Genomic DNA, 41,914 nt, shown 5'->3' with positions numbered 1-41,914 from the left:
TAACTCGCAGCCCTCGCCCCACCATAGTAACTCGAATAACTGGTTGCGCTGGCTCCAATTTCGTTAATGGAATAACTGGTTGCGCTGGCTCCAATTTCGTTAACGGAATGACTGGTTGTGCTGGTTCCAATTTCGTTAATGGAATAACTGGTCTATATGTAACCTCTTTTAATTGATTATTAGGTTGGGCGTCACCTGCTTGATTTTCAAAAGTTACAGATTTCTCATCAGTATAATAATCAGCAACTACTGGTGAATCAATAATCGTTTGGTCAATATTTGGCTTATATGTTGATAGGTTGGTAACCAAATCTTTATCGACCGTCCAAGTGACAATTGTTTCTTTCGGTTGCTGATTTGGAACACCTTTATAAACGACACGATTAACCGTCTCAATTTGGCTGATTTCATGCTTATGTTTTAACGAAACTGTAATAACTTGACTAATATTATCTGTATCATCTATTTTATCAAAATAATACGAGCCAGCAGTTTTATCAGGTTTAACTTCTAAAATATCGTATTTATCTTTGTCAATAGATGAAAAATCTACCTCAAAAGCATTAGATGTGTTACCAGTAATAATTTTTTCTTCGACAACATCATTATTATTATCAATATCAATAAATTTAACCTTAGCCTTGGCGGCTTTTGGTAGGTATACGACATTGAATACTGTATCCAATTCGCCAAATTTAGGAGTGTCCTTAATAGCTTCTTCGAGACTCGATTTTCCATTGATAGTATAAGTATAGCCTAGTCGTTCTAATTTAATTTGGGATTGATTAAATAGGATTGGCTCATCTTCGTACCCCTCAACATAGTACCCCTGAGATGGCTGTTGCTTTTTATCCTGTAAATTAGATTCTGGGTCATTATCTGAAACAATGATAGCCCTACTCTGTTTAGCGTAAATAACCTTAATGTCGTTATCTCCACCTATAGATAGTGCAGATAAATCAATTTTTTCGGTATTACCAACATTATGTGGTGTCACCTCAATCACTTTATAGCCTTCTACCTTTGGATGAGAAACTTCTTCAAGATGGTAACGAACGCTACTTAACCATTTTTCCTTATCCCTTGTATAACCTTCTGGTAATTGTTCACCTTCAAAACCTGAGACTAATCCAGCACCCTCAACTTTTTTCCAAATAACCTTACCATTACTAATTGGTTCTCCTTTATCATCTAATCGAGGTTGTTCTTTAACTTCGATTCCTTTACCTGTACTAGCATCAACCGCATAATAAGCATAGGTTACTTCTGCATTATCACGTAAACCAGTCAGAATATTTTGCTTATGACCAAGATCTTTTTCAGTTGTATTAATAGCAGATTTTTCAAAAGTAAACTTGAAGTTTGGATCTTGCCTAGTTACTGTCACAAAGGAAACTTTACGTTCTTTTTCAGGACTTACTACATCTCCCTTCTTATTCACGTAATGAATGGTCTGTTTAACCGTTTTCATTTCTAACAATTTTGGCTCAGCAGGTATATAGAAAACTGTAGCAGATAGATGGTCCAGAGTGACTGTTTTCTCTCCAACTGTCTTTCCAATCCTATCGTATAAATTTTTAGAATTGCTTAGGACAATAAAGGCGTTGGTGAAATCATTGTTATCATTGATTCTACCGCGGTTACCTTCATGATTCAAAGGCTGTTGGTCTAGTTTACCACCATAATACCAGGAATTTGCCCCTCCTAATGTGAGACTTCCTTGATTTTCCGTAGCGGTATTATTATTAAAGACAACAAGATACCTATCTCCTTTTTCTCCACGTAATTCATAAGTAATAATTCCGGAATTTTCTTGGGCATTTGTAATAACCATTTTAGGTTTTCCAATTTGACCATTAACATCTCGATAATCCGTTAAGTGCATGAGAGGTTCTTGTGTTCTAAAGGCTACCAAAGCTTTGTAGAAGTTAACCATATCAGGGTTCTGTTCAACGAGTTTCCAATCAATTTTATTAAGTTCGTCACCTCCATTATAGGTATTATGTTCATGATTTTTAGTACGGGCGAATTCTTGCCCCATTTGTGAAAAGTGGATTCCTTGAGACAAGGCACTCATAGCTGTTGCCAATTGAACACGATTTTTCAGCTGAACCTCGCTATCTGCTTCGTTATATTTTTTCAACAAATCATACAAGGTTTTTCCATCATGAACCTCAACATAGTTCAATTGTTGAGAAGGGGTGGCATAATTCTGATCGAGCCCCCCCAGTAAGCTCTTTGTCACTTGATCTAAAAGTCTAGACTTATAATCTGATTGTCTATTAACAAATCCCTGTGCTCCACCATGCTCATTGTATTGAGAACCAGCAATTGCATCACGACCAGTTGAATCAAAGAAACCGTAAGTTGGTAATCTTTTAGCGTTTCCAATACTTGCCTTAACTTCATCACCATCACCCTTGAGATAATTTCCCATACTATCCCAACCTTCGCCATAGGTAACGATTTTAGGGTCAATTTTATTTAGAGCTGTGCGTACATCCGATAATGTTTTTGTATCAAGGTCACTCATAGCATCAAATCGGAAACCATCAATACCATATTCAGTCGCCCAGTACACAACAGAATTTACAATATACTGACGCATCATACGAGAATTTGAACGAACCGCATTTCCAACACCAACATCGTTATTCATAGCGCCATCGCCGTTGACAGCATAGTAATACCCCGGAACCGTCCATTCAAATGGGTTACGTTGACCATCAAAGAGATGATTATAAACAACGTCTAGGACGACATTGATTCCCGCATTATGAAGCCCTTGAACCATTTTTTTCAACTCTTCAATACGCACCTCTGGTTTACTTGGATCACTCGAATAAGAACCATCTGGTGCATTATAATTTTTAGGATCATAGCCCCAGTTTTGTTGATTGTTATGAACACCATCCTTTTCTTTTTCAGCTAATTTAGTATTATCCTCTTCGCTCGGAAGTAATTCTGGGACCGATTGAAAGTCATTGACAGGCATGATTTGGACATATTTGACACCCGTATATTTAAGGTAATTTAAACCAGTTAATTTACCCTTATCTGTTTTCGTATCCTCAATAACTCCTAGGAAATTCCCTCTATTTTTTACGGACACACCTGATTTTTCATCGATTGAAAAATCACGCACATCCATTTCCATCACACTTAATTCTGATAAAGAAGAAACTCGCTTAGCATTACTTTGTGTGACTTTACCATATTTACTTGGATTTAAAATAACTGAACGAGATCCATTTTGTGTCAAAGCGACTGAATAAGGATCTTGAGTTTGAACTTTTTGATAAACTTGTTCTTGAGGAATAATTTCACTATTTAAATCACTTTGATCTTTATGCACTACAGCATCACTGGCATAAAAGGAAGCAACCTCTTCCCACTTAGCTTCACGCTCTCCAAGAATAGCGTCTTTTACTCCATTTAGGACTTTTCCTGTTTTTGAATTACGGTAGATATAATAATCGTGTACCCAAGTATTATCATTTACTTTTTTCTTCTTATCTTCAGCCTGAATAAAATACGCATTTGGAATTTCTAATTCATAATCATAGGATAGCTTTTCAGCTGTTGATAGACCATGTTTCTTTAAAATTTCTTGAGTTAAATCAGCTGTCCAAACACCTACTGTATTTTTTTGATAATTATCCTGATTACTTACTGTCCCACGCTTCATATCAATTTGGAAGATGCGTTCAGAATTATATCCAGCTTCCGTTTTATAAATGTTCACTTTAACTGATTTAGCTGTAGGTGCCCAAAGGTTGAGACGAGCTTCGCCAGTCTCTTCATTCAGTGTCGCTCCCAATCGTCCAAGAGAACCAACTGTTTTAAAATTATCTGGTTCGCTGGTATCAACAACCTTATCTTCATAGGCAAACATCTTATCAAAATTCTCTTCTTGCGCAGAGGTTTGTGTATACCAGCTCTTCTTACCAGAATTAGTAGATTTATCTTTTCCAATGTACACATGAGTCGGTGCAAACTCATTAACTGTGGCTACCATGTTACCTGTTTGTTTAACTGCACCATTATTCCATCCCTGACCTTTGGTAATAATATAATTGAGATAAGTTTTTTCAGGCTTAACATTCAGAGTTATTTCATGCTTGCCATTGTTATTAGTCAATTCATTAAACTTGTCATCTTGTTCAGCAATCCCAGTTCCCCAAACCCAAGCATAATACTTAGCATTATTATCATCCGTTTCAAAATGGATTGTCACTGGCTTCTTTTCGCTAAATTGCTCAATCTTAAATTCCTTTGTCTCTTCAACAGGTTCAGAAGTTGAAGCCGATCGAACACTTCTTGGAGCAGGTGTTGATTTATCCTCCGACGAAGGTGTTAGACTCGCTGCCACTGGGGTTCCTTCTGATGACATTGGTACAGCAGCTGTTTCTGAAGCTGGATCGTTTGAAACTGTAGCAATTGTTTCGGTTTTAGGCGTTACAGCCTCCACATCACTTTCAGGTCCAGTAGAGGGAGTTCCTCCTATGTTTCCATTCTCACCTGTGGATGAATTTGAATTAACGACTGCTGAAGAAACTGTATTTGTTTCACTACTGGCAGAAACCGTTTGCGTTTCAATTATAAAACTTGTAGCAGTAATAATAGTAGCACCAAATAACCATTTCTTGCCTGATTTCCACATCCTAAAACCATTTATTTTTTTATCTAAAAATTTATTATTCTTTGACATAAGTGTCTCCAATCTCAAAATTACACAACCATTATGCAAGCGTTTTCTCTATTTGTCAAGAGATTTTATAACAATAAAACATTTTCACTTGTTTCCGTTTATTTTTCAACAATTAACAATAGTTTACCGAAATTTCTCTGAAAAATGTTGATTTATAAAACCGACAAAAAGCCTCGATAACATCGAGACTTTTGTAATGGATATTATCTAGTAGGTGACAACCTGATACTAGATAGCATTTTTATCTTGTCCAAGAGCACGCTGAACAGCTTTTACCAATTCAACAATGACAAAGGCAAGGAAACTTCCGATAAGAACAACTAACCATTGACTCAAATCAAGGTGAGACACATGGAAGATTTTCTCTAGGAACGGTATTGTTAGGGTCGCTACGAGAAGTAAGAGAGAACCAACAATCGCCCAGTTAAACATCCTGTTTTTAAATGGCCCAACGGTAAAGACAGATTGGTAAACAGACTTAACGTTGAAGGCATGTACCAATTGGATGAGACCAAGTGTTGCATAGGCCATAGTAAGGGCATCTGCGTGGATGGCATGATAGTCACCAACGTGAACTGGGTTTGCGATGGCATATCCATACACGCCAAGTACCAAAGCACCTTGCATCAATCCTTGGTAAGCGACGGCACCAAGCACACCACCTGAGAAGAAGCTTGAGTTACGTCCACGAGGTTTGTGTTTCATCACACCTGGTTCAGCAGGCTCCATACCAAGAGCGATAGCTGGAAGGGTATCTGTTACCAAGTTAATCCAAAGAAGATGAACTGGCTCCAAAACATCCCAACCAAATAGGGTTGCAAGGAAGATGGTCAATACTTCAGCGATGTTAGCTGAAAGCAAATATTGAACTGTTTTTTGGATGTTTGAGAAGACTTTACGTCCTTCTTCAACCGCAACGATAATTGTTGCAAAGTTATCGTCAGCAAGGACCATGTCAGAAGCCCCTTTAGATACTTCTGTACCAGTGATCCCCATACCGATACCAATATCAGCAGTTTTAAGAGATGGCGCATCGTTCACACCGTCACCAGTCATGGCCACGACTTTACCTTCATTTTGCCATGCTTTTACGATACGAACCTTGTGCTCTGGAGACACACGCGCATACACTGAATACTGTTTGAAAACTTTTTGGAATTCTTCATCTGACAATTCATTCAACTCTGCACCAGTAAATACATGGTCTTCTGTATCATTTGGATCAATGATTCCAAGACGTTTAGCAATCGCTTCCGCAGTGTCTTGGTGGTCACCTGTGATCATGATTGGACGGATACCAGCTTCTTTGGCAACGGTAACGGCTTGCGCAGCTTCTGGACGTTCTGGGTCAATCATACCGACCAAACCAGCAAAGACAAGGCCATTTTCAACAACTTCTGTTTCAAGTGTTGGAATGGTTGACTCGTATTTATAAGCCATCATCAACACACGAAGTGCTTCTTTAGCAAGTGATTTATTTGTTGCAAGAATAGCTTCTTTATCAGCAGCGGTGATTGGACGAACTGTGCCATTGTCTTCAATTTGAGTCACACGTTTCAATAACTGGTCTGGAGCACCTTTAACAGCAACAAGGTATTTGTCATCAGCCAATTTATGAATCGTTGACATCAATTTACGATCTGAATCAAATGGTAATTCTGCCACACGTGGCTCAGCTTTCAGCATATCACGCACATCAAAAGCATGGTCAAAACCAAATTGAACAAGCGCAGTCTCTGTTGGGTCACCAATTAGCTTGCCATTTTGGTCAACTTTGGTATCGTTGGCAAAGTTCATAACGCGAAGCGTCATATTATCATCCGATATATCATCTGCCGCTTCAAAGACTTGACCGTTGTAGTACACTTTTTCAACTGTCATTTGGTTCATCGTCAACGTACCAGTCTTGTCAGATGCGATAATTTCTGTTGAACCAAGCGTTTCAACGGCTGGTAATTGACGAATGATGGAGTTTCGTTTCGCAAGAACTTGAGTTCCCATTGAAAGAACAATGGTAACTACGGCTGGGAGTCCTTCAGGAATCGCTGCTACTGCAAGAGCTACCGCAGTCATAAGGTTTTCAAGTGCCGCTTCTCCTAAAGTAAGACCTGGGTCACGACGGAACATACCCACCACGAAAGTAATCGCTGCAATTACAAGAACAGCATAGGTCAATACTTTAGACAAGTGGTGCAAGTTTTGTTTGAGCGGTGTATCCGTCTCTTCAGCATTAGCAAGCATGCTAGCAATATGACCAACCTCTGTGTACATACCGGTGTTTGTAACAACACCAATACCTCGTCCGTAAGTAACGTTTGAGTTTTGATAACCCATGTTGACACGATCACCGAGACCTGCATCTTCAGCAAGTGTCACATCTAAGTTTTTCTCAACTGGCACAGATTCACCTGTAAGAGCAGCTTCTTCAATTTTAAGCGAAGCAGCATCTAACAAACGCATATCAGCTGGTACCACATCACCCGCTTCAAGCATGACAATATCACCAGGCACTAAATCTTTTGAATTAACCTCTGTGACATGACCATCACGACGAACACGCGCTACCGGACTAGACATTGACTTAAGCGCATCAATCGCGGCTTCTGCTTGTCCTTCTTGGTAAACCCCAAAAGCAGCATTTAGGACTACTACGAGCAAGATGATAATGGCATCTGTTAAACCGTGCATTCCTTCTGTCACAACAGATAAAGCTGCCGCACCAAGAAGAATAAGAATCATCAAATCCTTGAATTGATCCAAGAATTTTTGCCAGATGGTGCGTTTTTCGCCCTCATCAAGTTCATTGTGGCCATAAGTAGCCAAACGTTTTGCTGCTTCGTCGCTTGTCAAACCTTTTTTAGTAGTTTGCAAAGCTTCCAGAACAGCTTCTTCTGTCTGCGTGTAATACGCCTGACGGTTTTGTTCCTTAGACATTGTGTCTCCTCCTTTGGTCTTTTCAAAATAAAAAGACCTGTTTTACTCCAAACAAGTCTCGCGGTTTAAGATTATGCCGGAAATTGCTTTCGTAATGACGACATAATCACGGGGAAACCCGTCTGCTACTCCCTTGATACTTTTCTATTATACCAAAAGACATAAAAAAAACAAGATTTTAATGTTTTTTCAACAGAGGATCACATCTTTACTGGTATCTCAACCTTCTCTTTTTGTATAGTAATTACAGATTGACGCAGTAGTTGATTAGCGGTCTGCAACTTTAAGGGTCCACCTAGGACTATTTTAGTACCACGCAACCGTTAGCGGCCATCCTATACGAATGTGATGAACGTCGTTCATCTTATTTCCAACCTCCAAAGGTCTTCCAGACCTTAACGATTGAGACGAACTTCGTTCGCCTTATTCCCCACCTCAAAAGGTTCCCCAAACCTTTTGAGCTATACGGAGGTGGTGAAAGTGTCCAGTGGACAGTTTCAGCCTGAGCTTAGAAATCAGAGAGCGAGGGGAAGTCAAGACTTCGAAATCATGACTTCTTATACGAAGACTTCAAAAAGCCCTCACTGAGAGTATAGCACTTAGCGAGGGCTCTGCCTATTGGTTGTCATTGTTTTGTGGGTGTGGGCTCCGCCATCGTGCTGGTTTATCCCACTCTCTTAATATTTTTGACAATTTATTTTATGTGCCGTTGTCTCCAAAGAGTGATCATTTTTTCAAGGACTGAACTTATCATTATTAGGAAAGTGCCTAGCAATAACCAATAGTGGGAAACAATTTCACCCGTTTTGGGTAATGTTTTTTCTGATTGGTTACTTTGAGATACTGCATTTCTTGATGACATGCCTGCTTCAATAGCACCTACTGACGAAAATTCTTGTTTTTTAGGAGTTGATAGTTGCTTCTTTGAATCATCTTTTCTTCCTGCATCATCTTGACTATTACTTCCTTGCCATTCTTTAGCAGCGTCTTTCACAGTTTCAAATATGGCTTGGCGGTGATAGACTGCTTTTGGTACTGTTCGGATTTGTACGATTTCAGTTAATGCTTTTGTCCGAATATCGTCAACCGTAAGACCTTCATAATCAGGTAAACTTTCTAGTGCCAAGACATGATACCCTTCATTATCTTCATCAACATTGACAACTGGATTACCATATGAATCTAACTGCCCTTGACCGATGCTAGTACTGCGGTCCAAGATATAGATAATAGTTCCCTTAGCATCTAAATAGACATTTAATCCAATATAGTATTCAGGCAATGGAAGCGGACTCTTAAATCGGTAGACACCTTGAACGAGACTTGCGTTGGCCAAAATCCCCTTACCATTTACTAATCCTGTTAAGAGGAACAGTTCTTTCTCTAATCGTGATACTTGTTCTAATGATAAGGCACTATTGTTATAAGAACGTAGGGCATAAGCATATTTTTCTTGCAATAATGACACATTAGGAGACATAACAAAACCATTTATGGCAGCTTCTGCTTCTTTCATTCGACGATCTAATGCTAAGCGTCCCATGAAAAAGCGACTGTTCTGGATGTATTGCCATTGTTCTCCTTGACGTAACTCTTTTTTCGTCAGCAAATCGTCACCTTGACGTATGATATCTTTAAATTGCTGTTGGGTAGAGGCGCGTAAGGTTAACAAATCAATACCTCTCAACTCTGCTACCAAGTCAGATAAAGTATCACGGTTGGTCGCCATTCTATCTGGATTGATGACATGACCTTCCCCATCTGGTAGGTGACTTTCGATATCGCCTACTATATGAATGTTCACTCGCTTCCCATCGACACCGTTTTGAGTAAAAGCATTGAAGGCAATTCGTTCAACTGTTTCAGGTAATTGCAATTTGCTCAGTTGGTTGGCATGAAAAGCTTCTTCTTTGATGTCTCGTAAATGAGTTGGTAATATCACTTCTTCTAAGCGATTATCCGCAAAAACTTGAACGGATAAGGTCTGTATTTTGTCTAAATGATTCATATCAATCTTTGTCAAAGCATTAGATAAGAATGACATCTCTCCTATTTCCTCTACACGATTACCTAAGAAGAGTAATGCCTGCGCCCCATTTTGACGAAAAGCAGAGCGACCAATCTGTTTAACAGCCGGTGGAATCACAATTGCTGATACATGATTGATATGGAAAGCCGCATCACCAATACTTTGTAGCGAATCTGGCATATCTAAAATCGAGATACGATTATTCATGAAAGCCCCTGCACCGATTGACACTACACTTTCTCCCAAGGCCAGTGACTCAATCCGGTTCGACTGAAAGGCAAACTCTCCGATTTTTTGAATACTATTTGGTAAAACAACTTCTTCCAAATCGTATTTTCGAAGACTTTGCTGGTCAAAATCAACGTTACGAAAAGCATTTGCAGCGATTTCAGTCACCATTTGATTACCATAGCGATTTGGAATTTCCAATTTTTTTAAATGTTTCACTTTTTGTTTTCCTTGCTCTGAAAAACCAAGGATGACTGAACCTTGAAACTGGAAATCTTCTACTTGCCAACGACTATAATCAAGTTGTCCAGCTGGAGTCTGAAGGTGCTTACCTGGATTGACATAAGCGGCTTCTGTTTTGAGCTTATTAGGGTTCTTACCATCACTTGTTAGTAACACCACGTGATTGCCGTAGCGATTATCTCCAGGATTTCCTGTAAATGCTTCTTGTCCAATGGTTTCCAGATTATTTGGAAGAACAACCTGTGTCAGATCATTATCCTGAAAAGCAGCTTCGCCAATCACTTTGAGCGATGTTCCTTTAAACGCCAGTTCTTGTAACCGATTCGATTTGAAAGAACGCTCCCCCAGATAAGTCAACTGATTAGGCAATACCAACTCACCAGATAAACGATTATCAAAGAATGCCATGTCTCCAATATGTATCACTCCTGATGGTAGTTCAATGCTGCGCAATGCCATGTGAGCAAAGGCATAATCTGAAATATGTTTTAAGCTTTTTGGCAACATAACTTCCCTAACATTCTTATGATCTGCAAAAGCATCCGCACCAATATGGGTATACCCTTCTGGAATAGTAATTTTCGTTAGGATATAGGCATTGATGGATTCCCCCTCCGTGAAAATGTCATTCCCATCAGCATCGAACTGATCTATTTTCCCATGTTCGCCAATACGGCTAGTATAATCTGCAATGACTGTTTTTTTATCTGGGGCAAAGGCAAAACTAGCTACACGCTTTAGGGCTGTACCATCTGTTCCATATTGAGGTAATACCAAGTGGTCAGTATGACTAAGTTTTTTAGCTCCCTCTGCCGAAAGACCAACAAGACAATCTCCATGCGTAATGAAATCACCGTTCTTCCAAATCGAAATCGAATCAACTGGTGTTTTCTTCTCTGATGAAGGAGTTGTGTCCCTTTCTACAGCGGTTTTCTTTCCCACTTTATGATCAGTTAAGAAATCTTTTGCCTCTTCTGATACCCCTTGATGCGATCTGCTAGGAACCTCTGGTTCCTTCTCCTCAAACCAGTCATCCTCAGTTGTCGAATTAGGTTCCACTGTTTGCGACAATTCTTTTTTAGACTCTGGCACCACATCTGCAACTAAATCAACTACCTCAGCAGAAATCTCTCTTTTATCAGTTCGATTTTGTTTCGGCGTCACACGAGTGTCTCCTTCCTCTGAAGGTCCTGGTAATGGCTCTGTATTTTGAGGTTTAGATGACTCATCACCAAATAAATCGTCGACTTCTTCAGCTACCTCACTATTTTCCAAGGTCGTTTTAGATGTCGTTCTTGAATCATCTCTATCATCGAACCAATCACTATCAGTATCAACCAGTTGATTTGAGGCTGTAGCCTCTTTTTCCAGGCCAGATACCTCTTCAGCTGCTATACCGGTAGCCATCATTGCAATTACTGCCAATGCCACGGATTGTTTTTTCATGTTATATCCTTTCATTTATTGTGATACTATTGATTAATCTTTAATTTAACTAGCAATTAATTGCCAAATGTTGAAGCTTCATTTTAAAACCTATAATACCACATCAGAAATTTATAATCAATAATAATTTAGGTTTAACTATTTTATATATTAGGCAAACCTATCTTTTTTAAATTTTAACAATCCAAATTTTCTAAAAAAGTCAATATCAGTTTCGCAAAAAAGAGTGTACCAAATCTTCTTCTGCCAACTGTGGATTGAAAAAATATTCCAGCCTATTAATTATAGCAGTAAGCCTTTGAACCAGTGATTGAACTCTTTTTTATTTTTAATTACTCACCTTAAACCATTCCTAGATTTACCTCGCTCTATTGTTTTTAAGTGCAAACCTAAAATCATTTTAATGCCATACAATCATTATCAAGCACTTTATTTCTGCCATCAGAAGGGGACTAATCAATTTTTAATCGTTAAATTGATAGTCCTAACACTATTCTATTAGAATGTGAGGTCAAATTCTCAGTTTTTCATTTACAAGTCCTAAAAATAGGGTTAGAATAATAATATGAATATGATGTTTTATAAAATTTTAGCTGCTGCCTTTCTTTTTTTAACACCACTCTTTGGACTGGCTTTGGTCAAACTCTTTGGTTTGGAACGGTTTAAAATTAATTTTGCTGATTTAGCTTTACCAGTTCTTATGTTTGAAATTGTCATGGTATCTCAAAAGTTTTTCGTCCATTCTTATCTTCCACACTATCTAATTGTTTTAGCCCTCGTTGCTATTGGAGTAGTTTATTGGCTGTTTCGAAAGGATGGGGAACATTTTTCTTACCGTCGCTTTTTTAAATTTTTCTGGAGATTGAGCTTTATTTTTAGTTTCTTCTTTTATTTAGCGGTAGTTATTGCTGTATTTGTTTTTTAAAAAAAGTCTGCCCAGAATTACTTCTGGACAGACGTTTTTTATTTTTAGCGAATACTATTCATGAATTTCCAATGGTAGTCCATCTGGATCAAAGAAGAAAGCCATTTTCTTCCCATCAAAATCATCGTAGCGCAAGGTTTCATGTGGGATACCAAGTCGATCAAATTCTGATAAACAAACCTCGACATCTTCAACTTTAAAAGCTAAATGTCGTAATCCAGTATGTTCTGGATTGGGCATAGCAGGGCGTTTGGGTGCATCTGGTTTGATAAAGATTTCTAAGGTCAACTGACCTTTTTTCACATTGAAAAGAATGTCATTTTTTTCAGGACGAATATGTTCATCCAATTGTTCAAATCCCAAATAGTCGACGTAAAATTGTCGTGTTTTTTCATAGTTACTTCCAATAATCGCAACATGGTGGACAATATCTAATGTCATTGTTCTAAGACCTTTCTTGGTTTCGTTCCTTCTGCTGGTCCGATAACGCCTGCTTCTTCTAATTCTTCCATGAGACGAGTGGCACGGTTAAAACCAACTTGCAAACGTCGTTGTAACATTGAAGCACTCGCTTTTTGTGTTTCAATGACCATAGCTTTTGCTTCTGCAAAGAGAGGGTCTCCTTCAGAAGCTCCGCTTTCTCCATCAAAACCACCGTCAGCTTCTGATACTTCTCCAGGATCAAATGATTCATCGTAGTCAGCCTCTGCTTGATTTTTGACAAAGTTGACAATACGCTCAACATCATCATCTGAAATAAAAGATCCCTGTAAACGAATCGGTGCAGACTCACCGATAGGATGAAAGAGCATGTCTCCTCTACCAAGGAGTTTTTCTGCCCCATTTTCACCCAAAATGGTACGTGAATCTGTTCCTGATGCTACGGCAAATGCAACACGCGATGGCACATTAGCCTTGATTAAACCGCTGATAACATCCACGGATGGACGCTGAGTTGCCAAAATCATATGAATACCTGCCGCACGCGCCTTTTGTCCTAGTCGGATAATAGCATCTTCGACTTCTTTGCTAGCAACCATCATCAAGTCCGCCAACTCATCGACGATCACCACAATTAGTGGTAGTGGCACCTGTTTTTCTTGAGAAGTCGCGCTATGTTCAGCTACTTTAGCATTATAGCCCGCAATATTACGAACACCGATATGACTAAATAACTCATAGCGGTTTTCCATTTCTTGAACAACTTTCTGCAAGGCCTTACTTGCCTTACGTGGGTTGGTTACAACGGGAATTAAGAGATGGGGAATGTCATTATAGACAGACAGTTCAACCATCTTAGGATCAATCATCATAAACTTGACTTCATCAGGTCTGGCTTTCATGAGAATTGATGAGATAATGCCATTAACGGCAACTGATTTACCAGAACCAGTCGAACCTGCCACCAAAAGGTGGGGCATTTTCGCAAGGTCAAAAGATTTAGCTGTGCCATTAACTGCTTTTCCAAGTGGAATTTCTAAGAGATTTTCAGGTTTGGTATCTGATTGTTCCCATAATTCACGGAAAGAAACAGTGGCAATTTCTGAGTTAGGCACTTCAATACCTACTAAGGACTTACCTGGAATCGGTGCCTCAATACGCACATCCTTAGCTGCAAGAGCTAGCGCCAAATCATCAGCTAGATTAGAAATACGATTAACACGGACACCGACTGCTGGTTTTAATTCATAGCGAGTAACAGACGGTCCAATTTCTGCTCGTTCAACCTTGACTTCAATCCCAAAACTTCTAAAGGTCTCTTCTAGAGTTTTGATATTCTGACGCACAATGTATTTTTCTTTTGATTGATTTTTTGGCTTATCAGGTGCAAAAAGGTCAATGGAAGGTAATTTATAAAGAAGGATAGCTTTTTTCGGTGAGAAATCAACCGTAACAGGATCGTCATCATCTTCTTTAGTAGGTGAAGGCAACGGCTCTTGAGGCTGAACCTCTAATAAGCTATCAACATCATAAACCTCATCATCAAGTTGGTAGCCGACAATTTCTGGTTCAAAATCATTTTCGACCTCCACTTGATTTACGGGAACGTTCTCTGTCTCAAAAATCTCTCCCGTCTCTTCATCATAGGCTAATTCTGCCAGACTAGCTTCTTCTTCCAGTCTAGCTTGTTCTTGAGCGGCTGCCTCTTGCTGCAATCGTTTTTCTTCTTGACGGATAAAACGCTCTTGACGTCTTAACTCAGCCTTGCTCTGCCATTTATCAAAAGCTTGCGCAGAAAATTGAGACAAATCATGGACATCCCAAGGACTCATTAAAAATAAACCTAATAGAATAAACAAGGTCCCAATCATAAAGGTACCTATATTTGTGACAAGAAAAGACACTGGAGCATATAGGATAGCGCCCAGCATACCACCACCAACAAAGTTTTTGACTTCAAAGGATGATAAATCTCTAACGAGTAGCGCGATTGTAGTTTTAAAAATATCCTTTCCCGCAAAAGCTTTCATGGTGAATAACCAAGCATGCCACTCCATCAGAAGACCAATCATTAAAATAACAAAGCCACTAACTAATCCTTCAACCTTGCGGAAAAATTTAAAGCCAGTCAAATAAATCATGGTACAAAAAAGAACGAGATAGGCTAAACTTCCTACTAAGAATCGAGCTATATTATAGAGTGTTACACCAAAAATACCAATTCGAAAGACAGCAAAAATCGAAAAAAGGACAACAATAACAGCTGTAATCAACCGTTGAGTCGCCTGACTTTTTTCATAATCTGCCTTAGTCTGACGCTTGGTAGAACGTTTTGTAGAATTTTTTCGAGTATTTGACATATCATTATTATATCACGTTTTTCTCGTTTTGAGGAATAAGACTCATTGATCATTATTTACCAAAAAAGAGACGAGCTCTCTAAAAGAAGTCGCTCATCTCTTATATCCATTATTCAGAATACTTATAGGTTAAAAAATATTCCCCATTTTTCTCTGTGAAAGTAAGGTTAACATCAGATAATTTTCCTGCATCAGCTGACCAATCAGTGTAATAAAGATTAAGCTCTCTGGTAAAACCATCACCATAATTTGACAATATGTATTCTGCAAATGTGGGTTTCCCATATTTTGAATTGATATCTTTCCATGAGCTCCCCAATTCTGGACGACTATAATCCCCTTCTATCAGTTTATCAAAATCTTCTTTTGTCCAAGTAGATTTATAGGCTTTCTCAGCTACTATTTCAATATCTTTCGCTTCAGTTGCCATATAGCCATGGTTTAGCACCCAATCTCCTAATTCATTTCGCACAAAAGATAGGTCAACATATTTGCTGTGAGTTTCATCACTATAAACGAGAGTTAAATAATCATCTGAATAGGTAGCCTCATTAGCTTTTCCATATTTGTCAACAACCTCCTCTACTGTGATAATTGAAGTGATTGTATCTGGTTCAAAATCTAAGGATTTAAATTTTTCCTCTGTCCAATGAAAGGGCGCTTCTGAATCAACATAAAGAGTACCATCAAATGTTCCTTCAAAAATATCCTCCTCGCTATAGTCCCAATCTGCATCAAAACTGCTCTGAGCAATACTTTCAAACCTCTCTAAAGTGGCATGATAAAGCCCAACACTAGTCGCGATAACTAGAGCTCCTATGGCTAATGGCAAAGCAATCACTGATAGGATTTTCTTTTTCTTCTTAAAATTAACCGCTAAGCTCACAATTCCTAATGTTAGTGAAGCAAGAGATAAGATTAAAAGTAACAAAGGTGACTTAACCACTAGACTCAAAAGAATCGTCAGGCCAGATATAACAAATGACACAATAGGTAAAGCAATGATTTCCTTGCTAGGTTCTAGAATAACTTTTTCAGCTGATTTATGACTAGAAGATGTATTACCAGATTTCTCAATATCCTCTAAAAAAGGAACAGAAATCGCTTCGTCATCATCAGGTGTTACCATTTTATCTGCGACAGCACTTTCTTCAAAAATCTTACCTTCAGAAATCGGTAAAATAGCTTTTGGGTTAAAAAGACTCTTCTCAGCTGCTAAAATCTCTATCTCTGTTGGCATACGGCCAACGACTACTTCAAACAACTGACACCATTCTTCTCTTGTTTTCATATCATTCTCCTTAATAACTTTTTTCTATTATAACATATCAAATACTCTCACTTATCATTTTAAGCTAATAAGATCACTTTTATGGTAAAATAAAGAGTAATTCAATAGTTAAGGAGAATATATGACTAAATCTAAATATTTTAAAGTATCTATGCTCGCGCTAGCATCTTTAACCATCCTTTCAGGCTGCCAACAACTCGACCGTGCTATCAAAGGAGACGACTATGTTGATGCCCAGCTTGATAAACAAAAATCTGAAGAGCGCATCAAAAAACTGAATCAAGCAGATGTTGTTTTTCCACAACTTTCCACAGAAGTTGCTAAGGATGAGGCTTCTGTTATCATGCATACTAGCAAGGGTGATCTTACAATCAAACTCTTTCCCAAAGAAGCGCCTTTAGCTGTTGAAAACTTTTTGACTCATGCTAAGGAAGGTTACTACGACAATGTTATTTTCCACCGTGTCATCAATGATTTCATGATTCAAGCAGGTGACCCTCAGGGCAATGGTACTGGTGGAGAATCAATCTGGAAAGATAAAGACAGTAAGATTGATAGTGGTTTCGGATTTAAAAATGAAATTTCGGATTATGTGTATAATCTTCGTGGTGCTCTTTCTATGGCAAATGCAGGTCCTGACACTAATGGCAGCCAATTCTTTATCGTTCAAAATAAACAAGACTGGTCTACACAGTTAGACCCAAGTTACTACCCAGAAAAAATCATTGAAGCCTATAAAAAAGGCGGTTTCCCAAATGTATCTGGTGGAGACGGTAACTATACTGTCTTTGGTCAAGTTATAAAAGGGATGGACGTTGTTGATAGTATCGCTGCTGTTGAAACCAAAGAAGCTGACAAGCCTGTCGAAGATGTGATTATCAAATCAATTGAAGTGACTAAAGATTATCAGTTTAAGTAGAAATAAGCTATTAACTGAGATAAGATAGTATTAATAACTATCCTATCTCTTTTTCTTTTAGAAAAAGATTAACTCACTCTGAAGTATCCTGTCTTGAAATAGGACACATTGATTATAACAATTGGTTAAAACATGCTAAAAAATTTCAAAATACCTATTGACATTATATATAATGCGCTTAGGAGGAATAATATATGAAATTTTTTGGTAAAATGGTAGCTAACAAATTAGCTACTGTAGTAGTGTTACTAGTCATTTTAGTAGGCTTGGGCTGTTTTTTTACTTGGAAAACAAATAAATTTAATGGAACTGTCAATGCTCAGTATAATTTTGTCCTCAAAAAATTCACAAAGGAAAATCAGTTACTCGTAGCTGGTGCAGAGTAGGAAACAACTCGTAATCAGAACTTTGAATCTGAGGCTACAAAGAAGTGGCCAAAATGGACAGCTTTTTTCAAAGATTTAATTATCAGCCGAGATATCGAAGTCAAAGTTCCAGTAAAGACAGAATTTAAACTTGATTTAACACAACTAAATCAAGATGATATCGAACTCAACGATAATGTTCTAACTTTCAAATCACCTTTGACAGTCAATGTTGATAGTCAACAAGATGGTACTCCCGATATTGTTAGCACCTCTTCTGGAATTGTTGATAAGGCTGTTGACCTTCTTACTGCTAGCAAAAAAGCAATGGATTTTATAGAAGAAAAAGCCCAAGAAACAGTATATGAAACTAGCCAAGAGGCTATAAGGGATCGTGAACGTCAGGAAAAAGTTGCTAAATATGCAGCTGAAAATCTTGAAAAACTACTCAATTTAGATAATCAAAATCAAGAAGACATCGATGTTCAAATCTCTGTTTCTGACCTAACGTTTAAAAATATAGATCCTAAAAAATAGCTAAATAAGCTAAAATAATTTTTCTCAAAGTTGACAAAGTTCCTAATCTCTGATATATTATTGTTTGGGCACCTCTTCAGAGGTCAGAAAAAAGCTCCCTAGTTTCTAGGGAGCTATTTTTGTTTTTTACAACGTTTTAGTCTTAAACATTATTAAAAGCTCCCATTTTAGTCGTCACCTTTTATCTCCTACCGAGATAAGTTACTTTCTATTTATATTATGGAGGATATTTCAAGATGATTCAACAAGCTTTTAGCTCTGAACACTATTTAAACCTACAACGTGACCATATTCTTGAGAGAATTGCGCAATTTGATGGCAAACTCTATATGGAATTTGGTGGTAAGATGCTTGAAGATTTTCATGCAGCCCGTGTGTTACCTGGCTATGAGCCTGATAATAAAATCAAACTCCTACACGAACTCCGTGAGCAAGTTGAAATTGTAATTGCTATCAATGCTAGTAACATTGAGCATTCTAAAGCCAGAGGAGACCTAGGTATTTCTTACGACCAAGAAGTCTTTCGTCTCATTGATAAGTTCAATGACCTAGATATCTTTGTAGGTTCTGTTGTCATTACACAATACACTGGACAACCCGCTGCTGATGCTTTCCGTAAGGAACTTGATAAACACGGCATCGCCTCTTACCTCCATTACCCAATCGCTGGATATCCAACAGCAATTGACCATATCATTTCACCTGAAGGAATGGGGAAAAATGACTATATCCAGACTAGCCGTAACCTCATTGTCGTAACTGCACCAGGTCCAGGTTCTGGTAAATTAGCAACATGTATTTCCCAACTCTATCACGATCAAATCAATGGTGTCACTTCTGGCTATGCTAAATTTGAAACCTTCCCTGTTTGGAACTTGCCACTACACCACCCTGTTAACCTTGCCTATGAAGCTGCAACAGCAGACCTTGATGATGTTAACATGATTGATCCTTTCCACTTGGAGACCTACGGTAAAACAACTGTCAACTACAACCGTGATATTGAAATTTTCCCTGTGGTTAAGCGCATGCTCGAACGTATCCTAGGAAGCTCACCATACGCTTCTCCTACCGATATGGGAGTTAATATGGTCGGCTTTGCCATTACTGATAACGAGGCTGCTAAAGAGGCTTCTAAGCAAGAAATTATCCGTCGCTACTATCAAACCCTTGTTGAATTCAAGGCAGAGCGTGTTGGTGAAACTGCTGTTAAGAAGATTGAACTTCTGATGAATGACCTTGGTATTTCTCCTTTGGATCGTTTGGTGACAAAAGCTGCGCGTGAAAAAGCTGAGTTGACTGGTGCACCTGCTTTGGCTATGGAATTACCAAATGGACAAATCGTCACCGGTAAAACCTCAGAACTCTTTGGACCATCTGCCGCAGTTATTGTCAATGGTATCAAAGCCCTTGCTGGCATTGCTAAAGACACTCATTTAATCGAACCTGAGTATGTCAAACCAATCCAAAACCTTAAACTGAACCATTTAGGAAATCGCAACCCACGTCTTCACTCTAGCGAGCTATTGATTGCCCTTGCCATTACAGCTATGAATAACGAAGAAGCTAATAAAGCTATGAAGGAGCTTGGCAACTTAAAAGGCAGTGAAGTTCACTCAACTGTAAACCTGCCAGAAGAAGATAAAAACGTCTTCCGTAAACTCGGTATCAATGTTACCTTTGACCCAATTTACCAAAAAGACAAGCTCTTCAGAAAATAAAGCATGCTAAAAAAACTCAGGACTAAAACGTTTACAACAGACGTAGTTCTGAGTTTTTTAGCAATCAACACTTCAATTACCTTAACAGAAAACACTTTAAAGATTTATCTAGCCATCTTAGTAGTTTATTCTCCTTGTATTATCGGTTGGTCGAACTTACTCCGGAAATTAAATTGATACTAATCAATTTCCCTTTTTTACATTTCAAGCGTTGACTACACTCTTGCTTTCTAATATATCAGTTTAGACTTTAATAGTTTTTACACAGGCTGTCACACGACTTAAGACAAGTCGCTTAATCATAGCTAACTTTTATTCCATTCACTATAACTTTGAAATAGCAAAAAGAACTCAGTATCTTGGCATACTGAGTTCTTAAGGTAAATCTATGGCATCTATGATTAGAGAAAATAATTACTGATGTTATGGCTAAAAACATCTTGAGTAATCTTCCTGTCGTTTTGCTTACACTCAAAACGACTAGAATAAGCATAAAAGGAGTGATGTGCTACCAACTTGCTTTTGTCACACCTGGAATTTGTCCCTTATGAGCTAACTGGCGGAAATTAATACGACTCATTCCAAATTTTCGCATATAGGCATGAGGACGTCCATCAATTAAATCACGGTTCTTCAAACGATTTGGATTTGAATCACGTGGCAAACGACGAAGTGCTTCATAATCACCGGCAGCTTTTAGCTCTCTACGCAAATCAGCATAGCGTTCAACAAGTTCCTGCTGTTTTTTAAATTTAGCAATTTTTGATTTTTTTGCCATCTTTTTCCCTTTCTAAATTTTTCTGCTATCAATAGATACTAGCATTTTAATTAACGAGTTAATTAAAATACTCTTTTATTATAACGTAAATTTTCCAAATTGCAAGCAAAAACTGTTAACTGGTTAATTATTTTTTGAGTTTTTATTTCCTCGCTCCAAAAAAAAAACTACCCTTTCGAGTAGCTTTTGTGTCTTATCGCACTTCTGCTCCAACGTTTTCAACAAGAGCTTTAGTGATTTTTTCCATGTAACCTGCGACTTCTTCGTCGGTGAGGCTATCGGTTGGATTTTGGAAAGTAAGGCTATAAGCCATTGATTTCTTATCGTCACCAAGATTTGCACCGGCATACACGTCAAAGAGCTTGATGGCTGTCAAGCGTTTCACGCCCGCCTTCTCGATGGCTTCTACGATAGCTTTATGCGTGATGTGTTTGTCCAATAGCAGAGCAATGTCACGAGATACGGCTGGGAATTTTGTGATGTCTTGGAAAACTTGTTCAGTCGTTATAGCAGCTTCAACCGCATCAAGGTTGATTTCTGCCACATACGTTTCTGGAATGCCATATACCTTAGCCGTTTGCGGGTGAACTTGACCAACAAATCCAAGGGTAACATCGCCAAATGTAATCGCTGCGGTACGACCAGGGTGCAGGCTAGCAACTGACTTGTCTGCTGTGTAAGCAACGGCTAAACCAAGTTTGTCAAAGAGAGTTTCAAGAATCCCTTTCGCATAGAAGAAATCAACAGGTACTGCTGGTGTTTGGAAATCTTTTTCCGCTACCAAACCAGAAATGGCAAAAGCAAACGTATTTACCTCTTGTGGTAGATCTGTCTTCACATCACCTGTTTGGTGGAAGATTTTACCAATTTCGTAAATAGCAACATTGCTATTTTTACGGTTCACGTTATAAGCTACCGTGTCAAGCATTCCTGAAATCACATTTTGACGAAGGGCAGAGCGGTCAACCGTCATTGGCCACATGAGTTCTGTAACCTGAGTTGGTTCTGCTGTAAATTCAATTGCTTTTTCTGGTGTTGTCAGAGCATACGAAATGATTTCAGTCAAACCAGCCCCTTCAGCAATCGTACGAACCTTGCGACGGAGTTTTTGAGTAGCTGTCAATTCACCAGCAGTTCCCCCAGCTTCTGGCAAAGTGGTTGGTAAGTTATCATAACCATAGATACGAGCGATTTCTTCCACCAAGTCTGCTTGAATACTGATGTCCCAACGGCGACGAGGTACAGCAACAGTGAAGCGCTCTGCATTGCCAGACAAACCAAAACCAAGTTTAGCAAAGATAGCTTCAATGTCAGCATAAGTCAACTCAGTTCCTAAACGCACATTGACATAGTCAAGGCTGGTTGAAACCTCCACTGGACTTGTCTCAACTGCTCCAGCTTGAACACGACCAGAAAGGACCTCACCACCTGCTAATTCTGTCAGCATCGCTGCTGCAAAATCAAGCGCTTCAGTAACGGTTTCAAGGTTAATCCCTTTTTCAAAGCGTGATGAGCTTTCTGAACGAAGGTTCAAACGACCAGATGTTTTACGGATGGATTTGCCATCAAAGACCGCTGCTTCAAGAACAACCGTCTTCGAGTTATTGTCGATTTCAGTTGCTTGACCGCCCATAACACCTGCAAGTGCCACTGGCTTATCCACAACTGTAATGACGATATCATCAGTTGTCAATTCACGCTCTTCACCGTCAAGAGTGACCAATTTCTCACCGTCACGCGCATCACGAGCGACAATAGCATTGCCTTCAAATTTATCAAAGTCAAAAGCGTGCATTGGCTGTCCAAAGTAAAGAAGGACGTAGTTTGTGATATCCACAACGTTATTAATTGGGCGAATACCGGCATTCATCAAGACATTTTGCAACCATTGTGGACTTGGTGCCACGGTCACATTTTCCACGACACGGCTCGCGTAAATCGCTACCTTATCGCTTTCAATAGCGACAGAAATCACATCATTAGCCGCTTTGCTATTTTCCACCAAAGCCTTCTTAGGGAAATGCACAGATTTGCCGTAAATAGCAGCCACTTCGTGAGCGACACCACGCATAGAAAGCGCATCCGCACGGTTTGGCGTGATCGACAATTCAATGATTTCGTCATCTAGGTCAAGGTATGAGAAAATGCTATCGCCTGGCACGGCATCATTAGGCAAGATTTGGATTCCATCTGAAAATGCTTTTGGAATAATGCTATCTGGCAAACCAAGCTCTTGGAGAGAACAAATCATCCCAAGTGACTCCATGCCACGAATTTTCCCTTTTTTGATTTTGTAGTTGTCTGCAATACGAGCTCCTGGAATCGCAACAATAACTTTTTGACCAGCTGCTACATTTGGTGCCCCACAGACGATTTGACGAGGTTGGTCGTCTCCAGTATCGACTTGGCACAAGTGCAAGTGCGTATCTGGCACATCGTCACAAGACAACACGTGACCAACTACTAATTTTGACAGACCAGCTGATGGGACTTCAACGCCCTCAACTTCAATACCTGTCGTTGACATTTTTTCTGCTAATTCCGCTGATGGGACATCAATGTCCACCAACTCTTTTAACCATTTATATGATACAAGCATGATTTTTTCTTTCTTTGTTTATTTTTTCTTTTTTAAGCAACCGCTTAGGCTGCATGGTCGCCATGAGTTGCTTTCCAGTTTCTAAGCAACAACCTGAGATAGTCCAGTGGACTATCTCACTCTTCTTTGTCCCAACTGTGGCGCAGCAGCGGTCTTGCTTGGAATGTGCGACCTTCGGTCGCTGTGCTGTCGCTTCTCAGCTTGGTATTATTTCAATTTTTTTCTGAGTAGCCAATCCACATCAACTTGATTTTCCGAAATGATAAATTGATGTTCTGAGAATTTTTCAAAGCCGTATTTGGCATAGAATCCTTGAGCTTGGGTATTGTGTTCCCAAACACCGAGCCATACCCAAGATTTATCCATATCTTGAGCAACCTCAAGCGCATAATCAAGAAGCATTTTCCCAAATCCCTGACCCTGATAAGCTTTCAAAATATAGATTCTTTGTATTTCAAAAGCATCATCTAGTTTTCTTTCAGTTTGGACATTTCCCCAGTTTACTTTAAGATATCCGACTGGTTCGTTATTGACCATAAGGAAATCAATTTCCGTTTCCGAATGGTCCAGTTCTGCTGATAATACTGCCTTATCATACTGATTCGCAAAAAAAGTTTGTAACTGCTCCTCAGTATAGTTCTCTTCAAAAGTCTCTCTGAATGTTTTCATAGCTAGTTCTTGCAAGATTGGCACTTCTTCTTTCGCTACAGGTTTAATCCCTACTGTCATCACCATTCGTTTTACCTCTAATCCTTAATACATTTCCTTTTCAACATCTCAGTTACTATTTAAATTGCTCACTAAAGCGGACGTCGCCTTGGTAGAAGCCACGAATGTCATTGATGCCGTACCGAAGCATGGCAATACGTTCTTGACCTAGACCAAAGGCAAAGCCTGAGTACTCTTCTGAGTCAACACCAGACATTTCAAGAACCTGTGGGTGAACCATACCAGCACCGAGAATTTCAATCCATCCTGTTTTCTTGCAGACGTTACAGCCGTCTCCACCACATTTGAAGCATGACACATCCACTTCAACAGATGGCTCTGTAAATGGGAAGTAAGAAGGACGAAGACGAATCTTACGCTCAGCTCCAAACATCTTTTGAACAATCATCTCAAGAGTACCTTTCAGGTCACCCATTGAGATATTTTTCCCGACCACAAGTCCTTCAATTTGGTGGAACTGGTGGCTGTGCGTCGCATCGTCCGTATCACGACGGAAAACACGACCTGGAGAAATCATCTTCAACGGTCCTTTTGAAAAATCGTGTTTATCAAGCGTGCGAGCCTGAACAGGACTGGTGTGCGTACGAAGCAAGATTTCTTCAGTGATATAGAAAGTATCCTGCATGTCACGCGCTGGGTGATCTTTTGGCAAATTCATACGTTCAAAGTTATAATAGTCCTTTTCAACCTCATAACCATCAACAACCTGAAATCCCATACCTAAAAAGATATCTTCAATTTCTTCAGAAGTCTGCGTCAACACATGACGATTTCCTACTTTAATCTGACGCCCTGGTAAAGTGACATCCAGACTCTCACTCTCCAACTGGCGTTGAATCTTAGCGGCTTCAACAATCTTTGCCGTTTCTTCAAATGCCGCATTCAAAACGTCACGGACTTCATTGACTTGCTTACCAACAACTGGTTTTAATTCATTCGACAGGTCTTTAAGCCCTTTCAAAAGGTCTGTCAAAGAGCCTTTTTTCCCAAGAACAGCGACACGTAGGTCTTGCAATTCCTTACTATGGTCACCTGTCATTTCCTTTAACTTAGCCTGAGTTGAAACCTTCAACTCCTCTAACTGTGCCTGTAAATCCATAATTAAGATACAAAGGGACGCTTCGGTTTGCCGAAAAATGCCGTCGAAGAATAGAAAATCTAACGAAGATGTCCTAACATCTAAGGAAGATTTGTTATTTATCCTAGGCATTTAGTCCCGTGTTCAGTTCAGCTATCTCGCTAAACCAAACCTTCCTTTCCATTATTTTTAAATAATCAGTTGAATAGCAAGTCTTAGACAACCAAATAACCGCATGCCAAAACCCCATTAGCGGAGCGTTGACACGCGGTACCATCCGTTTTCGTCTCAAAAAGACCTTAATTCACTAGCCCTCACTTGAGTGAATTCGCTAAGCTTTCCACGAGGGAACTTCCAGTCCACGATTCCCACTCCCTATCATTTGCCACCTAGTTACTAGTCTCAAAGGCTCTATTCAATTAGAGTTATTTTACCAAAAAATAGCTGAATTGGCAAATAGAATATCAGCATAACTAGCTAAAAACACATCTAAAAACATCGGAACTTGGTTTAAGAGGTAGCCAATCACACTTCCAAAAATTGGTCACGTTCATAAATTTAAAAACCAGCTTTTCTTAATTCCTCTAACATTGCCTTACGACGTGGGTAGTCTTTTTTCCACCCTGTTGCAACTTTTTGACTAATCACTTTACCATCTGGATAATCTTCTAACACTTTTAAATAACTAATCAAATAACGATAGGTGTCCCTACCTGAGACGCTTTCCATGCCGTGCTGAATTTCATCTAAGATCACATCTCTCACTCGGTAGGGATTATAGGACTTCAAGCCTTCCTCATAACAATCAATTAAATCCAAACGTTTGAAATGACTTGATAAAATTTCCTCTAATAATCGACCAAATAACTGTTCTTGATTCATCAATTCAAAGCGGTAGCGACGGCCACGATCATTTAAGTAATGCTCACGGAACTCAATCCACTCCTGATCAGTTGAGACCTCCTTAAGTAGCATGAGACTATCTAAATTGTCATTCCAGTAGTCCCAAATATAAGTTCTCAGCTCCTCTTTATAATCCTCAAGTCTCCCTTGTTTGTCATAAATCTCCATCAAACGTTCACTGTGACGAGACAATTTATCTTAAACGAGTTTACTATTTTAAAGCTAAAACACTATAGCATAGTAAAAATAGCTCATCTCACTCTATGCCAAATTTCAATTTTTCTAAAAAATCCTAAATAATGTGCCTACTAGGAGCTTTTGTTACCTGCTTAATATATCCCAATTCCTGAAGATACTTTATAGTGTCTTTTATTTTTTTCCTAGCAAATCGATCTGATAAAAACTCAATAAGTTGCCTGTCTTCAATACCATCTTTTTTATCATCGGTAAATGTTGTTGACTGAAATAAAATAAACATAATCTCTCTTTGTAAATCTGTAAAAGAACCTTCTTCTAACTCTTGCCAAAAATCATTTAACAAGGCAATCTTTTCTTCCAACATGCTAATCATATCATCTTGTCCAGAAGCTAATAAAGACATCATGTCCCAGACAAAGAAAGTCCCTTCCCCACGATTATCAAAATCGCCAGTTTTTTGAAAGGCCTTATAATAAATCGATCTAGATGCATTGATTTTTTGTGAAATCATCAATCCAGAAAAAATGTCTAGTTTTCGAGAAAGGTACCTCGATAAGATGTAACGACCTATTCTACCATTGCCATCATAAAAAGGATGAATATTTTCAAAAAAATAGTGAGCTAAAAAGGCTTTTGTTAAAAAAGGAATAGTCCGATCATTAATAAATTGAATCCAACTTGATAGCATAAGAATAATCGTTTCTTCCATAATAGGTGGGATGTGATCAATTTTACCATTTTTATCATCCAAAACACTGACCGGACCATTTCGAAACAATCTTCCATCAGGCTTATCATCTTGCCTTATTTCACCATCTGTTAATTTATCATAAATATCTCTGATAGATTCAATCGTGTCTATTCTAAACGGTTCCTGTTCCAAGATATCTTGATAAAGTCTGACTGTGGAAAATAATCTAATACCACTCCCTTTTCCATCAGAAATCGCTTGATAGGCATCTGAAACCTCTCGTCTCGTTGTTTTGACACCTTCAATCTCATTCGTATCAATGACAGCTCGATATAATTGCTCCCTATAAAGATGATTTTGAGCAATTGGAGGTAATTGCGCACTAAGAGACAATATCTGATTTGATTTTTCCTGAATTTGTTGTGATAATATTTGAATTTCTAATAAAGGCACTACAAATAATGGAAAACGACGCCCTTTTGTTTCACCACGCTTCATCAAAACAGGATACATCTCTGTCTTGACTGTGCCTATATTATTTAACCTCTCTTGATATATTCTTTCGATGTCATCTGAATGTTTAAATTTGATGATTTTTAATTCTTTATAAGTCATAATCTCTCCAACTTTTTAAAAAATAGCTATTTTTTAAAAAGTTTAACACATATTCAAAACCAAATCAAACAAAAATAGAGTTTTTTACATTTTTTGTTCATGATCACTTTCCGATTCAATCAAGAACTATGTTGAGAAAAAAGGCAAAGAGCCCAAAAAAGAAGCCTCAAGATTGAGACTCCTTATTTGACAATCCTCAGTTGAGGACTTTTTTGTACTAACTGTTTATTATCAATCGAAATATCCAATGATTTCTCTAACTCATCTTTAGGGAGGGACAAGTAAGAAATTAATTCATTTTTTTGTAAAATATCATTTTTAACAATTAAGTCAAATACTTTATGATAAAGATTAGGCTTTTCAGGAGTTAATTCATTATCTAAAGGTTCACGCCTTTTCCATTTATTAAAACCTATTTTCTTAAACAAATATAATTTTTGATCGTCATTGATTAACTCCAACTGATAAGTTCTCATAATCATCGATTGAATGGAGACCTTCCAATATTTCTTTAATTCAATATAGAACTCTAAGTTAGTAGATAACAACGATTTTAAAAAACCATTCTCAGGTAACAATAAGCAAGAAGCAAAATAGTTCGCCTGCTTTTCAATAATATTCTTTAATTCTTGAGAGGTATAGTCGTGAATACTTTCAATGTCTCCATGAAGTAAAATATGGCCTAATTCGTGGGCAACATTGAAACGTCGACGTACAGCAGATTCACCATTATCTGTCAACATGATAAAAGGTCTATCCTCAATCCATTCTGACACAGCATCTAATTTATCATCAGACATATTTGATTCAACAACAACAATACCATTAACTTCTGCAGCCTCAATCAGATTAGAAATTGGTAGGTCTTTGCCTAGTCCCCATAGGCTTCTTAACTCCTTAGCTTTTTCCTCGATATCTTCATTTGTAATTTCATAAATATTTTTCATCAAAATATCAGGTAGAGTTAGTTCAGGAAAGTTAACATATTGAGATAGCAAATCGTAAATTTCCTTTTGAAATTCTAATCTGACCGCCTGCATATCCCTTGCCCTTTTAGTAGCTGCGGATTGACTACGAAAAAAGGTGGCTCCTTCATAAAAATTTCTAGTTTCAGAAGTAAAGTAAGTGTATGGAAAATCTAACTCCGAAACAATTGTCAACAACTTACTTGCCCCTGGATACGTTTTTCCTAATTCGTAATTAGAAATCATTTGTCTGGATATTCCAGTACGTTCAGCTAATTCTTTTTTGGTCAATCCTCTAGCGATTCTGGCCTTTGTTAGCTTAGAGGGATTAAATATTCCTTGTTCCATTTACTTCTCTCCTAAGAAGCTCTTCTGATAGCTCCGTTAAAGTCAAATCTAATTTCTTTTTAGTAGCTTGTTCTTGCTCAATTGAAGAAACAATCCGTTGAGCATTCATAATGTCTACTTTCTCAATCCATTGCTCCGTATCAACATTGGGTAATCCTAACTGAACAAACTGAAGATGATGATTTTTACCTCCATATGTCAAAAGAATAAATGGTGGATTATTAACATCATACTCCTTATTAATATCCTCTTGGGTTGTAAAAAGGTCAAATTGTTTATTTTTAATACTAGCTACACTTCTGTGAAGAGCTTTTTTTGGCATTGTTTTTATACTTCTGGTTTTTACTGGAGAAATAATTGCTCCTTTTGTTTCAATCATTGTATAAGTATAGCCGTTCTTTTTATTATTCACAGCAGATAACATTTGCACATCTGTTCTCATTGAGGAATCTTCTAAAACTAAGCGCAACGCCACATCAACTAAGGCCTGTCTGATATGCCCATAAGTTTTCCTCATTTCTGGATGTTTCAATACAGGAGTAGCATCAATTAGCTCCCACAAAAAACGGTAGGCTTCTTTTATACTATAGGCTAATTCACCCGCTAATCGTGGATCACACTCTGCTTCCAAATGAGTTCTTAAAATGCCCATCTTATCTCCTAACTATCAACTTTATATACGATATGTTAATAGTTTACCTTTTTTTAAAAAAAACGTCAACACAAAAACGGCTTAAAATCAACGTTTCTTGAAAACGTCATTCTAAGCCATTTTGTATTTGGAGAATTTCTTCCTGCCTCTTCTTATCGAGGCATAGCCTTTCAAAAATCAAAATCCTCTATTTCGAGTTCAGATAAGATTGCTTTTGCTCTAGCGATACCGTCTTCAGTCAAGGTAATGTACTTGGCTCTGTGGGATGATTGGTAAATCAAAGCATCCTCATCAAGTTGATTAATGACATCAAAGTCATAGTCTTTCCATGACTGATAAGGTGCCTTCACATCTCCCCATGATTTGGGGAGACGTTCTCGAAAGCGATTTAAATACATTAGTGCTAATGTCAAATCTAACTGGGCCTGCTCTGCACTTCTTTTAACCATCTTAGTTACCATTAAGTAAATTTACTTAGATAAGCTTACTCAAAGCCATTCAATCTCTTCTAAAAATATCTCTTGTATAGACTTTTTGAGAAACATCATCTAAATCATTACTATATCTATTAGCAATAATAGCATTACTCAATGATTTAAATTTTTCCAAATCATTAACAACATCACTTCCAAAGAATTGGCTTCCATCCTCAAGACTAGGTTCAAAAATAATGACTTTAACACCTTTTGCCTTGATACGCTTCATGACACCCTGAATAGAACTTTGACGGAAATTGTCACTATTACTCTTCATAGTGAGACGATAAACACCAATCGTTATCTCTTGAGCATTACTTTCATCAAAGTTTGCTAACTCAAGGACACGATCAGCAATATAATCCTTACGAGTCCGATTACTTTCAACAATTGCCGTCATCATATTCTGAGGAACATCTGAGTAATTGGCCAATAATTGTTTTGTATCTTTTGGAAGGCAATAGCCACCATATCCAAAAGAAGGATTATTATAATGTGACCCAATACGAGGATCAAGACCTACCCCATCAATAATTTGTTGTGTATCTAACCCTTTTGACTCAGCATAGGTATCGAGTTCGTTAAAATATGAAACACGTAAAGCTAAGTAGGTGTTCGCAAACAGTTTCACCGCCTCAGCTTCAGTAAATCCCATAACTAAAACTGGTGTTTCGTCATCTAAAGATTGCTCTTTAAGTAACTCGGCAAATAATTGGGCTTTGTCTGTTAGCTCTTTATCAGATAGATCAGTACCAACAATAATACGTGAAGGATGCAAATTATCTTCTAGGGCTTTTGACTCACGTAAAAATTCTGGACTAAAGATGATGCGCTTGGTATTGTATTTGTCACGAACATGGGCAGTATAACCAACTGGAATTGTTGATTTGATAACCATAATCGCATGTTCATTAACTGACATGACCTTCTCAATCACTGCCTCCACTGCAGACGTATCGAAGAAGTTTTTCTTACTATCGTAATTTGTAGGTGCAGCAATAATGACAAAATCAGCATTACTATATGCCTCATCTGCATCCAAAGTTGCAACCAAATTTAACTCTTTATTTGCAAAGTACTCTTCAATTTTATCATCCTGAATTGGTGAAATACGTTTATTAATCATCTCAACCTTTTCAGGAATAATATCTACTGCAACAACTTCATGACTCTGTGACAATAAAGTTGCTAATGACAAACCTACATAACCTGTTCCCGCTACTACAATTTTCATAAGCTTTCTCCAAATTTCATTAGCTAAATTGTTTATTTAATTATAAAATTCTTTATACCATTCTGCAAACTTTCTCAAGCCCGTACGCAAATCTGTATTGGGTTTAAAGCCAAATTTTTCTTCCAGTGCTGTTGTATCCGCAAATGTAATTGGAACATCCCCTGGTTGCATTGGAACTAACTTCTTATGACTTTCAAAATCATAATCTTCTGGTAAAACACCTGCACGAATAAGTTCTTCTTGTAAAATAGTAACAAAATCTAACAAATTTTCAGGTTGGCTATTACCAATATTATATATGGCGTATGGTGGAATTGGTAACCCATCCTCACCAGTGACTTTTTCGGGAGCGCCAAACATTACACGCTTCACACCTTCTACAATATCGTCTACAAAAGTAAAATCACGTTTACAGTTTCCATAATTGAAAATCTCAATTGTTTCTCCGTTTTTTAGCTTATTTGTAAATCCAAAATAGGCCATATCGGGACGACCAGCAGGTCCATAAACTGTAAAGAAACGTAAGCCTGTTGTCGGAATTTCATATAATTTACTATACGCATGTGCAAATAATTCATTAGATTTTTTAGTTGCTGCATAAAGAGAAACAGGGTTATCTACTTTGTCTTCCACCGCATATGGAACCTTTTTATTTGACCCATATACAGATGAACTTGACGCATAAACTAAATGCTCAACAGGATAACGGCGACAGGCTTCAAGAATATTATAAAAACCTATCATATTAGAATTGATATAGGCATCAGGATTAGTAATGGAATAGCGAACCCCTGCTTGAGCAGCTAAATTCACTACAATTTCTGGACGATATTTTTCAAAAATAGAATCAATCAAAAAACCATCAGCTAAGTCCCCCTCAATAAAAAACCATGTTGACTTACTCACTTGCGAAACTTCTTTAATTCGATTAAGTCTATAGTCTTTCAGATTGACATCATAATAATCATTTAGATTATCTAAACCGATAATATTAAATTGATCGCTATCTCCTAAAAGTTCTAAAACAAGATTAGAACCAATAAATCCCGCTGCTCCTGTAACTAATATTGTTTTTTTCATCGCTATCCTACTTACTAACATATTCACGTAACAACTCTAAATCATCATGATTATCAATTTCAAAGATAGAGCAAGGTTGTAATTCCACACAATCTATGGTTAAGGACGATAAATTTTCAATGACTAAGTTATCCCAATATAACTCTTTAAAATCATTATTGTCATAATGAGTTTCAAGAGCCAATTTCAAGAGAGCTCCATCCTCTTCATTCCAATAAGAAACACCTGAAATAATCTGTCCTTCTCCTGAAATAATTTCAATATCTATGACATGGCCTTCATCATCACATCGCAACAACCATTCATCTTGAAAATCCTTCTTATACTCACTAAAATAAGTTGAGGTCGTTAAATCTGATGTTAAAAAATTTTCAACCAAGTAATTATCCGCATCAATCACGATCGCATCGCTTAAAAATTCTTTAACGAGATACATTGTATAAAAATTATTGTACCTGTCATAGTATTCATTATACACTAAATTAACACTATATTTTTCTTTTAAAAATTCAAATTGCTCTGAGAGATACCCTGTAACAACATATATTTCAAAAATTCCTCTTGCATTCAAAAATTTAATTTGTCTTTCAATCAAAGTCTCATCATTCACTTTAATCAACGATTTTGGTGTATACAAGGTAATAGGCCTAAGCCGTGTCCCCATGCCAGCAGCTAGAATAATCGCTCTCATAATAACTTCCTTCTAATTGTGATAACTTTTAAGCTTTTGATACTAATATTGAACCGACAATAATCATTAATCCACAAATTATCAATTTGATATCAAATGTACCATTTAACAGTATAATAGAAAAGACAACCGCCCAAATAGAGTAAGTAACATTCAATCCAGTTGCTCTAACAGGACCAATTAAATGAATTGCATTATAATAAAACATATATGATGTTGTCCCAACAATAGCAATTAGGAATATCAATATAAAAACATTAACTGAAAAAATCTGTTGGAGACTAAACAAAAAATTTCCATTCAAAAATAACAATATCAGATAAACAAAACTAGATGTTATTTGTCTAATAAATAATGCTTCATAGGGTTGAATATCTTCATTCATCCCATATGAACAAATAACACTTTCAAAAGCCCAGCCTAGAACACAAAGAATAGCAAATAGATATCCTAAATAACTAAACTTAACAGTCTCCACATTAGAAAAACTTAATATTGCAACACTTAATATTGATAAACTAAGCCCTAGCCATCCTTTACTAGTCAACCTATCTTTTAAAAATAACATCCCAAAAAAAGCAGCTACGGCTGGATAAATAGCAGAAAACGTTGCCGAAACTCCTGCACCTAGCATTTTTACAGAAATAAGGTATGATTGCATCCCTACAGGACCAGCAAAAATTGCTGCAAGCATAACAAAATATGTACTTCTAATTGAAAGTAATTTTTTAATGGTAAAGTTGAACTTGATTTTATTGTATAATAGCAAAGCCACGGCTGAAATAGCATCATGAAAAAAACCAATTAATAAAGTTGGCGGAATAAACCGCTTATCCATAAGTAGGAACGGAGTTAATAATAAGATATACCCATTTAAACTTGTATCCAATCCCCAAAAAACTCCTGATAACAAGCCCTGAATAGTTCCTTTTACTCTCTTTTGCATGTATTAGCCGCCCTTCCCCTTTATTTCATAAGCTAAATATTCTTTTACAATTTTTGAATAGAGCGTTGCATATTCAAATTGGAGTACAGCATACTCACCAAACTCAACACCTAACGAACTTTTATATTCGCACCAATTACTCCAAAGTAGTCCCGCTACGGCAACATAAGCATATATTTTATATCTTATATTAGTTTCACATTGATTATCGAAATACAAATTAATTAACTTATCTAATTCTATCCTAGAATAAGAAGAATAAATCGCAAACATCGCTAAATCAAGATGTGGGTCCTGCATAGCTGCATATTCCCAGTCAATTAATTTTACAACTAATTGCTCTGCTTCTTGATATATTAAGAAATTATCTGACACCGCATCAATATGAGTTAGACATTTTCGTTCAACATTATCTTCTATAAAGGATTTCAAACTAAAGATAGTTTTTTTGACATCATCATAATTCGGATAAACAGATTGATTGCTATTTATCTGTTCATAGAAATTTATCTGATCAAATAAATCAAATTCATGATCAACAATCAGTTCCAATTGATGAAAGGATTTAAGCTTTTTGATACACAACTCTAAATCTTTGTTATTTTTGGGATCACAAGTTCTAGTGTCCGATATAAATTTTGTAATTTTATACCCACTATTCTCATCAATTGAAATAAGCTCATCACTTAACAAATATGGTGCAATAGTGTTATAAACTGATGCTTCACTTTTTCTATTAATTAGCAAATCGGTTCCTTCACCTGGAATTCGCATAATATATTTTTGATGATGACTTTCAAAAAAGAACGATCTATTTGTCATTCCCTTTTTCATAGCTTTGATATTATAAATATCTGATACCTCTACATTAAGGATACTACAAATATAATTGACAGAATCTGCATTCAATTGAGGGGATTCTGAATCAAATTTTCTTAAGTCCTCAAAAGTATCTATTTCAATAACAGTAGCTTTTTGATCAATAATTTTCTTTAAATTAAGTTTATTAGAGCAATATAAGATTTCTTCCCAAAAAAGTTTTTCAGATCCAGTAATATGCTCTAACTTTTCCAACATTTTACTAAAATACTCACTATCATTCTCATTAATATAGGCTATACCTAAAAGATTATCCCACTGTTCTTTAGTATCACCAGTATCTGAGTTCTCTGCAGCAGCAGATAAATAGCAACAAGATTCACTTAAAGTATTATCAAAAATATTATCTTTAATCCATACATCGCAAGGAAGTATGTAGGAATTTGAAATATAATCCTTTGCTAACCATAATGAATGCAAACTATTTTTTTCAGCAAATTCACTATTTACTATTAAATGAACATTGTACTCTTCTTCTAAATATAAATATTTTTCTGACATATAGCCAATCACAATAACAATATCATCTATGCCTTGATTTTTTAATTGAGAAATCAAGCGTTCAATTAAACGTTCTCCGTGAACTTTTATCAATCCCTTTGGTATATCGATATTGATTGGAATTGATCTCATACCAAATCCTGCTGCAAGAATAATTGCACTTTTTTGAATACGCATAACATCTCCTCGACTTGTCTATACGCCACTTATTTTTTTTGAGATTGTTTAACAAGTTTCTTATGATTTTTAATCAATTCTGCTAATCTGTCTGAAACCGGATAAAGTTTTCGATAGTCCTCATAAAATAGTTTTAATAATTCCTTACGTCGCACCGGTACTCTGAATGACCCCATTGACGTCTCTATCAATTCTGTTTCCAATAAAAACTCTGAAGGTAACTCATACCAATCCGCAAATGTATCAGCTGTTATACAATATTTCGAGTCTTTAGGATTGTACTTACTCACTAGTGATTCATACTTGTGACGAAGGCTTCTTTCTGAAATAAACATCGTCCTAAATTTCAGTAATACCATCTTAACTAGATTTCGAAAACTACTAGCTTCTTGTAACACCTTTACAAACTTATCATACCTCATTTCTGATATTTGCTTAATTTTTAAGGCATGCTTTTTCCTATCTGTTGAATCATCAGGACTTCCTGTGAAATAAAAGACATCAACATGCAATACTTCACTACGATACCCTTCAGGTGTTAATCTCATGATAACATGACGACATTCCCGATCACTCTCTGGACAATAGAAATAGTAATTGGGATTTAAATCTCTTGATAAGGCTTCAACTAGTTTTTCCTTCTCTGTGATAGATACTAAAACATCAATGTCATAATCCCATGGAATCATACCATTATCACGAACAACACCTAAAAGGGTTCCAAAGGTTAATTGATAATCAATCCCATTCTTCTCACAAACATTATGAAATTCTCTTAATGTTTCTAACGCTAAATTTTGAAAATGCCCAAATTCATTATAAATTGTTTCAAAATTATCTGGCCCTATCTGTGCTTTTGTAACTTCTTCAAAAAATTCTTCTCTATTCATTTTTTACTTATACCATTTGACTTGGTGTAACACCTTACTTAAATTTATTCCTCACTTGAGATATGATAGACATAACAGAAACTTTGTATTTCATCATACAAATCATAAGATACATCACTATGATCATACATCTATATAGAAATTCTAAAATACTAAAACTTGTTTGATAATACATATAGGTCCATGAAAGTCCAATGATCATCATTGTTAATATGAAACCAATATTTTTGATAAAGTCTCCCAATTTCAAACCTACATCACTAAATTTTCTACTAATATATACAACAATAGCAACACGCACTAACATAGCAATGATATCGGCTATAATTGACCCTAGAACACCAAAAGATTGAATGGAAAAATATGAAATAATAACATTTAAAAAACTACTACTAAGCGTCGCTATAAATAACAATCGTGAGGCACTTTTATAAAAGAACAATACTTCTACATAGAAGTAATAGATTATTTTAATTAAAAAGACACTAACTAATAGTGGCACATAAATCCAGGCCAAAGCATAGCTTTTATGTAGAAATAATACAATGTAATCATGAGAAAACAAAGAAATTCCCAGCATAAAAAATCCAATAACTAACGTTAACATATTAGAAACTCTTCTGATATGTGTAGTTATTCCCTCCTGTTTTGCACTTAATTGTTCATAAAACCATGGACCATAAGCTGTACTCACGTAACCTTGTATTGTATCAGCAATGTTACCAAATTGTGATGCAATTGAGAATAATCCTACCATTGCAACAGTATCAGTTGTACCGATTAATATTTTTGAAATGAGTATTGCAATTTGTGTAGAAAGATTATGAGGAATTATTGGGATAGAATATTTTAAAGCTTCTTTTAGTAATCTCTTATCTATACAAAATTCAATTTGCTTTGTACAGATTAAGCGACCTATAAAATAAATAAAGTAAATCACATAGGAAAGTAAATTAGCTAGTAAAACACCATTTCCACCCATTTTTAATTGAATAATGAAGAAGAGATTTAAAACTACGGTGAGTATTACATAACTAATCATCACGATTGCATATTCAGTTGCTTTTTGTTGACTTTTTAGAATATTTTCATAAATACTATACTGGCAATAGAAAATCATCGAAACAATGGTAATCATTACTGTAGGATAAAAATCCATATCTATCAATACATATTTGAGTAGCAAAGATTTTCCAATAATTAAAACAATAGATACAACGATACTAAATAAGAATACAAACGTGATAATTGTTCCATAAAATCGTCGTAGTTGTCTCTCATCGTTTTTTAAATCTACATAAAATCTTAATACAGCTGAAAATAAAGATAAAGCAGTAATAAAAGATGAAGTTGTTAAAAAACTCCCTACAATACTAGTCATCCCATAATCAGCTGTAGTAAGATAGCTCGTATAAATCGGAATTAGGAAAAAACTAAAACATTTTACGCCTATACCGCATATAGCATATATCATTGAATTGCCAAATAACTTTTTAACGTTTACTGTCTTTGACATCACTAATCCCCTATTTTTGTTTTTATTCCTTCAATAATCAATTCTTGATGTGTTTCGCATTCAAAATAGTTCAAAAGGGTCATCAATACTTTTGCATTATATTTACGATTCAGATACTTTTCACGCAGTTTATTGCCACTCAATTTATTTAATAGTCTAAATAACAGTGACTCTCCTCCTTGGAGTCTGATCAAATAATGTTGAAATTGCTTTTTGGCATATTCTTGATAGATAGACTTTATAACATTCACATCCTTTATTTCTTCAGAACGTTTGAAAAAATCATCCAATATTTGATGCGCTTCTTGTGAATTGGCTTTTCGGACCAATTCATTTGTCTTGACAACAGGAATATAGCTAATATTAAAATTCTCATCCAGTTCGATTAACAAACTCGTATTCCAAAACTCATTATCATCTAAATCGAATATAAAATTTCCTTGTCCGTAAATAATCTTCGAATCATGGTAATTTTCTTCACAACCTATGCAGTGACTGTGTTGACAAATCACTAAATTTGCCCCCGAATCAACTAAACTATGACAAACTTCTTGCAAACGCGGAGAAGGATAGCGATATTCTTCTTTTCCACCATGATAAAGAACTATCAAATAGTCACACTGATTAGATGCCTTTTTAATATCAGAAAATATTTTTAATGAATCAAATGGATTTGCTCCAGCTCTTTCGGAAGTTGCCACTGAAAATTCATGATCTACACAAGCGTAAAAACCTATTTTTCGTCCCTTTAATTCGGTAAAGTAGACAGTACTAGCCTCTAGACTATTTTCTCCAACACCAACTGTATCTATTTGAAAATGCTTTAAGGTATCCAATGTGGACTCTAAGCCTCTCTTACCTTGATCCATAATATGGTTGTTAGCAAGAGTTAACAAGTTAATCCCCAAGGAACTAAGTCCATTTGCAGTCTTCGTTGGTGCCATTAATGCTGGACCACTTTTTTTAATAGGGGTCTCCCTGTCTGCAAGAGGCGTTTCTAAATTAAAAACTTTAAAATCAGCCTCAGAGAACACGTTTACCAAATCTTCACCAATCAATTCATTCACATTACCTTGATAAAATAAATCATAATTACTTGGTGTTGGTACTATATCCGCACCAATCAAAATTTTCATTTTGACTCCCTCCATTGTCGTAATAACATTACCACTCCAACTTAACTAAACTATCTAAAATTATTCTCAATTTATTTTCTAACGAAATCGCTAGCTGACGAATTCTTAATTTTGGGATTAAATACTCTCTAGCTTTATCAACCAAAATAGATCCCAAAAGAAAAATTAACGAAAAAGCAATAACATTTATACTCATAATTAGCCAACCTTTATCAACTAGACTAACGAAACGCCCTTTAATAACAAACTCCCAAATATAAAGATGATTATTCAGTAAATACGCTGCAAAAGCTGATGGTCCTAAATAAGCAACTAACCTTTCAATATTAGGAGGAAGTTTCAACTTTAGGGCAAGAATCAGATAACACATTGATACTAACACAATTGTTGGGGAATTATAAGCAATAAACAAATTTTGGGTAACAGAGAAGCCGTAGAGTTTCCAAATCCATGTAAATAGGATGAGTATCACTATGACAGAAAAAGTTCTAATCACAGTGATGCTTTTCCCAATTTGACATTTTTTGACAATTCCACCAATTAAATAAAGAATTACTAACCACAGTACACTTTGACCTTGATTGATTCCAAATACATCTACGACACGATCAAAAATGGTAAAAACAAGAAAAAAATAATCAAAAGACTTTTTAGAAATTTTTCAGAACTATGGCGTAAAATTAAATTTAAAAGTGGTATTAAAACAAATAAACCTGTGTAAGCTGTAAAATACCAATAAGCATTTGTTGAAACTGGTAAAAACATTTTCAAAACGTCTAAAAAATCGACAACTTCCGGTTTTACAATACAGAAAACAATGCTGACCATTATTCCATAAAAGACAACTTGCCCCCAAAGTAAAAATAGTTTGATAATTTTAATCGTTTAGATTTTTGACTAAAGCCAACAAAACCGCTTATCATAGCAAATATATCTACTGCACCATAAGCCATAATCTCCAAGAGCCACGCCATATTATAAGCCTTAGTTCCCTCTTGTACTGTTTCTAAAATTCCACCTTTCCCTAGCGTATGCAAAATAAGTACAAAAAGCATCGCTATGATTCGGAGTAAATCTAAACCATAATTTCGTTTCATCTGTGTTCTTTCATTTCTCTTAAATTAGGCAAAGTTAACCATTCACCAAATTTCATGTCCCAGCTTATCGGTTCAATCTTATCAAAACCACTTCCATCATAAAATGTTAACTCTCCAAAATAAAGTTCTCCATTCACTTCATAAAAATCAACTCTTAGATGAAGCAGGTCTTTAGCTAATATTTCAGAAAACGATAACATCTTTTTAAAATTCTTCGGTAAAATTGGACGCATTTCTGCATGAGAATATCCCCAAATAAAATCTAACCAATTTCCCTCTCTGTCAAAGTAGTCTGCTCTTGTATCAACACCTCTTGAAGAATTTAGCATCATGAATTTTGCTTGCCCATTAAAAACATAAACTTTATAGTCACGTAACTCTCTGGTCTCTATATCTTCCATATATTCTTCAGCAATAATTCGAGGAACAACATCTCGATATGGCCATTCCCTTCCTTGCCAGTAGTAATTTCGTTTCATACATTTACTTAATATTACCTTGGCTTTTTCAATATCTAAAGTTGACTTATCCTTACAAATAATAACACCACTACTATCATGTGTACATTTCAATACAAAACGATTAGGTAATCTATCAAAGTCAATCTCATCAACAGTATTCCACACTGCAATAGTAGGGATAATGTATTTTTCACCAATCTTATTGGCAACTATTTTTTTTGCTTCATATTTGTCTACATAATTCGTATAAATTGGTTTACGGTCATGTAACTTTAACCACTGTAATTTTTCATTAAAGGTTTGAGGAGCTTCTAAACTAAGAGGATAACCTTGTCTAGCCTCAAACATTTTCTTAAGATATGCTTCATCGGACAAATATTTACACATCCCTAAATGTGCCATTACCCTGAATCTATAATTTTTATCTAAAATGAATTTTTTAAGTTTATCTATCATACATTACCTCATTCCATCTAGATTTTAATTCCTTTGCCCCAAGATAAAAGATCAACAACCAAAAATAAGTATCTTGATCATAGTAAGAGACAGCTCCAAAATCTATAATTAATCGGATAATTAACAAGGTTATGCAAATTCCACATAACTCAGTATTACCTTTCCTATATTTAAAATATGCATAGAAGAGATAGCCGTAAAACCAATAATAAACAATAAAGCCTATTAATCCGCCTCCACTTAAGATTTCCATATAATTATTATGAAGATAGAGCACTTTACTAACTACAATCCAACTAAAAATTCTAGGATTATCCATCCCGACACCCAAAATTGGATTTTCTTGGAATAGCTTCCAGCCCAATTTTATTAATTCCAATCGTTCCCAAGTAGATTTATCAATACTTGCATTGCCATTAAAAATATTTAGCATTGACTCTAATCGTTCCATGACACCTTCAAACATCGCTAGTCCTGACAAAAATTGAAACGCCAATAGCAATACTATCCCTGATATCAAAATTTTCGGAAACTTGCGAAACAGTTTTCCACCTCTAAAGTTCTTAAAAAAGGTTATTAAGACAACACCTAATAAAACAATGGTAATAGCCTTCCTGCTTCCTGAGCCAGCTAGAACAATCAAAGCAAATGGTAAAGGAAAAGATTGC

32 protein-coding genes (1 of these 32 running past the window's edge) are annotated in these 41,914 nt (G+C 36.5%); 5 read left to right on the top strand and 27 right to left on the bottom strand.

Annotated features, from left to right (window positions below; genetic code table 11):
* The 3 genes from GZ996_RS00625 to GZ996_RS00615 form a co-directional block, all read right to left on the bottom strand.
* Positions 1-4,711: KxYKxGKxW signal peptide domain-containing protein (locus tag GZ996_RS00625; protein ID WP_162011088.1), on the bottom strand; the 4,711-nt coding region annotated here is incomplete at its 3' end.
* 228 nt (positions 4,712-4,939) lie between these two features.
* Positions 4,940-7,645 carry a calcium-translocating P-type ATPase, PMCA-type gene (locus GZ996_RS00620; protein ID WP_162011087.1) on the bottom strand — a complete coding sequence of 902 codons (2,706 nt, stop codon included), beginning with the start codon at positions 7,643-7,645 and terminating at the stop codon, positions 4,940-4,942.
* Positions 7,646-8,339: 694 nt separating this feature from the next.
* Positions 8,340-11,591: a leucine-rich repeat domain-containing protein gene (locus tag GZ996_RS00615; RefSeq protein ID WP_162011086.1), complete on the bottom strand. Its 3,252-nt coding sequence runs from the start codon at positions 11,589-11,591 to the stop codon at positions 8,340-8,342.
* Positions 11,592-12,162: 571 nt separating this feature from the next.
* Between GZ996_RS00615 and GZ996_RS00610 the strand changes: the two genes are divergently transcribed.
* Entirely contained in the window at positions 12,163-12,516 is a 354-nt protein-coding gene (locus tag GZ996_RS00610; protein ID WP_156805762.1) for a DUF3397 domain-containing protein, read from the top strand.
* A gap of 54 nt (positions 12,517-12,570) precedes the next feature.
* Here the strand turns inward: GZ996_RS00610 and gloA2 are convergent, their stop codons facing one another.
* The 3 genes from gloA2 to GZ996_RS00595 all read right to left on the bottom strand — a co-directional run bounded on the left by gloA2 (position 12,571) and on the right by GZ996_RS00595 (position 16,608).
* Positions 12,571-12,957 carry an SMU1112c/YaeR family gloxylase I-like metalloprotein gene (gene gloA2 / locus GZ996_RS00605; RefSeq protein WP_161978978.1) on the bottom strand — a complete coding sequence of 129 codons (387 nt, stop codon included), beginning with the start codon at positions 12,955-12,957 and terminating at the stop codon, positions 12,571-12,573.
* Positions 12,954-15,317, bottom strand: coding sequence for a DNA translocase FtsK (locus tag GZ996_RS00600; protein ID WP_156805753.1), 2,364 nt, complete (start codon positions 15,315-15,317; stop codon positions 12,954-12,956). Before GZ996_RS00600 ends, gloA2 begins: the two co-directional genes overlap by 4 nt.
* A gap of 109 nt (positions 15,318-15,426) precedes the next feature.
* The gene (locus GZ996_RS00595) at positions 15,427-16,608 is read right to left on the bottom strand and encodes a hypothetical protein (RefSeq protein WP_162011085.1); all 1,182 of its coding nucleotides are present in this window, start codon (positions 16,606-16,608) and stop codon (positions 15,427-15,429) included.
* Between the two features lie 121 nt (positions 16,609-16,729).
* On the opposite strand from GZ996_RS00595, the gene GZ996_RS00590 reads away from it, so the two are divergent.
* From GZ996_RS00590 to GZ996_RS00580, 4 genes are all read left to right on the top strand, one after another.
* Positions 16,730-17,527, top strand: a complete 798-nt coding sequence (locus GZ996_RS00590) for a peptidylprolyl isomerase (protein ID WP_156805751.1) — start codon at positions 16,730-16,732, stop codon at positions 17,525-17,527.
* Between the two features lie 194 nt (positions 17,528-17,721).
* Entirely contained in the window at positions 17,722-17,913 is a 192-nt protein-coding gene (locus GZ996_RS11780; protein ID WP_238386370.1) for a hypothetical protein, read from the top strand.
* Positions 17,914-18,111: 198 nt separating this feature from the next.
* Positions 18,112-18,429 carry a hypothetical protein gene (locus tag GZ996_RS11775; RefSeq protein ID WP_238386369.1) on the top strand — a complete coding sequence of 106 codons (318 nt, stop codon included), beginning with the start codon at positions 18,112-18,114 and terminating at the stop codon, positions 18,427-18,429.
* A gap of 236 nt (positions 18,430-18,665) precedes the next feature.
* Positions 18,666-20,150, top strand: a complete 1,485-nt coding sequence (locus tag GZ996_RS00580; RefSeq protein WP_162011084.1) for a DUF1846 domain-containing protein — start codon at positions 18,666-18,668, stop codon at positions 20,148-20,150.
* 508 nt (positions 20,151-20,658) lie between these two features.
* On the opposite strand, the gene rpsN is transcribed toward GZ996_RS00580, so the two are convergent.
* The 21 genes from rpsN to GZ996_RS00475 all read right to left on the bottom strand — a co-directional run.
* Complete coding sequence (rpsN, locus tag GZ996_RS00575; protein WP_156805748.1) at positions 20,659-20,928, bottom strand: 30S ribosomal protein S14; 270 nt, start codon at positions 20,926-20,928, stop codon at positions 20,659-20,661.
* A gap of 193 nt (positions 20,929-21,121) precedes the next feature.
* Entirely contained in the window at positions 21,122-23,527 is a 2,406-nt protein-coding gene (gene pheT / locus GZ996_RS00570; RefSeq protein ID WP_162011083.1) for a phenylalanine--tRNA ligase subunit beta, read from the bottom strand.
* Between the two features lie 207 nt (positions 23,528-23,734).
* Positions 23,735-24,259 carry a GNAT family N-acetyltransferase gene (locus GZ996_RS00565; RefSeq protein WP_443255844.1) on the bottom strand — a complete coding sequence of 175 codons (525 nt, stop codon included), beginning with the start codon at positions 24,257-24,259 and terminating at the stop codon, positions 23,735-23,737.
* Positions 24,260-24,311: 52 nt separating this feature from the next.
* Entirely contained in the window at positions 24,312-25,355 is a 1,044-nt protein-coding gene (gene pheS / locus GZ996_RS00560) for a phenylalanine--tRNA ligase subunit alpha (RefSeq protein ID WP_156805745.1), read from the bottom strand.
* Between the two features lie 537 nt (positions 25,356-25,892).
* Entirely contained in the window at positions 25,893-26,408 is a 516-nt protein-coding gene (locus tag GZ996_RS00555; RefSeq protein ID WP_162011081.1) for a hypothetical protein, read from the bottom strand.
* A gap of 121 nt (positions 26,409-26,529) precedes the next feature.
* Entirely contained in the window at positions 26,530-27,741 is a 1,212-nt protein-coding gene (locus GZ996_RS00550; RefSeq protein WP_162011080.1) for a Fic family protein, read from the bottom strand.
* A 182-nt stretch (positions 27,742-27,923) separates the two neighbouring features.
* Positions 27,924-29,054 carry a helix-turn-helix domain-containing protein gene (locus GZ996_RS00545; protein WP_162011079.1) on the bottom strand — a complete coding sequence of 377 codons (1,131 nt, stop codon included), beginning with the start codon at positions 29,052-29,054 and terminating at the stop codon, positions 27,924-27,926.
* Positions 29,035-29,706, bottom strand: coding sequence for a hypothetical protein (locus GZ996_RS00540; RefSeq protein ID WP_162011078.1), 672 nt, complete (start codon positions 29,704-29,706; stop codon positions 29,035-29,037). The genes GZ996_RS00545 and GZ996_RS00540 overlap by 20 nt, the downstream gene beginning before the upstream one ends.
* Positions 29,707-29,876: 170 nt before the next feature.
* Entirely contained in the window at positions 29,877-30,155 is a 279-nt protein-coding gene (locus tag GZ996_RS00535; protein ID WP_162011077.1) for a DUF6429 family protein, read from the bottom strand.
* A 49-nt stretch (positions 30,156-30,204) separates the two neighbouring features.
* Positions 30,205-31,416, bottom strand: a complete 1,212-nt coding sequence (locus tag GZ996_RS00530) for a nucleotide sugar dehydrogenase (RefSeq protein WP_162011076.1) — start codon at positions 31,414-31,416, stop codon at positions 30,205-30,207.
* Between the two features lie 36 nt (positions 31,417-31,452).
* Complete coding sequence (locus GZ996_RS00525; RefSeq protein WP_238386368.1) at positions 31,453-32,496, bottom strand: NAD-dependent epimerase/dehydratase family protein; 1,044 nt, start codon at positions 32,494-32,496, stop codon at positions 31,453-31,455.
* 7 nt (positions 32,497-32,503) lie between these two features.
* On the bottom strand, positions 32,504-33,187 hold the full coding sequence (locus GZ996_RS00520; protein WP_162011075.1) for a sugar phosphate nucleotidyltransferase: 684 nt from the start codon (positions 33,185-33,187) through the stop codon (positions 32,504-32,506).
* A 28-nt stretch (positions 33,188-33,215) separates the two neighbouring features.
* Positions 33,216-34,133 carry a DMT family transporter gene (locus GZ996_RS00515; RefSeq protein WP_162011074.1) on the bottom strand — a complete coding sequence of 306 codons (918 nt, stop codon included), beginning with the start codon at positions 34,131-34,133 and terminating at the stop codon, positions 33,216-33,218.
* 3 nt (positions 34,134-34,136) lie between these two features.
* Positions 34,137-35,690: a phosphotransferase gene (locus GZ996_RS00510; protein ID WP_162011073.1), complete on the bottom strand. Its 1,554-nt coding sequence runs from the start codon at positions 35,688-35,690 to the stop codon at positions 34,137-34,139.
* A 29-nt stretch (positions 35,691-35,719) separates the two neighbouring features.
* Positions 35,720-36,580, bottom strand: a complete 861-nt coding sequence (locus GZ996_RS00505; protein ID WP_162011072.1) for a LicD family protein — start codon at positions 36,578-36,580, stop codon at positions 35,720-35,722.
* A gap of 34 nt (positions 36,581-36,614) precedes the next feature.
* Complete coding sequence (locus GZ996_RS00500) at positions 36,615-38,096, bottom strand: lipopolysaccharide biosynthesis protein (RefSeq protein ID WP_162011071.1); 1,482 nt, start codon at positions 38,094-38,096, stop codon at positions 36,615-36,617.
* Between the two features lie 2 nt (positions 38,097-38,098).
* Positions 38,099-39,232, bottom strand: a complete 1,134-nt coding sequence (locus GZ996_RS00495; RefSeq protein WP_162011070.1) for a CapA family protein — start codon at positions 39,230-39,232, stop codon at positions 38,099-38,101.
* A 28-nt stretch (positions 39,233-39,260) separates the two neighbouring features.
* On the bottom strand, positions 39,261-39,644 hold the full coding sequence (locus GZ996_RS00490; protein ID WP_162011069.1) for a hypothetical protein: 384 nt from the start codon (positions 39,642-39,644) through the stop codon (positions 39,261-39,263).
* A 415-nt stretch (positions 39,645-40,059) separates the two neighbouring features.
* Positions 40,060-40,329 carry an acyltransferase family protein gene (locus GZ996_RS00485; protein ID WP_162011068.1) on the bottom strand — a complete coding sequence of 90 codons (270 nt, stop codon included), beginning with the start codon at positions 40,327-40,329 and terminating at the stop codon, positions 40,060-40,062.
* Positions 40,326-41,246, bottom strand: a complete 921-nt coding sequence (locus GZ996_RS00480) for an ATP-grasp fold amidoligase family protein (RefSeq protein WP_162011067.1) — start codon at positions 41,244-41,246, stop codon at positions 40,326-40,328. Before GZ996_RS00480 ends, GZ996_RS00485 begins: the two co-directional genes overlap by 4 nt.
* A protein-coding gene (locus GZ996_RS00475; protein ID WP_162011066.1) for an O-antigen ligase family protein crosses the window boundary here: on the bottom strand, positions 41,236-41,914 show its 3' portion. The gene runs 572 nt beyond the window's last position; only the last 679 of its 1,251 coding nucleotides appear in the window; its start codon lies beyond the right edge, outside the window — the gene reads right to left on this strand; the stop codon is at positions 41,236-41,238. Before GZ996_RS00475 ends, GZ996_RS00480 begins: the two co-directional genes overlap by 11 nt.

Origin of the sequence: Streptococcus sp. S784/96/1 (assembly GCF_902729355.1) — a bacterium.
Classification (GTDB): domain Bacteria; phylum Bacillota; class Bacilli; order Lactobacillales; family Streptococcaceae; genus Streptococcus; species Streptococcus caledonicus.
The sequence above is the reverse complement of the archived record's forward strand: the minus strand, read 5'-3'. Positions and strand labels throughout refer to the sequence as shown.

What these genes read in the sequence shown, in the direction of transcription:
- GZ996_RS00620 (WP_162011087.1), bottom strand. Translation starts at nt 7,645, where the DNA reads ATGTCTAAGGAACAAAACCGTCAGGCGTATTACACGCAGACAGAAGAA.
- GZ996_RS00615 (WP_162011086.1), bottom strand. Translation starts at nt 11,591, where the DNA reads ATGAAAAAACAATCCGTGGCATTGGCAGTAATTGCAATGATGGCTACC.
- GZ996_RS00610 (WP_156805762.1), top strand. Translation starts at nt 12,163, where the DNA reads ATGATGTTTTATAAAATTTTAGCTGCTGCCTTTCTTTTTTTAACACCA.
- gloA2 (WP_161978978.1), bottom strand. Translation starts at nt 12,957, where the DNA reads ATGACATTAGATATTGTCCACCATGTTGCGATTATTGGAAGTAACTAT.
- GZ996_RS00600 (WP_156805753.1), bottom strand. Translation starts at nt 15,317, where the DNA reads ATGTCAAATACTCGAAAAAATTCTACAAAACGTTCTACCAAGCGTCAG.
- GZ996_RS00595 (WP_162011085.1), bottom strand. Translation starts at nt 16,608, where the DNA reads ATGAAAACAAGAGAAGAATGGTGTCAGTTGTTTGAAGTAGTCGTTGGC.
- GZ996_RS00590 (WP_156805751.1), top strand. Translation starts at nt 16,730, where the DNA reads ATGACTAAATCTAAATATTTTAAAGTATCTATGCTCGCGCTAGCATCT.
- GZ996_RS11780 (WP_238386370.1), top strand. Translation starts at nt 17,722, where the DNA reads ATGAAATTTTTTGGTAAAATGGTAGCTAACAAATTAGCTACTGTAGTA.
- GZ996_RS00580 (WP_162011084.1), top strand. Translation starts at nt 18,666, where the DNA reads ATGATTCAACAAGCTTTTAGCTCTGAACACTATTTAAACCTACAACGT.
- rpsN (WP_156805748.1), bottom strand. Translation starts at nt 20,928, where the DNA reads ATGGCAAAAAAATCAAAAATTGCTAAATTTAAAAAACAGCAGGAACTT.
- pheT (WP_162011083.1), bottom strand. Translation starts at nt 23,527, where the DNA reads ATGCTTGTATCATATAAATGGTTAAAAGAGTTGGTGGACATTGATGTC.
- pheS (WP_156805745.1), bottom strand. Translation starts at nt 25,355, where the DNA reads ATGGATTTACAGGCACAGTTAGAGGAGTTGAAGGTTTCAACTCAGGCT.
- GZ996_RS00550 (WP_162011080.1), bottom strand. Translation starts at nt 27,741, where the DNA reads ATGACTTATAAAGAATTAAAAATCATCAAATTTAAACATTCAGATGAC.
- GZ996_RS00545 (WP_162011079.1), bottom strand. Translation starts at nt 29,054, where the DNA reads ATGGAACAAGGAATATTTAATCCCTCTAAGCTAACAAAGGCCAGAATC.
- GZ996_RS00540 (WP_162011078.1), bottom strand. Translation starts at nt 29,706, where the DNA reads ATGGGCATTTTAAGAACTCATTTGGAAGCAGAGTGTGATCCACGATTA.
- GZ996_RS00535 (WP_162011077.1), bottom strand. Translation starts at nt 30,155, where the DNA reads ATGGTTAAAAGAAGTGCAGAGCAGGCCCAGTTAGATTTGACATTAGCA.
- GZ996_RS00530 (WP_162011076.1), bottom strand. Translation starts at nt 31,416, where the DNA reads ATGAAAATTGTAGTAGCGGGAACAGGTTATGTAGGTTTGTCATTAGCA.
- GZ996_RS00525 (WP_238386368.1), bottom strand. Translation starts at nt 32,496, where the DNA reads ATGAAAAAAACAATATTAGTTACAGGAGCAGCGGGATTTATTGGTTCT.
- GZ996_RS00520 (WP_162011075.1), bottom strand. Translation starts at nt 33,187, where the DNA reads ATGAGAGCGATTATTCTAGCTGCTGGCATGGGGACACGGCTTAGGCCT.
- GZ996_RS00515 (WP_162011074.1), bottom strand. Translation starts at nt 34,133, where the DNA reads ATGCAAAAGAGAGTAAAAGGAACTATTCAGGGCTTGTTATCAGGAGTT.
- GZ996_RS00510 (WP_162011073.1), bottom strand. Translation starts at nt 35,690, where the DNA reads ATGCGTATTCAAAAAAGTGCAATTATTCTTGCAGCAGGATTTGGTATG.
- GZ996_RS00505 (WP_162011072.1), bottom strand. Translation starts at nt 36,580, where the DNA reads ATGAATAGAGAAGAATTTTTTGAAGAAGTTACAAAAGCACAGATAGGG.
- GZ996_RS00500 (WP_162011071.1), bottom strand. Translation starts at nt 38,096, where the DNA reads ATGTCAAAGACAGTAAACGTTAAAAAGTTATTTGGCAATTCAATGATA.
- GZ996_RS00495 (WP_162011070.1), bottom strand. Translation starts at nt 39,232, where the DNA reads ATGAAAATTTTGATTGGTGCGGATATAGTACCAACACCAAGTAATTAT.
- GZ996_RS00485 (WP_162011068.1), bottom strand. Translation starts at nt 40,329, where the DNA reads ATGAAACGAAATTATGGTTTAGATTTACTCCGAATCATAGCGATGCTT.
- GZ996_RS00480 (WP_162011067.1), bottom strand. Translation starts at nt 41,246, where the DNA reads ATGATAGATAAACTTAAAAAATTCATTTTAGATAAAAATTATAGATTC.